The sequence below is a fragment of the Micromonospora sp. NPDC005206 genome, from assembly GCF_040608175.1.
GTDB lineage: Bacteria > Actinomycetota > Actinomycetes > Mycobacteriales > Micromonosporaceae > Micromonospora.
In genome coordinates this window covers 1-50,512 of the sequence record NZ_JBEXHU010000031.1, presented here as the reverse complement: position 1 = coordinate 50,512, position 50,512 = coordinate 1, and the positions used below count along the sequence as shown (strand labels likewise).

Annotated in this window: 48 protein-coding genes and 3 pseudogenes; 35 read left to right on the top strand and 16 right to left on the bottom strand. The window is 69.7% G+C overall.

All coding sequences use genetic code 11. The features are described 5' to 3' along the window. On the top strand, positions 1 to 325 hold a 325-nt coding region (locus ABZU69_RS33345; RefSeq protein WP_354968268.1), incomplete at its 5' end, for a transposase. Between the two features lie 22 nt (positions 326 to 347). Continuing rightward, positions 348 to 878, top strand: a pseudogene (locus ABZU69_RS33340) (PhzF family phenazine biosynthesis protein); the annotation flags it as partial. Between the two features lie 183 nt (positions 879 to 1,061). Here ABZU69_RS33340 and ABZU69_RS33335 read toward each other — a convergent pair. Further along, complete coding sequence (locus ABZU69_RS33335) at positions 1,062 to 1,379, bottom strand: TetR/AcrR family transcriptional regulator C-terminal domain-containing protein (RefSeq protein WP_354968267.1); 318 nt, start codon at positions 1,377 to 1,379, stop codon at positions 1,062 to 1,064. A 297-nt stretch (positions 1,380 to 1,676) separates the two neighbouring features. On the opposite strand from ABZU69_RS33335, the gene ABZU69_RS33330 reads away from it, so the two are divergent. Further along, the gene (locus tag ABZU69_RS33330) at positions 1,677 to 2,072 is read left to right on the top strand and encodes an FAD-dependent monooxygenase (protein ID WP_354968271.1); all 396 of its coding nucleotides are present in this window, start codon (positions 1,677 to 1,679) and stop codon (positions 2,070 to 2,072) included. A gap of 391 nt (positions 2,073 to 2,463) precedes the next feature. Here ABZU69_RS33330 and ABZU69_RS33325 read toward each other — a convergent pair whose 3' ends face one another. Together ABZU69_RS33325 and ABZU69_RS33320 are read right to left on the bottom strand one after the other, a co-directional pair. Next, positions 2,464 to 3,696 carry a sigma-70 family RNA polymerase sigma factor gene (locus ABZU69_RS33325; protein ID WP_354968266.1) on the bottom strand — a complete coding sequence of 411 codons (1,233 nt, stop codon included), beginning with the start codon at positions 3,694 to 3,696 and terminating at the stop codon, positions 2,464 to 2,466. 15 nt (positions 3,697 to 3,711) lie between these two features. Next, entirely contained in the window at positions 3,712 to 4,068 is a 357-nt protein-coding gene (locus tag ABZU69_RS33320) for a YciI family protein (RefSeq protein WP_354968265.1), read from the bottom strand. A 398-nt stretch (positions 4,069 to 4,466) separates the two neighbouring features. Between ABZU69_RS33320 and ABZU69_RS33315 the strand changes: the two genes are divergently transcribed. Next, the gene (locus ABZU69_RS33315; RefSeq protein WP_354968264.1) at positions 4,467 to 4,607 is read left to right on the top strand and encodes a hypothetical protein; all 141 of its coding nucleotides are present in this window, start codon (positions 4,467 to 4,469) and stop codon (positions 4,605 to 4,607) included. A 107-nt stretch (positions 4,608 to 4,714) separates the two neighbouring features. Here ABZU69_RS33315 and ABZU69_RS33310 read toward each other — a convergent pair whose 3' ends face one another. From ABZU69_RS33310 to ABZU69_RS33300, 3 genes are all read right to left on the bottom strand, one after another. Beyond that, on the bottom strand, positions 4,715 to 6,559 hold the full coding sequence (locus ABZU69_RS33310; protein WP_354968263.1) for a LamG-like jellyroll fold domain-containing protein: 1,845 nt from the start codon (positions 6,557 to 6,559) through the stop codon (positions 4,715 to 4,717). Between the two features lie 375 nt (positions 6,560 to 6,934). Next, entirely contained in the window at positions 6,935 to 7,564 is a 630-nt protein-coding gene (locus ABZU69_RS33305) for a VOC family protein (protein ID WP_354968262.1), read from the bottom strand. 120 nt (positions 7,565 to 7,684) lie between these two features. After that, complete coding sequence (locus tag ABZU69_RS33300; protein ID WP_354968261.1) at positions 7,685 to 8,200, bottom strand: SMI1/KNR4 family protein; 516 nt, start codon at positions 8,198 to 8,200, stop codon at positions 7,685 to 7,687. A 449-nt stretch (positions 8,201 to 8,649) separates the two neighbouring features. On the opposite strand from ABZU69_RS33300, the gene ABZU69_RS33295 reads away from it, so the two are divergent. Next, on the top strand, positions 8,650 to 9,090 hold the full coding sequence (locus tag ABZU69_RS33295; protein WP_354968260.1) for a hypothetical protein: 441 nt from the start codon (positions 8,650 to 8,652) through the stop codon (positions 9,088 to 9,090). Between the two features lie 223 nt (positions 9,091 to 9,313). Here ABZU69_RS33295 and ABZU69_RS33290 read toward each other — a convergent pair whose 3' ends face one another. Beyond that, a complete protein-coding gene (locus tag ABZU69_RS33290) occupies positions 9,314 to 11,569 on the bottom strand; it encodes an SDR family NAD(P)-dependent oxidoreductase (protein ID WP_354968259.1) in 2,256 nt (751 codons plus the stop codon). Between the two features lie 61 nt (positions 11,570 to 11,630). Between ABZU69_RS33290 and ABZU69_RS33285 the strand changes: the two genes are divergently transcribed. Then, entirely contained in the window at positions 11,631 to 12,017 is a 387-nt protein-coding gene (locus ABZU69_RS33285; RefSeq protein ID WP_354968258.1) for a helix-turn-helix domain-containing protein, read from the top strand. A 204-nt stretch (positions 12,018 to 12,221) separates the two neighbouring features. Then, positions 12,222 to 13,445 carry a hypothetical protein gene (locus ABZU69_RS33280; protein ID WP_354968257.1) on the top strand — a complete coding sequence of 408 codons (1,224 nt, stop codon included), beginning with the start codon at positions 12,222 to 12,224 and terminating at the stop codon, positions 13,443 to 13,445. A gap of 409 nt (positions 13,446 to 13,854) precedes the next feature. On the opposite strand, the gene ABZU69_RS33275 is transcribed toward ABZU69_RS33280, so the two are convergent. Beyond that, positions 13,855 to 14,907: an IS110 family transposase gene (locus tag ABZU69_RS33275; RefSeq protein ID WP_354968256.1), complete on the bottom strand. Its 1,053-nt coding sequence runs from the start codon at positions 14,905 to 14,907 to the stop codon at positions 13,855 to 13,857. Between the two features lie 312 nt (positions 14,908 to 15,219). Between ABZU69_RS33275 and ABZU69_RS33270 the strand changes: the two genes are divergently transcribed. The 22 genes from ABZU69_RS33270 to ABZU69_RS33165 all read left to right on the top strand — a co-directional run bounded on the left by ABZU69_RS33270 (position 15,220) and on the right by ABZU69_RS33165 (position 37,034). Beyond that, positions 15,220 to 16,395 (top strand): IS110 family transposase, encoded by a 1,176-nt coding sequence (locus ABZU69_RS33270; RefSeq protein WP_354968255.1) that lies wholly within the window; start codon positions 15,220 to 15,222, stop codon positions 16,393 to 16,395. A 571-nt stretch (positions 16,396 to 16,966) separates the two neighbouring features. After that, a complete protein-coding gene (locus ABZU69_RS33265) occupies positions 16,967 to 17,263 on the top strand; it encodes a pilin (protein ID WP_354968254.1) in 297 nt (98 codons plus the stop codon). 11 nt (positions 17,264 to 17,274) lie between these two features. Then, positions 17,275 to 18,192 carry a hypothetical protein gene (locus ABZU69_RS33260; protein WP_354968253.1) on the top strand — a complete coding sequence of 306 codons (918 nt, stop codon included), beginning with the start codon at positions 17,275 to 17,277 and terminating at the stop codon, positions 18,190 to 18,192. Further along, entirely contained in the window at positions 18,189 to 19,079 is an 891-nt protein-coding gene (locus ABZU69_RS33255) for a PrgI family protein (RefSeq protein WP_354968252.1), read from the top strand. Before ABZU69_RS33260 ends, ABZU69_RS33255 begins: the two co-directional genes overlap by 4 nt. A 44-nt stretch (positions 19,080 to 19,123) precedes the next feature. After that, positions 19,124 to 20,827: a DUF87 domain-containing protein gene (locus tag ABZU69_RS33250; RefSeq protein WP_354968270.1), complete on the top strand. Its 1,704-nt coding sequence runs from the start codon at positions 19,124 to 19,126 to the stop codon at positions 20,825 to 20,827. Next, a complete protein-coding gene (locus ABZU69_RS33245; protein WP_354968251.1) occupies positions 20,827 to 23,286 on the top strand; it encodes a DUF87 domain-containing protein in 2,460 nt (819 codons plus the stop codon). The genes ABZU69_RS33250 and ABZU69_RS33245 overlap by 1 nt, the downstream gene beginning before the upstream one ends. A 198-nt stretch (positions 23,287 to 23,484) precedes the next feature. Then, positions 23,485 to 24,336 (top strand): replication-relaxation family protein, encoded by an 852-nt coding sequence (locus ABZU69_RS33240; protein ID WP_354968250.1) that lies wholly within the window; start codon positions 23,485 to 23,487, stop codon positions 24,334 to 24,336. A 308-nt stretch (positions 24,337 to 24,644) separates the two neighbouring features. Continuing rightward, positions 24,645 to 25,337, top strand: coding sequence for a hypothetical protein (locus ABZU69_RS33235; RefSeq protein ID WP_354968249.1), 693 nt, complete (start codon positions 24,645 to 24,647; stop codon positions 25,335 to 25,337). 94 nt (positions 25,338 to 25,431) lie between these two features. Then, positions 25,432 to 26,163: a hypothetical protein gene (locus tag ABZU69_RS33230; RefSeq protein WP_354968248.1), complete on the top strand. Its 732-nt coding sequence runs from the start codon at positions 25,432 to 25,434 to the stop codon at positions 26,161 to 26,163. 14 nt (positions 26,164 to 26,177) lie between these two features. Next, entirely contained in the window at positions 26,178 to 26,768 is a 591-nt protein-coding gene (locus tag ABZU69_RS33225; protein WP_354968247.1) for a hypothetical protein, read from the top strand. Positions 26,769 to 26,945: 177 nt separating this feature from the next. Continuing rightward, positions 26,946 to 28,232 (top strand): MarR family winged helix-turn-helix transcriptional regulator, encoded by a 1,287-nt coding sequence (locus ABZU69_RS33220; protein ID WP_354968246.1) that lies wholly within the window; start codon positions 26,946 to 26,948, stop codon positions 28,230 to 28,232. Positions 28,233 to 28,306: 74 nt separating this feature from the next. After that, positions 28,307 to 28,564 (top strand): hypothetical protein, encoded by a 258-nt coding sequence (locus tag ABZU69_RS33215; RefSeq protein WP_354968245.1) that lies wholly within the window; start codon positions 28,307 to 28,309, stop codon positions 28,562 to 28,564. 77 nt (positions 28,565 to 28,641) lie between these two features. Continuing rightward, positions 28,642 to 29,631: a DUF932 domain-containing protein gene (locus ABZU69_RS33210; protein ID WP_354968244.1), complete on the top strand. Its 990-nt coding sequence runs from the start codon at positions 28,642 to 28,644 to the stop codon at positions 29,629 to 29,631. A 119-nt stretch (positions 29,632 to 29,750) separates the two neighbouring features. Further along, a complete protein-coding gene (locus ABZU69_RS33205; protein WP_354968243.1) occupies positions 29,751 to 30,152 on the top strand; it encodes a hypothetical protein in 402 nt (133 codons plus the stop codon). Beyond that, a complete protein-coding gene (locus ABZU69_RS33200) occupies positions 30,149 to 30,553 on the top strand; it encodes a hypothetical protein (RefSeq protein ID WP_354968242.1) in 405 nt (134 codons plus the stop codon). Before ABZU69_RS33205 ends, ABZU69_RS33200 begins: the two co-directional genes overlap by 4 nt. 142 nt (positions 30,554 to 30,695) lie before the next feature. Continuing rightward, positions 30,696 to 31,025, top strand: coding sequence for a hypothetical protein (locus ABZU69_RS33195; protein ID WP_354968241.1), 330 nt, complete (start codon positions 30,696 to 30,698; stop codon positions 31,023 to 31,025). 76 nt (positions 31,026 to 31,101) lie between these two features. Then, complete coding sequence (locus ABZU69_RS33190; protein ID WP_354968240.1) at positions 31,102 to 31,443, top strand: hypothetical protein; 342 nt, start codon at positions 31,102 to 31,104, stop codon at positions 31,441 to 31,443. Positions 31,444 to 31,518: 75 nt separating this feature from the next. Further along, positions 31,519 to 32,538, top strand: a complete 1,020-nt coding sequence (locus ABZU69_RS33185; RefSeq protein WP_354968239.1) for a C40 family peptidase — start codon at positions 31,519 to 31,521, stop codon at positions 32,536 to 32,538. Between the two features lie 609 nt (positions 32,539 to 33,147). After that, entirely contained in the window at positions 33,148 to 34,158 is a 1,011-nt protein-coding gene (locus tag ABZU69_RS33180) for a mechanosensitive ion channel domain-containing protein (protein ID WP_354968238.1), read from the top strand. A 118-nt stretch (positions 34,159 to 34,276) separates the two neighbouring features. Next, on the top strand, positions 34,277 to 34,750 hold the full coding sequence (locus tag ABZU69_RS33175; protein WP_354968237.1) for a hypothetical protein: 474 nt from the start codon (positions 34,277 to 34,279) through the stop codon (positions 34,748 to 34,750). A 61-nt stretch (positions 34,751 to 34,811) separates the two neighbouring features. Then, positions 34,812 to 36,005: a hypothetical protein gene (locus ABZU69_RS33170; protein ID WP_354968236.1), complete on the top strand. Its 1,194-nt coding sequence runs from the start codon at positions 34,812 to 34,814 to the stop codon at positions 36,003 to 36,005. Between the two features lie 672 nt (positions 36,006 to 36,677). Continuing rightward, positions 36,678 to 37,034, top strand: a complete 357-nt coding sequence (locus tag ABZU69_RS33165) for a hypothetical protein (protein WP_354968235.1) — start codon at positions 36,678 to 36,680, stop codon at positions 37,032 to 37,034. A 111-nt stretch (positions 37,035 to 37,145) separates the two neighbouring features. On the opposite strand, the gene ABZU69_RS33160 is transcribed toward ABZU69_RS33165, so the two are convergent. The 3 genes from ABZU69_RS33160 to ABZU69_RS33150 form a co-directional block, all read right to left on the bottom strand. Beyond that, on the bottom strand, positions 37,146 to 37,844 hold the full coding sequence (locus ABZU69_RS33160) for an alpha/beta hydrolase (protein ID WP_354968234.1): 699 nt from the start codon (positions 37,842 to 37,844) through the stop codon (positions 37,146 to 37,148). A 311-nt stretch (positions 37,845 to 38,155) separates the two neighbouring features. Beyond that, entirely contained in the window at positions 38,156 to 38,521 is a 366-nt protein-coding gene (locus ABZU69_RS33155) for a nuclear transport factor 2 family protein (protein ID WP_354968269.1), read from the bottom strand. Positions 38,522 to 38,540: 19 nt separating this feature from the next. Next, positions 38,541 to 38,966, bottom strand: a complete 426-nt coding sequence (locus ABZU69_RS33150; protein ID WP_354968233.1) for a nuclear transport factor 2 family protein — start codon at positions 38,964 to 38,966, stop codon at positions 38,541 to 38,543. Positions 38,967 to 39,044: 78 nt separating this feature from the next. On the opposite strand from ABZU69_RS33150, the gene ABZU69_RS33145 reads away from it, so the two are divergent. Next, entirely contained in the window at positions 39,045 to 39,692 is a 648-nt protein-coding gene (locus ABZU69_RS33145; protein WP_354968232.1) for a helix-turn-helix domain-containing protein, read from the top strand. Positions 39,693 to 40,212: 520 nt separating this feature from the next. On the opposite strand, the gene ABZU69_RS33140 is transcribed toward ABZU69_RS33145, so the two are convergent. Beyond that, entirely contained in the window at positions 40,213 to 42,927 is a 2,715-nt protein-coding gene (locus tag ABZU69_RS33140) for a transcriptional regulator (RefSeq protein WP_354968231.1), read from the bottom strand. Between the two features lie 157 nt (positions 42,928 to 43,084). Between ABZU69_RS33140 and ABZU69_RS33135 the strand changes: the two genes are divergently transcribed. After that, positions 43,085 to 45,022, top strand: coding sequence for a hypothetical protein (locus ABZU69_RS33135; RefSeq protein WP_354968230.1), 1,938 nt, complete (start codon positions 43,085 to 43,087; stop codon positions 45,020 to 45,022). 40 nt (positions 45,023 to 45,062) lie between these two features. Continuing rightward, a pseudogene (locus tag ABZU69_RS33130) lies at positions 45,063 to 45,206 on the top strand (helix-turn-helix domain-containing protein); the annotation flags it as partial. Here ABZU69_RS33130 and ABZU69_RS33125 read toward each other — a convergent pair. The 3 genes from ABZU69_RS33125 to ABZU69_RS33115 all read right to left on the bottom strand — a co-directional run bounded on the left by ABZU69_RS33125 (position 45,203) and on the right by ABZU69_RS33115 (position 48,794). Further along, complete coding sequence (locus tag ABZU69_RS33125) at positions 45,203 to 45,451, bottom strand: hypothetical protein (protein ID WP_354968272.1); 249 nt, start codon at positions 45,449 to 45,451, stop codon at positions 45,203 to 45,205. The pseudogene ABZU69_RS33130 and the gene ABZU69_RS33125 sit on opposite strands and share 4 nt — an antisense overlap. Then, on the bottom strand, positions 45,388 to 45,672 hold the full coding sequence (locus tag ABZU69_RS33120; RefSeq protein ID WP_354968229.1) for a transposase family protein: 285 nt from the start codon (positions 45,670 to 45,672) through the stop codon (positions 45,388 to 45,390). The genes ABZU69_RS33125 and ABZU69_RS33120 overlap by 64 nt, the downstream gene beginning before the upstream one ends. A 191-nt stretch (positions 45,673 to 45,863) precedes the next feature. After that, positions 45,864 to 48,794, bottom strand: a complete 2,931-nt coding sequence (locus tag ABZU69_RS33115; RefSeq protein ID WP_354968228.1) for a M20/M25/M40 family metallo-hydrolase — start codon at positions 48,792 to 48,794, stop codon at positions 45,864 to 45,866. A gap of 439 nt (positions 48,795 to 49,233) precedes the next feature. Here ABZU69_RS33115 and ABZU69_RS33110 point away from each other — a divergent pair, with 439 nt between their 5' ends. From ABZU69_RS33110 to ABZU69_RS33100, 3 genes and pseudogenes are all read left to right on the top strand, one after another. Continuing rightward, entirely contained in the window at positions 49,234 to 49,446 is a 213-nt protein-coding gene (locus ABZU69_RS33110) for a hypothetical protein (RefSeq protein WP_354968227.1), read from the top strand. 112 nt (positions 49,447 to 49,558) lie between these two features. Next, positions 49,559 to 49,816 carry an acyl-CoA dehydrogenase family protein gene (locus tag ABZU69_RS33105; protein ID WP_354968226.1) on the top strand — a complete coding sequence of 86 codons (258 nt, stop codon included), beginning with the start codon at positions 49,559 to 49,561 and terminating at the stop codon, positions 49,814 to 49,816. Beyond that, positions 49,765 to 50,256: pseudogene (locus ABZU69_RS33100) on the top strand (transposase family protein); the annotation flags it as partial. The gene ABZU69_RS33105 and the pseudogene ABZU69_RS33100, both read left to right, overlap by 52 nt. 35 nt (positions 50,257 to 50,291) lie before the next feature. Here ABZU69_RS33100 and ABZU69_RS33095 read toward each other — a convergent pair. Beyond that, positions 50,292 to 50,512 (bottom strand): hypothetical protein (locus ABZU69_RS33095; RefSeq protein ID WP_354968225.1); only part of this gene is annotated, 221 nt, incomplete at its 5' end.

The following is a 50,512-nucleotide window of genomic DNA, read 5'->3' as shown; positions in this document are numbered from 1 at the left end:
CGGCGGCGGCCGACCCCGCACCCGACCCGATCGGGTCTTGGCGGACAAGGCATACAGCTCACGCGGCAACCGGGCGGAACTACGCCGACGTGGCATCCCGGCCACCATCCCGATCAAGATCGACCAGGCCGCCAGCCGGCGCAGGAAAGGTGCGAAGGGCGGCCGGCCACCGACCTTCGACCCCATCGCCTACCGCCAGCGTCACGCCGTCGAGTGCGGCATCAACCAGCTCAAACGCCACCGAGCCATGGCCACCAGATTCGACAAACTCGCTGTGCGCTACCAGGCCACACTCCACGTCGCCGCGATCAACGAATGGCTCTGAACCGAGCTATGAAACACGGCCTAGCACCGCCACGCTGATCAGCGTCGAACCGCAAAGCAAACCTATCTCCGCCGGCGACCTTGCGGCGCTGCTCGAAGCGCTGCACTGGACGCCGGGCGACCTCGACGCGACGCTGCCGCCGCGGATCGCCTTCGCCGGGGCGTGGCATCCCATCGTGGCCGCCGCGAGCCGGCAACGCCTGGCCAGCCTGGACTACGACATAGCGGCGTTGGCCAGCCTGATGGCCCAGCGCGACTGGACAACCATCGACCTGGTCTACCGCGAGTCCGCGCTGGTATTCCACGCGCGTAACCCGTTCCCACCCGGTGGTGTTGTCGAGGACGCCGCGACCGGTGCGGCGGCCGCGGCGTTGGGTGGCTATCTGCGCGAGATGCGCCTGGTGGCGCCGCCCGCGACGGTCACCGTGCACCAGGGCCAGGACATGGGCCGTCCAAGCCTGCTCACGATCGAGATCCCCGCCCAACCCGGAACCGGGATCGCGGTGACCGGCACCGCCGTTGCCCTTCCTGACATCCAGGCGAGCGGGGTCTGACCAACCCAGTCGAGCCGTCAAGACTTGTCGTCGACGACTTGGCAATGCACTGTCATCGCCACGACCGCGCGCCGTACGCTGCCGCTCTCTCGTCACGTACTGTGACGCGCGATCGGCGGCAGATCCGGATATCTGATCAAGGTGCATCGGCTTCCAGCCGGCCGCTGGCCTCAGAGCGGTAGGTCACGTGGGGGGTCGGCTGGTGATGCCGTCCAAGACGGTGGTCAGGTTGTGGTTGAAGGTTTCCTCGGCATTGAGGTGGGCGCCGTCGATGACGAGCCGGGCGACGGTGGGGTATCGGCCGGTTTTCAACATGCGTGTGAGGTAGGGGCCGAGGCTGGCCTGCCAGGCGGCCTCATCGGTGCCGGTGGAACGGGCGGTGCGTCGCTCGGTGACCTCTCTGCGGACCGCTCCGATGATGAAGGCGTTGAGGGCGCCCAAAGCCTCGCGGCGCCCCCGCGACCTGACGGGGGCTGGGAACTGACGTTCGATGGCGGCCACCGAACCGGCTGCGACATCCTCATCGGCGCGGACGGCGCGCGCTCAGTCGTCCGGTCGCTGCTGACCGACGTCCAACTGTCCTATGTGGCCACACTCGTAGAGCTGAACATCGAAGACGTCGACCGGCGCCATCCCGATCTCGCCGAGCTGGTTGGCCCCGGGAACCTGTGGTGCGTCGGCGTGAACCAGATCCTGGCAGCGCAACGCCTCGGCGACGGCCGCCTACGTGTCGGGATCTCGCTGCGCGCAGACGATCGCCCCATCGACACATACCGTATTAAGCGCGCTCTGCTGGACATGTTCGCTGGCTGGGACCCACGCCTCACCGCACTCATCGAGGCCGGCGACAGCGCGCCGACGCCGCGCCCGATCGAAGCGATGCCCATCAGTACGCGCTGGTCCAGCCGGCCGGGCGTCACCCTCATCGGCGACGCCGCGCACCTCATGCCGCCGGTCGGCGAGGGCGCCAACCAGGCCATGCTCGACGCCGCCGAACTCGCCAGCCGACTCGCCGCCAACCCCGCCGACCCTGACTCGGCGATCCGGACGTACGAAGAGGCGATGTTCACCAGGATTCATCCGATCGCCGAAATGTCCGCACGAGTCCAGGCGATGATGCTGTCCCCAACCGCAGCGGAAGACATCATCCGCTTCTTCACGGCCCGGCCCGCCGAACCGGCACCCGCAGACTGAGAACGCGCTGCGGAAAGACCGCAGCGTGACCGACCCGGCACCTCACCCTGCCGTCCCCACCCGAGCCGAACGCGAGGCACTCAACGCCACCCTGCTCGCCACCGGCACCGAGACCGGCTTCTGGGACGACAACGGCCGCCACGCATTGTTCCGACTACCCAGATCCGCGCGAGGGTAGGCGGCGACTGACCAACGTGGGTCAGCCACCGGTTCATGACCCATGGCCCGGCGGGGTAGTCGCGGATGTCCTGAGCGGGTCCACCTCGACAGAGCGCGATCAGGATGCCGTCGCCATCGAAGTCAACCACTACAAGATCGGTAGACACGCCTAGCCGCCGTGGCCACTATGGCATCGACGGGTACTCCAAGACCGTCCGTGGAATGCTGACGATCACAGATACTGCTGCAGTTCGGTCAACCGCTCAGTGAGGAAGACCCGCTCGACGCTGTTGTCGGTGAGGGTCAGCGCCTCTTCGTAGGCCGTCGCGGCCTGCGGCCACTGCCCCAACTGGCGCAGGAAGTCGGCGCGGGCGGCACTGAGATATCCGTACGTGGCCAGGGCCGGATCGGCGAGCAACGGCGTCAGCGCGTCGAGTCCGGCCCTTGGTCCGTCGCGCAGGCCGATCGCGACTGCCCGATTGAGATCGACCACAGGCGAAGGCCACAGCCGGAACAGGGCATCGTAGAGGCCGACAACTTCTGTCCAATCGGTGTCCTGCCATGTCGGCGCCTCGGCGTGCACGGCCGCTATCGCAGCCTCCAGGGCGTACCGTGTGGGTGGCCGTCGGCGCAACGCATCGGTCAACAACGACTGGCCTTCGGCGATGAGCTGCCTGTCCCAGCGTGAGCGGTCCTGCTCAGACAAGAGCACCAGGCGCCCGTCGTCGGACACGCGGGTGTCCAGACGCGACGCTATGAGCACTAACAGCGCGAGCAGGCCGCTGATCTCGGCGTCGGTCGGCATGAGCAGATGCAACATGCGGGCCAACCTGATCGCGCTGTCCACCAGGTCCCGGCGGACCAGGTGAGCGCCGAGCGGTGCCGTGTGACCGGTGGTGAAGATGAGATGAACGACCTCGAGGACGGCGCTGACCCGCTCCTCGAGTTGGTCCGGGCCCGGTACCCGGTATGGGATGCGTGCCGTGGCGATCTTCTTCTTGGCCCGGGTGACACGCGCGGCCATGGTGGCCGGCTGCACCAGGAACGCGCGGGCCACCTCAGGCGTGGACAGCCCGCACACCAGGCGCAGGGTCAGGGCGGCCTGCGCCTCCCTGGACAACGCAGGGTGGCAGCACGTGAAGATGAGCCGCAGCCGGTCGTCGACCAGACCGTCCTCGGGGCCCGGCACCGCCTCGTCCCGAACGAGTAACGGCATCTTGCGACGGAACACCGACTCGCGGCGCAGGACATCGCGGGCCCGGTTGCGCGCGATGGTGGTGAGCCAGGCGCCCGGTCGCTCGGGAATGCCGGTCTCTGCCCAGGTCTCCAGGGCCTGGGCGAAAGCGTCCTGGGTGCATTCCTCGGCGAGGTCGAGGTCACGGGTCAGATGGGCAGTGGTGGCGAGCACCTGGGCCCAGTCGCGGCGGTGCGCCTGCGCCACCGCCGCGAGGACGTCATCGTTCATCCGTGCCTCACCACGTCATCCGCGGTCGACCACCGGGCGGATCTCCACACCGCTGTGCGTCTGGTGCACCTCGCGTAGCAGCGTCACCATCGACAGAACCTCGTCCAGGTCGGCCGCCTCGAGCAGGTAGTAACCGCCCAGCGCTTCCTTAGTTTCCAGGAACGGCCCATCCGTCGTGTGGATCTGGCCGGACGCGTCCGAGCGCAGCGAGGTCGCCGTGGGCACCGGCTCCAACTGCTGTCCGTCGATGATCCGTGAGCCTGCTTTGGCGGCGAACGCTTCGTGGGCGGCGTGGTTCGCCTTCCACTCCTCATCAGTCATCGCGTTCCACTGCTGGGCGTCGCCAAAGATGAGAATCAGGTACTTCGCCATTTCTCATAGCCCCATCGTGTGCCGGCCCCTCTGTGGTGGCCTCTACCCTACGACGAGCCCGGAGGGTGGCAGATCGACAGCCGGGACGAAATTCTGGCGCGACGACCTGGGAACGATCGCGGGCCGTCGATCCGACCGAGAGTGCTCTGCACGACGTTTCCGCCGGTAGGTCCCGCGGCGGACAGCCCGATTCGTCACCGTCCTCGACGAGGGGACGATCAGCTGGCCGGACTACGTCGGCAACTCCTTCTTCATGAGCCTCGGCGGCATGCAGCTCGATTCCCGAACCGGGCTCGTCCACCCCGACTGGGAAACCGGCCGCACCCTGTAGCTCAACGGAACCGGGCGGATCAACTGGGACCCGGAGCGAGCGAGCCGGTTCCCCGGTGCACGGCCGGATGGTCGAATTCGAGATCGACCACGTCGTGGAGATCGAACAGGCCAGCGCGCCTCGCTGGCAAGTGCGCGCCTGCTCCCGGTTCAACCCGCCGGCACCGACGGATGCGTCGCTGGAAGGCTCCTCCGCCGTCTCCGATTGAGCCCGTTCCAGGCCCAGCGACAGGTGCTACGCCGTCGGCGCCAAGACGCACGGAGGTGGCGTGGACCGGTGCCGGACCGCCCGGCCCACCCCACGCCACCTCCACCGTCAGGCCCGCATGAACCGGCTCACCGGCAGCGGACGGTTCACCACCCGCATGTCACCGATCCAGCCGTAGAAGCCCTGCTCCACGATCCGGTCGTAGTGGTACGCCCCGACCAGCCACGGCTCGTTCGACGTGGCCAGGCCGACCGCCGGGGTGGACGGGTTGCGCAGCAGTTCGGCGCCGTCGACGTACAAGGTGGTGGTCTTCCCGTCGTTGACCACCGCGACGTGGAACCACTCGTCGGCGGGCATCTCGTGGCCCCAGTTGCTGGAGATGTCGTTCTGGTTGAGCGGGAAGACGGCCCACTGCAACGCCATGCCGTCCGACAGGCTCAGCGTGGCGATCGGCTCCGACGGGTCGCCGCCGGTCTTGCCCGCGTCCCGGCCGGCGCCGAAGCGGCTCAGGATGCTCATCCACGCGTGGTTGCTCGCCCGAACGTCGGCGGGCAGCTTGACGAACGCTTCGATGGTGTAGCCGTCGCGGAAGGTCTCGGCGTTGAGCGGGGCGCCGTCGACGGTCCGTAGGTACGCGCCGCGCGCCGGCTTCTTGGCACCGTCGAAGCGGAGGCTGGCGTGAGCCGGCTGGTCGGGGTGGTGCTCTCCGGACCAGCGCAGCGCCTCCGGCCCGCTACCGGCGAGGGTGGCCCGGGTGAGATGGTTCCCGCGCCCGGAGAGATCCTCGATCCGGCCGCCGTCCGGCACTGCGACGCCGTCGCCGCGCCCCTTGTCGAACCGCCAGTAGGCGAGCGTGCCCGGGACCAGCATGGTGGCCGGGTTGCGGGGCGCACGAGGCGGCACCGGGTCGAAGCCTGCGAACCGCGCCGCGAAGTCGACCCCGATGCTGAACCGGTTGGTTGCGCCGGTCAGCTCCATCTCGCGCTGCTCCAGGACGTTGCGCTGCTCGGGCCGCTGCCCGAGGATCCACGGCGAGAAGGTCTCCACGTCGATCGTGTTGCGTGCCAGGTCGAACTGGTAGAGCCGGATCATCGCGCTGCCGCCGTAGTAGCGGTCCTGGTAGTTGGTGATGTGCAGGTGCACGTCGTGCCCGGCGGCGTTGCGCAGCACGGTCCGGCCGGGCGGCCAGTAGTGCCCGTTGAGGGTGAGGAAGATCTGGTCGCTCTCCGCGACGAGTTCGTCCCAGAGCCGCTGACCGTGCCCGGAGAGCGTCGCCGCTGCGGTGTCGTCCGCGTACACCATGTCGTGGGTGGTGAGGATGACCGGGATGTGCGGATGCGCGGCCAGGACCGACTTCGCCCAGGCGAGACCGGCGTCCGACGGACGCCAGTCGAGCGCTAGCAGCAGCCACTGCCGCCCCGCGGCGGTGAAGACGTGGTACGTGTTGTAGCCGTCCTTGGTCGCTCCGCCGTACGTCGGCAGCTTCCGGAACCGCTCTGGCCCGAACACGTCGAGGTAGGGGCTCGGCCCTCGCTGGTCGGTCGTGGACGAGTTGATGTCGTGATTGCCGGCGAGCACGCTGTACGGCATCCGTTGACGGTCGAAGGTCTCGAACACCTTGCCGGCGGCGGCGAGTTCGTCGGCGCGCGCGTTCTCGACGATGTCGCCGAGGTGGGCGGTGAAGACGATGTTCCGCTGCGCCTGGTTGTCGATGATCCAGCGCAGACTCGCCGCCAACGGCGCCGGGTCACCGCGGTCGGTGTCGAAGAGGTACTGCGTGTCCGGGATGACGGCGAGCGTGAAATGGGGCAGGTCGGGGTCGGGCCGACCGCCGCCGCCGTGCGCGCTCGCCGACGCGGGCGCCTGGGCCCCGACGGTGCCGGCGCCGACCAGACCGGCACCGACCAGGCCGGCGTTCTGAAGGAATCGGCGCCGACTCGGGCCTTGTTGCATGGGGTTGCTCCTCAGATCGATGATGCTCCAGGCTCAGTACGCCCCCCGACCACGAACGTTGATCATGGTGCCCGGCAACGCCGCCCGAACTCCCCTGAATCTCGACCACCTGCCGCCACCGACGCACCCACGGCTACGCCCGCAGCTCGCGCCGCCGGCGACTACACGCGTACTCCGGGTTAACCCGCCGGGCACGCCCCGGTCGCCCCTCCGGGCTCGCACCACGGCCCCCGACCGCCGATGGATCGTGAGCTGCCGACCCCAGGGCCTCGGCTGGCACCAGCGCTGGCTCCCGACGCCGCATCGGTCGATTTGGGGGGCGCGCTCACGAACGCCGCGCATTGTCAGCGGCATGAGAGTGTGCGGGGCGGCCTGTTATCCGCGTCCAAGCCAGGTGGCGACGCACGCCTCGTTGCCCTCGGCGTCGGCCAGGACCCACCACATGGGCGCGTGTGCATCGGAGACCAGTCGGCCGCCCGCGGCCAGGGCGGCGGCTATGCGGGCCTGCGCCTGATCGTGCGGGACGGCGACATCGAGATGCATGCGGTTGCGTTGTAGACGCGTGGTATCCATTCGCTGCAACCCAAAGCCCGGGCCACGGCGCGACGGGTCAAACAGGTAATCCTCGCCGATCTGGCGGTAGCCCAGCACCGCGCGCCAGAACGGCAGCACTTCCGTTCCGACGAGTGCGTCGAGGGTGACGTTTATGAGCTGCACGGCAGCCGGGTCAGCCGAGATGTCCAGATCCCTGGCGGCGGCCGAGATACGTCGGGCCAGAGCTATGTCGCGCTGCCCGAGGGATACGGTGACGCCGGCGTCGCGCAGGTCGATGTTGAGGTAGCGCTGTTCAGTTTCGTCGGCGAGCCGGCCGATTTCATCGACGAGCGCGATGCCTTTGGCAAGCGAGCCGGTCTTGAAGTAGGCCGAGACCACATGGTATAGGGAGCGCCAGTCCTCGACGCCGTCGGCCTCGTGGAACTGCCCTGCCGTGATCTGGCCAGTCATGCCAGCGAACATAGACGGTGTGTCACCGTCGCGGCACCGGCAACGCCTCTAAGCGGCAGATTCGGACGTCGGGCGGAGGCAGATCGGTGAGGGTGCGCCAGTCGTACGGATCCCCCGTGCCTACTTGGTTGCGGAATTGACGAGCGCTGTCAACGCGGGTAGCTCGGTATCGGCGGCGGCGATCAGTGCCGCAACGGTCCGTGGCGCAGTGTCGGTGTATCGCTGAGCAAGGGCGACGAGCTCCGGGACGGGCTCGGGTACGCGGTGAAGGCCGTCGACGGTCTCCAAGGGTCCAACGCCGCCCGCCAGCAGCCAGAGGTAGTCACCCAGGTCTCGGGCGATGACGTGCAGTTCGCCCTCCGAACCGAGGAACACGATGGGTTGTGTTTCGATTGCGGCTCCCGGCGCACGGATCCAGAAGGCAGCCAACCCGCCGGACCCGTCGCGCCCGAAGACCCGAAACGGTGGGGCGTCGGCGGCTGAGTCGCCGGTCCAGTGACGCCACCACTCGGTGGTCCCGGCGGACCCCATGAACATGGCGTCCGGCTGGAAGTCGTGGCCATCGTGGTCCTCGAAGAACCCCGATGCGTGTGCTTCTTCGACGACGGCCGGCAGTGTTCGGTCCTCTTCTGTCACCAGGCGATCCTACGCAGACGGACACGGCTGCCCTGCCGGGAAGACCTCGCCTGCGGTCGCACGACGGACAAACCGCCGGGCATCCACTCATCGTCAGTCGTGCGCGCAGGTGTACTTGTCGCCTCAACCCCTCGCAGCTGGCTGAAGGATGTGTGGGCTGCCGGTGTGCGGCGTCGGATGGTAGCCGGGGTGCGGCTGCGGCAGTGCCGCCACGCACGCTGCGGAACATGCGTTCACCAACAGCGGCAGTACGTCGGTGGCGACCAGGCCAGAGATCCAGACTTGGTGCAGCTCACCGTCAACAGCTGCCATCGGCGGTGCGATATCGCACCGCGATTCAAGGCGGACGGCGCAGGCGAGCGAATTCCTTGCACCCCTTTACGGACTGGCGGCGCTCGCCGCGGCCGGGGCTGTCGTTGGCCGGGGGGCTGACAGGCTAGTTTGCTCGGATGAGTCTCCTCGATGACGTCGCGAGGCGTGACAGTTGGCGATGCTGGGTGTGCGACGAGCCGGTCGACGCCGACATGTCGGTGAACGACCCGCGTGGTCCCAGCGTCGACAGCCGCACCGCCGACAAGAAGGCCAAGGTCGCCGAACGACTTGCGCACCGTGCGTGCAACACCCGCAAGGGCGCTGTCAAGGTGATCATCGCCTGGCCGGACCGTCTGCACGTGGTGGAGCCTGCGCCATTGATCACCGTCGCCGAGCGACTCGAACGCAAGGGCGGCCGCGAGCTGGTCGCCCGCTGTCCGAGCAAGAAGGACGCCCAGGAGGCGGCGGACTGGCTGGTCGACCGGTTCTCCCGGCTGGTGCCCGGACTGCCGGTGACCGCAAGCGTCGACGCAGGCGGCGGACAGTTCCTCGTCGCCCTGGCCACCGGCCGCCGCTGACCGGTGGCCCTGGTCGGCGGGCCCCCGCCGACCCAGGGCAGCCCGGGCTCGAGCCACTACCAGCGCTGCTGCACCACTGACGGTCCCGACGGTCATCGATCAGGGACTTCACGGGGCGTGACCTGGCCCGGCTGGCGTCACTCGGGATGGCCCAGCCGCAGGTCGCGGCCGTCGTCGTCCCGGCCGTTGATGGTCACGGTGTCGGACCCGGGCGGGTACTTGGTTACCGGTCCCGGGTCGGCTTGCCAGTGGCCGAGCGGGGCAACGTCGTGACGATGACGATGTCACGGGGCAGTTCGGCGCGGGTGAGCCGGTGCCGTAGCCACTCGCGGAGGCTGGCCTCGGTCAACGTGCGATCTGTATGCACCTCGACCGTGGCCAGCAGGCGCTGGCCGAACCCCTCGTCGGGTACCGGCCGCAGCACGGCGTCTGCTACGTCGGGGTGGCTGGTGATCACGGCGGCGACGGGGGCGGGGTACACGTTCTGTCCACCGGAGACGATCATGTCGTCGATCCGGCCGTCCAGCAGGAGCCGGCCCACCAGGTCGAGGTGGCCGAGGTCACCAGTGGCGAGCCAGACTCTGCCCGGCTGCCATCCGCTGACCTGTACCTCACCGACGTGGCCGGGTGGGAGGGGCGCGCCAGCGCCGTCGACGACCCGCAGTCGTACGCCTCGCGGTGACCGGCCGACGGTGCCGGGCGCGGCTCGCAGGTCGGTAGGCGTGGCCATCGCGGCCCAGCCTGCCTCGGTCGTCGCGTACATGTTGAAGACGCGGTCGCCGAAGAGTCCGCGCAGCCGCTCGCCGAGTTCGGCCGGTAGAGGGGCGGCGCCGCTGATCACCGCCCGCAGGTGGCGGAGCGGGGGGCGATCGGTCACGGGTAGGTCGCACATGCGCCGCAGTTGGATGGGCAGTGCGACGAGCAACCGGGCGCGGTGCTCCTCAACCGCGTCGAGGATGTCCTGCGGGTCGCGGCCGCTGACCAGCACCACCGGGCTGCCGAGGGTCAGGCCGGCCGAGAGGTACGTCAGCCCGTAGCCGTGGTGGATCGGTGCGGCGACGGCGATCGGTTCCCCAGGGCGGACCGGGGTGAGCCGCAGGTGGGTGATGGCCGGGCCGAGGAGCATGCGCACCGGCAGGGGTCGGGACACGCTGCGAGGGGTGCCGGTGGTGCCGGACGTGAGCACCGACATCCGGCCCTTGCCGCGCCCTCGGGGCGGATACGTCGCCGGGTCGCCAGCCAACAGCACGGATATCGGCACGGCGGGCACCGGGCACGCCGGCGCGCCCGACTCGTGTACCAATGCGACCAGGCGTTCCCGGGTCACCAGGTCGGTTAGCCGGTCGGCGGGCAGGCCCGGGGGCAGCAGCAGCACGTCAGCGCCGGCGCGGGCTAGGCCGGCCGCTGCCGCGACGAAGCCGCGGTGGTCGCGGCAGGCGAGGCCCACCCGGTCACCGGGCTGTACGCCGAGGGTCGCCTGGGCCGCCGCCGCGCACCTGCCGGCGGCCGCGTCGAGTTCCGCGTACGTGGCCGGTCCGTCCTCATCGATCACGGCGACCGCCGTCGGCGACCCGGCGGCGACCGCCGTGGCGAGGGTACGCCCGTGGCGGCGGCCAGCCCGCGCCAACCGCACCAGCCGGCCCGGCCGCAGAAGGCCCGCGCCGACCATGACCCGTACCGGTTCGGTCGCCGCCACCACCTGTAGCCCCGCGGCGAGCGCCCGCTCCACCGCGCGGGGCAGCGTGGCCGCCGCCGCCGAGCCGAGCCGAGCCCACCATGGCCACCAGGTCCGCGGGCGCGCGACGGCGCGGCACACGATGCCCGCCGCCTCGTCGGCCGACATCGCCGGCGCACGCCGGTAGTGCGCGGTAGGTGCAAGCATCCGGGTACGCACCAGGTTGCAGTACACGGTGCTGACGGTGACGTCGTCATGCCGCAGCTCCGCGGCGGCAGTGCGCAGCCACGTGTCGAACGCCGCCTTCGAGGCGTGGTACGCCGACCAGTGCGGGGCGTTGATGGCGAGTCCGGCCGTCGAGACGTTCACGACGTGCCCACCGCCGGTGGTCCGCATGCCGGACAGCAGCACCAGCAGCAGTTGCGCCGGCCCCAGGTAATTCAGGTTGATCGTGCGTTCGAGGTCGTGGAACCGGTCGGCGGTGTCGGCCACCGCACGGCGGATCGACCGCCCGGCATTGTTGACCACCACATCGATCCGGCGGTACCGCGTCAGCAACTCCTCCGCCAGCGCGGCGGCCTCCGCGGGTACTGAGAGGTCAGCGGGGTGAACGTACGCCACGCCGCCGCCCGCGACGATCTCGTCCCGAACCTGCTCCAGCCGCGAGGCCGTGCGTGCCACAAGAAGTACAACGGCGCCCGCCGCGGCCAGCCGGCGGGCAGTCACCGCGCCGATCCCCTCAGACGCGCCGGTCACGAGGACCGTACGACCGGCGACCGCCGCGCGCAGCCGGTCAGGACTCACGCCACGTCCGGTGACACCCGCAGCAATCCGCACCCAATGCATGAGCCCGCCCATCGCATGATTGTGGCTTCAGCTCGGAACCTGTCAAGATCGCGACTATGACGCGTTCCTGGCGGGCTGCCCGACTCGGGAACTGTTGAGCACGCTCACCGACAAATGGGCGGCGCTGGTGGTCGCGGCGCTCGCCAGTGGCCCGCAGCGGCACAGCGAGCTCGCCCGCCGCATCGCCGGCGTCAGCCAGAAGATGCTCACCCAGACCCTGCGCACACTGGAACGCGATGGTCTGCTCACCCGCACCGTGACCGCGTCGGTGCCGGCCCGCGTCGACTACGCGCTCACACCGCTCGGCCACGACCTGTTCCCGGTGATGGTCGCGATCAAGACCTGGGCAGAGACACGCATGGATCGCGTCTTTCAGGCGCGCGCCCAGTTCGACGCGCGATCATGAAGTCCAGCGGGCGCTGACCTCCGACCCGGTTCCCGTCCCTGCTGGCCCAGATGCGGCACGTCTTCGGGCACGACGCCCTGACGGTGGTCTGGGCCCTTCCGCGTCCCGGGTTGGCACCTGTACGGCTTCGCCGTGATCCACGCCCGTATAGCGCGTTGATCAACGGGAACCCCGCGGTGGCGCCGCCCTGCGAGCATCGGTGCCATGCGCAAGATTGCCCTGACGTTGGCCGCGGTCCTGCTGGCGTCGGGGTGCGCCGGCACGAGCACCTCGGCATCACCCTCGGGACCCTCCGCGACCGCCGCCAGCGGGTCGCCCGAAGCCGTCGTTACCAACGCGCCGGCACCGGCCTGGCGCCTGGCCACGCTGCCGGAGCTGGCCGGGCCGACCAGCGTGCTGTGGGACGTCGTGTCGGTGGACGCCACGCACGCGTGGGCCGTCGGCAGCGAGGCCTACTCGCCCGAACAGCCGAACGACACCGGCACCCCGTTGGTCCTCCAGTGGGACGGGACGCGTTGGGCACGCGCGGCGCTGCCGGCGATCGCGTGGCGCGGTCGGTTCGACCTCGTCGCGGCCGACTCGCCCTCGAACGTCTGGGCGGTCGGCAGCACGGCCGCCGCCGTCCCGGAGGACCAGGTGACGCACGTCCTGCACTACGACGGGACCGCCTGGCGCGAGGTGCCGTTCGCGCGGGGCAACAGCAAGAGCTACGCGCTGATCACCGGACTCACCGTCGTGGGTGCACACGCCTGGGTGGTGGGCAATCACCAGAGCGAGGTGATCATCGAGCAGTGGGACGGCCGGTCCTGGCAGTCGCACCAGTCGCCCGCCGAATGCCGCACCGGCGGCACGTCCTTCGGTGGCATGCCGAACTTCTGCACCTTCACCGCGATCAAGGCCTTTGGCTCGGATGACGTCTGGGCCGCCGGCAACGGCGCGTGGAAGGGGTTCAAGGGCCCGCTGCTCTTCCACTGGAGCGGCTCAGGCTGGCGTACGGTCCAGGTGGGCATCAACGAACAGGAGTCCTCGTTCGAAGCGCTCGCGGGTCGCTCGTCCGGCGAGCTGTGGGCGGTCGGCGACGGTGGGTTGGCCGTGCGCGGCAGCGGTGGATCCTTCGAGATGCTCCGGGACGCGCCGGGTGGCGCGCTGCCCGACGTGGCGACCGACCCGGCCGGACTGCCGTGGTTGATCGAGAACTCCCGAGCGCCGAGCGCGGCGCTCGCCGCGTACAGCACGGGCGCGTGGGTCGGCATGCCCGCGCCGCAGCCGCTGGACGCGGTCGGCATGAGCCTGCACGGGATCGCCGGGACCCCGGGCAGCCCGCTGATGTTCGCGGTGGGAGCGGTCGATCTCCCCACCACCCCGCGCTACCTGAGGGCGGTCGTGCTCGAGTACGTGCCAGGCCTGTCGATCGAATCGCGGCCCTGACCGGTCCGATCCGACGGTTCTGGCCGGTTTTGCGGGCTAACGTCATACGGCGTGTCGCGGCTGACAGCCACCCACTCGGGAAGATCGCGCTGGCCGTGCTCGTGCGGCTGCGGGCGATGCTGGGGGTGGAGAGCTCGCCGAGGCGCTCTACACCCACGCGACGGGACTGAGAAATTCTCTGGCTCGACGCCGAGCGGCACGTGGATCTCCACGATGTGGAGCCATTTCATCGGGCCTCGTCCAAATGCACTCATCTCGGCTACTTGTTTCATTGACCTATGACCCCGGTCCGGCCAGGCTTCGGTCGGGGCGCCCGGGCTGTCGCTCTCATTTCGGCTGCCCACGCTGGTTGTGTGGCTCTCATTTGGCCTGCGCAGTCCCGGGCGTCGCCCCAAGGGCGGGGAGAGGCTCAAGAGCGCCTCTGTGTGTCAACCCTTCCGGTCGTCAACTTGAGTTGATCTCTGGTGAGGTGCCGGTAGAGGACGTTGGTGAGGCGGCGTTTGAGGGCGCGTCGCGCCTCGGCGGGTGTCTTTCCTTCGGCGAGTTTGCGCTGGTAGTAGACGCGTCCGGGTCCGGGGTCGCGGGCTTGGACCAGCGCGATGGTGTGCAGGGCGGTGTTAAGTTGCCGGTTGCCGGTGGGGTTGAGTCGGTGGCGGCGGCGTTCGCCGCTGGAAGCCTCCAGGGGCGAGGTGCCGGCGTAGCTGGCGAAGTGGTCGGCGTTCGGGAAGCGGGTGATGTCGCCGACGTGGCCGAGCACCTTGGCGGCGATGAGATGCCCGACGCCACGCATGTCCACGATGGTGGAGTGGGTCTCGGCCAGGACCTGCCGGGTCTGGGTCTGGTTGGCGTGTAGCCGCCGGTCCAGGTGGCGCAGGTCCGCGATCATGTCCCGGGCCAGGTCGCGGCGACAGCTGTCGGTGGCGGTGACCGGCGGGACGCTGCGCAGCAGCGCGGCGGCCTTGTCCGCGGTCAGGTCCAGCGCCGCGCCGCCGGGGATCAGATCGCGCAGCAGCACGTGGAGTCGGTTGAGTAGCCGGACGCGTTCGCGGGCCAGGTCATCTCGGCGCTCAGACAGCAACCGCAGACGGGTGTGGTCGTTCTCGGCCGCGACGGGGCGCAGCCGTTTGTGGCGCAGGGCGGCATGCGCGACGCTGGCGGCGTCCGCGGCGTCCGTCTTGCGGGTGCCGCCGGTGTCCAGCAGACGGGCTCGGGATGCGAGGGTGGCCGGCACGCCGACGACGTTTTCGCCGGCTGCGGCCAGCAGTTGCGCGATACCACGTCCCAGGCAGGCGGCGCCTTCGACCGCGAATCGGCGCTGCGGCCAGCTGACGGCCCAGCCGGTCAGCGTCTTGTATGCCGCGGCGTTGACGGTGATCCGCCGAGTCGCGAGGAGCTGACCGGTCTCGTCGAGGGCGACGGCGGTCAAGGAGGACTTGTGCGGGTCGATGCCGATCGTGATCACGGAGGTCTGGGGTTCCTTCCACCAGGCGAATGAGGAACAACGCCGTGGCGGGCAGCCTGACTTGAAGAAGTCCTTGAGCACGCCTCTGTTGAGCCACGCTACGGCCGGGCGCCGGCCAGCGGTGGCACGCTCTTGAAGAGCCAGCCCGAGAGCGGCAAGGGGTATGCGAGCCAGTGCCGACCGGCGCCCTGACGCTACGGGCTGCAGACCCCAGCGCCTGAAGCCAGTAGACAAGTCAGGGGTTTGCTCGGCTCGAAGTAGCGTTGCCCTCCCGGCTCGATGAACCAGGTGGATCGAGCATGGGAGGACCTGTTGAGTGTCACGTCGGATCGCGTGGTCATCGGCATGGACCCGCACAAGCGTTCAGCCACGATCGAGGTCATGGCCGGCGACGAGACCGTCATCGGCGCGGGCCGCTTCGACACCGGCCGGGACGGCTACGCGGCGATGAAGAATTACGCCAAGCAGTGGCCGCACCGGGTCTGGGCGATCGAGGGCTGCCAGGGCATCGGCCGGCACATCGCCAACCGGTTGCTGACCGATGGCGAACAGGTCGTGGATGTCCCACCGAAGTTGTCGGCCCGGGCGCGGGTGTTCGCCACCGGCCAGGGCCGCAAGACCGATGCCACCGACGCCCACTCCATCGCGCTGGTCGGCACCCGGATGGCCGGGCTACGCCCGCCGGTCAACGACGAACAGCTTGCCCTGCCGCGGATCCTGGTCGATCGGCGCCGCTCCCTCGGCGAGGGCCACACCCGAATGGTCTCTCAACTGCACCAACTGCTGCTGGAGCTGATCCCTGGTGGAGCGAAGAAGAGCCTGTCCGCCGCCCAGGCCAAGGCACTGCTGGCCACGGTGAGACCCCGTGACGCGGTCGGCAAGGCCCGACGCCGGGTCGCCGCCGAGCTGATCAGTGACCTCGAACGGATCTACCAACGTTCCAAGGACGCCGACAAAGAACTAAAGGAGCTGGTCGCCTCCACCGGAACCACGCTGATGGACCTGCATGGCATCGGGCCCTCCGGCGCCGCCCGGCTGCTGGTCGAGGTCGGCGACATCGCTCGCTTCCCCAACCGGGCCCACTTCGCTTCCTGGAACGGCACCGCCCCCATCGACGCCTCCTCCGGCGACCAGGTCCGACACCGACTTTCCCGCGCCGGCAACCGACAGATCAACCGGGTGCTGCACATCATGGCCACCGTCCAGCTGCGCAATCCCACCGAAGGACGCGCCTACTTCGACCGGAAAAAGGCATCCGGCAAGACATCGATGGAAGCCATGCGCGCGCTGAAACGACGCCTGTCCGACATCGTCTACCGACGCATGCTCAACGACGCCGCAACCGCGGCAGCGGGCCCGGGAGGACACCGGGAAACGACTACAGACTCCAGCGTGACCAGCTCGCATCCCCATGCCGGTTCTTCGGAGAAGTCACTTCCCGGACCCGCCGAGACCCAGCTTAGAACCCCGCTCGCGGCGGTGTCTTGACACAGAGGGGAGCCAGATCCGGGAGTTGAGCGGTTAGCCGCGCACAGGGCATCTGACACGCAGGGTCACCGACCGCGCTGACCGTCAGATCCCGCGGACGTCGGATAGCTGCTCTCTGAAGGAAGGCCTACCTGCTGCCCAGTTTTACTCCGAGCACTCTCCTGGCTCTGTTGTTGGGCCGCACGCCGATCCCTTACTGGTCTCGGCACAAGGCCGTCTCGTGCGAACGCCCGGGACGGCCTCTTGGCGTTCCGGTCCGCGCCAACCTTCCTGGTTCGCGGTCCCGGGGGGGACTACGTGAGTCGCTGACCGGTCTTGTCAGGTCGTGACAGGCGCCAGGCGAGTTCGATCGGCCTGACAGCCGAGATCTGGGCAGTGCATGTCATCCACGGCATGCCCGCCCGGTGGGGACCTCCCATCCGGCGAGGCCACTGGTCCGGCACGGCTGGCGCGGCGTACTGACACCGCAACCCTTCCCATAGCGCAAGGGAGGAGCGCCCCCACCGGCCCAGTCGAAGCTTCGCCCTGGTCCCCACCGCGGCGGCCCGCAGATCTCCTGTGGAGCGTCGCAATGCACACGACTCTGTCAGTCCTGTCCGACCTCGCTGCCGCCGCGCCGCAGCCACTCGCGGCTCCAAAATCCATCAACGAGGTCATCTCCTCGATCACCACGTGGATCATGGGCATCATCGCGCTGGTCGCGACAATGTTCCTGGTCATCGGCGGTCTCCGCTACATGGCCGCCGGCGGTGACCCGGCCCAGGTCGAGCAGGCGAAGGGCAACCTCAAGTCCGCCTTGATCGGCTACGCGCTGACGGTCCTCTCCCCCGTGATCCTGCAGGTCCTGCAGGGCATCATCGGCGGCTGAGGACATCTGTCATGGTCAACTGGATGATGAATGGCCTGGTGGAATGGCTCGCCGAGCGGCTGCAAGAGCTCCTCGGCGGGCTCCTGGCCTATCTGACGTCGTCGATGTTCCTGTCGCCGGACGTCACCGTATTGCCGCAGGTGCAGACCATCGCCGCGAAGAGCGCGCTGGTCGTCAACGCCTGCTACATCCTCGCGCTGGTAACCGCCGGCATCGTGACGATGACCAGCAGTTCGGTCGAGATGCGATACGGCGTCAAGGAACTCGTGCCACGCCTAGTCGTCGGGTTCATCCTGTCGAACTTTGCGGTCCCACTCTGCGCCGTGCTCATCGATGTCGCCAACGCGTTGACTGTGGCCATGGTCGGCACTACGGCTCCGACCACGCAAGCTGTCACGCTGGCCCGCACCCACGTGGCCGCCGCCCTCATCGATCCGGCCAACGCCCTCATCGCACTGATCATCGGACTACTGATCGTCGGACTGATGTTCACCCTCGTCACCGGTTGGGTCGTACGCGTTGCGGTACTGGTCATCCTGGCCGGGCTCGCCCCGCTCGCGCTGGCCTGCTATTGCCTGCCCTGGACGCAACCCACCGCCGAACTGTGGTGGCGCAGCCTGCTGGGCTGCCTCGGCACGGCCGTGCTGCAGGCCATCGCGTTCTCCACCGGCATCCACCTGCTCACCGACCCGGATGCGAGCGTTCCGGTCCTGATCGGTCTGCCGGGCTCGGACGTGTTGAACCTGCTGCTGGTCGCCGTGGTTCTGTGGATGACGGTCAAGATCCCCGCGATGATGGGTCGCTATGCGACGGGCAAGGGGTCGCCGAACAGCGGCGGGGTTTTGCTGCGGGCAGTGGTCATCCAGGGCATCACCCGTCGTCTCCCGCTCGGCAGGCTCGGACGTGCGGCCTTGCGAGGTGGGCGATGACGATCGAGGACACCGTGCCGCGCGCCGTTGTCCCGGCCAATGTCAACGAGCCCGACCGCATCGCGTTCGGGCTGACGTTCCGGCAGCTGGGCATCGTCGGCGGTGCCGGCCTGGTCGGGTTCGGTGTCTACCGCACGTTCGGGCATCTGCTGCCGCAGATGGCGTGGATCGTCGCTGGGGCAGTCGTGTTCGCCGTGGCGGTCGTGGTGGCGCTCGGCCGCCGTGACGGCCTGCCGCTGGACGTGTGGCTGCGGCACGGGTTCGCGCTCAGCCGTAGGCCGCGCACGCTCGCTCCGGGTAGGGCTCGGGTCAGCTCGGTCGCAGCCGTGGCCGGCGAGCCGAGCCTTCCGACGCCGCTGCGCTCTCCGGTCACGGCGGTCAGCCCGACCGGAGTCCTGACCAGTGAGGGCAGCGGCAAGGTCCTGATCGCCTGCGGCACGACGAACATCCACCTGCGCACCGGCGGTGAGCAGGGGGCCCTGTTGGAGGGGTTTGGGCGGTTCCTCAACAGCCTGACCGGGCCGGCGCAGATCGTCGTGGCCGCGCAGCGGCACGACCTGAGCGTCTACGCGCAGGCAACTGTCGACCACGCGCCGCGCCTGGCGCACCCGGCGTTGCAAGCCGCCGCCGACGACTACGCCTCGTTCCTGCTCGACCTCGACAGCCAGCGCGATCCGCTGCGCCGCCAGGTCCTCGCCGTCGTCACCGGCGAGTACGCGGCCGACACGGCTGTGCGCGCCCTGTGCGGGCTCGGTGTCGAAGCCGCCGCTCTGGACGGGCCGGCTGTCGCCTCCGCGCTGGCCGGCGCGGTCGATCCGTTCTCCCCACCGGTGCCTGGCCCGCGTGCGGTACCCGGCGCCCCGATCACCCTGCGGAGCACATCGTGAACCTGTTGAAAAAGCGCAAGATGAGTGTCGCGGCCGGGGACGGGATGCCCTCCCCGGCCGCGTTGTCGGTCACGCCGTGGCACGTGCAGGTCGGCGACGGGTACGCCGCAACCTACGCGGTGTGCGGCTACCCGGCCGAGGTCGGCCCCGCCTGGCTCGACCCGCTGCTGTCCTACCCCGGGCGGGTCGACGTCGCGGTGCACCTGGACCCGGTGGCGCCGCAACTGGCCGCGCCGATGCTCAAGCGCCAACGCGCCCGCCTCGAGTCCTCCCGCCGCCTCGACGCCGGCCAGGGCCGGCTGGGCGACCCGATGGTCGAGGCGGCAGCGGCCGACGCCGCCGACCTCGCCGAACGCGTCGCCCGCGGGGCGGCGAAGCTCTTCGACGTCGGCATCTACGTCACCATCCACGCCCGTACCCTCGACGAACTCGCCACCGTCACCGCGGGCGTGAAGTCCGCCGCGGCCAGCGTGCTGCTGGACGTGCAGCCGGCGACGTTCCGCCACCAGCAGGGCTGGGTGGCCACGCTGCCGGTCGGCGTGGACCCGCTACGGATGCGCCGCATCCTCGACACCACCGCCCTCGCGGCGGCGTTCCCCCTCGCCTCGGCCGACCTCGCCGCACCGGCCCCGGGCACCGTCGCCCCACCACAGGGGGTGCTGTACGGGGTCAACACCACCTCCAACGGGGTGCTGATCTGGAACCGGTGGGCGCAGGACAACCACAACAGTGTGGTCCTGGCGCGCAGCGGCGCCGGGAAGTCCTACTTCGTCAAGCTCGAGGTGCTGCGCAACCTGTACCAGGGCACGACAGTGTCGGTCATCGACCCCGAGGACGAGTACGCGCCCCTCGCGGAGCACGTCGGCGGCGCCGTCGTGCAGCTCGGTCAGCCCGGCGTCAGGGTCAACCCGTTCGACCTGCCCGCCGACAACCGTCCCGACACCCTGACGCGGCGCGGGCTGTACCTGCACACGCTGATCTCGGTCATGCTCGGCGCGGCACCGCCGCCGGCCGAACGCGCCGCTCTCGATCGGGCGATCACCGCCACCTACAACCGGGCCGGGATCAACGGCGACCCGGGCACCTGGACCACACCCGCGCCGCTGCTGCGCGACCTGGCCGCAACCCTCGACGCGGACGGCGACCCCGCCGCCGGGCACCTGGCCGCCCGGCTCGCGCCGTGGACGGTCGGCAACTTCGCCAGCATGTTCGACGGGCCGACATCCACCCGGCCGGAGGGCCACCTGGTGGTGTGGAGCCTGCGGCACCTGCCCGACGAGTTGCGCACCGTGGGAACTCTGCTCGCCCTCGACTCGATCTGGGCCGGCATCGACACTGCGCCCGCGGGCGCCCGCCGGCGTCGACGGCTCGTCGTCGTGGACGAGGCGTGGCTGCTGATGCGCGACGGCGAAGGCGCGCGGTTCCTGTTCCGGATGGCCAAGGCCGCCCGCAAGCGCTCCGCAGGTTTGTGCGTCATCACCCAGGACGCCTCCGACGTCCTGTCGAGTGACCTCGGCCTGGCGGTGGTGTCCAACGCCGCCACGCAGGTGCTGATGCGCCAGTCCACGCAGTCCATCGACGCGGTGTCCGAGGCGTTCGGCCTGACCGCTGGGGAGTCGAGGCTGCTGCTGTCGGCTCCGCGCGGTGAGGGCCTGCTCGTTGCTGGTCGTAGCCGGATCCCGTTCCGCAGTGTCGGATCGGCGGCCGAGCACACGCTCGCCGTGACCGGAATCGGGGAAGCCGAATGATGACCACTGCGACCTGGCCCGCCGACGTCGGGCACTGGATCATCGCCCGGCCGTGGCTGGGCTTCATCGCCGCCGCCGCGATCCTCGCCGCAGTGTTCGGCCACGATCAGGTGCTCGCCTGGCGGCACAAGCGGTTCACGATCGGCGCACGGTGGCTGAGCATCGCCGCCCCGCCGGAGGTCACCGCCGAGGCAGCCGCGGCGTTCTGGATGACGCTGGTCGGCGTGCTGACGCCGTCGGTGTGGCAGCAGCGCCTGTTCGGCATCGCGCACGTCGGCTGGGAGTACATCTGGACCGGCCGGTCCCTGACCATCCGGGTCTGGGTGCCCGGCACGGTGCCGGACGGCGCGGTCGAGGCCGCCGTCCGGGCGGCCTGGCCCGCGGCCACCCTCACCACCTCCGGCGCCGCACCGCCGATTCCGCCCACCGTCGCCGAGCAGGTGGGCGGGGCGCACTGGCCGCAGCACACCGACGGGCTGCCGCTGCGCAGCGAGCACGACACCGACCCGCTGCGGGCGCTGCTCGCCGCCGGCGCCCAGGTACGCCACCGCGAACACGCCTGTGTGCAGATCCTCGCCCGCCCGGCACCCACCCGCCGCGTCCGCGCCGCCCGCAGGGCCGCGGCGAGCACCAGCAGCCATCGCCGCGGGCGGCCCGACCTGGCCACCCGCGCCGTCACCGGGGCGGTGCGGCTGGCCATCGAGCCGCTGCTGTGGTTCCTCGACGTGTTCACGCCCGGCTCGTCGCGGCCACGCACCCATGCCCCAGTGGTGCGTCCGGGCGAGCGGGACCCGGTGGCCGTCGCCGACGCCCGCACCATCGTGGACAAGGCCGTGCGGGTCCCGCACTACGAGATCGCAGTCCGGTTCGCCGTAGCGGCCGACGCCGGCACGTCCCCACCAGACCCGCAACGGGCCGCCCAGGTCCGCTCACGCCTCGGCGGGCTCAGGCACACCATCGCCTCAGCTGCCGCGGCGTACACCGGCCCGAATCGGCTGCGGCGGATGAAGATGCCCCAGCCGGTGGCCACGATCGCCGGACGGCGACTGCGGCGCGGGTTCCTGGCCACCGTCGCGGAACTCGCGGCCCTCGCCGCCCTGCCGCAGGACCTCGCTGTCCCGGGCCTCGATCGGGCCCAGGCCAAGGCCGTGCCGGCGCCCGTGCAGGTCCCCTCCGGCGGCCGGGGCGTGAAGGTGCTGGGCCGCTCGCAGATCGGCCACCACAGCGTCGGGCTCAAGGTCTCCGACGCCCGCCAGCACGTGCATGTCGTCGGCAAGACCGGCGTCGGCAAGTCCACGCTGCTGCTGAACATGATCCTCGGCGACATCAAGTCCGGGCGCGGGACCGTGGTCATCGACCCGCGCGGGGACCTGATCACCGACATCCTCGACCGATTGCCCGCCTCGCAGGCCAAGAAGATCGTGATCATCGACCCGGATCAGGAGAACCCTGGCTGCTTCAACCCGCTCGATGACGGCGGCGACCCGCACCTGGCCGTGGACAACCTCGTCGGCATCTTCGCCAAGATCTTCCAGGGCCAGTGGGGGCCCCGCATGGACGACACCATGCGGGTCGCCTGCCTCACGCTGATGCGCCACGCGAAACCAACCCTGAGCCTGGTCCCGTCGCTGCTGCAGGACCGGGACTTCCGGGCCCGGTTCACCCACGGCCTGGACGACCCGGACGGCCTCGGCGGGTTCTGGCTCTGGTACGACGGCATCAACGAGCAGTTCCGCGGCCAGGTCATCGCACCCGTCCTCGCCCGACTCCGAGCCTTCCTGCTGCGGGACTTCGTGAAATCGGTGATCGGTAACGCCCACTCGTCGTTCGACATGGGCCGGGTGCTCGACGGCGGGGTGCTGCTGTGCCGGCTACCCAAGGGCATCCTCGGTGAGGAGACCAGCCGCATCCTCGGCTCGATGATCGTCGCCCGGGTGTGGCAGGCCGCCATCGCCCGCGCCAGCATCCCCGAAGACCAGCGAAAAGACGCCAGCCTCTACATCGATGAGTGCCACAACTTCCTCACGCTGCCCGGCAACGTCGGCGACATGCTGGCCGAGGCGCGCGGGTTCCGGCTCGGGCTGGTCCTGGCGCACCAGGACCTGGCGCAACTGCCCCACGACATCGCCGCGGCGGTGTCGGCCAACGCACGGTCGAAGCTGTTCTTCACCGTCGACCCGGCCGACGCGCGGGAGTTGTCCCGACACACCAAACCGGAGCTCGACGAGCACGACCTCGCCCACCTCGACGTGTACACCGCCGCCGCCCGGCTGCTGGTCGGCAACCGGGAGCTGCCCGGGTTCACCTTCGTGACCAACCCGCCGGCGCCGCCGGTGGGTGAGGCGACCGCGATCCGGCAGGAGTGCGCCGCCGCCCACAGCCGCACCGGTGGTGAGCCGCCGATGCAGCAGCTCGCCCGTACCGCGATGAAACGGCGCATGACCGACCGCGAACGCTAACCCGCGTTCGGAGGCTCGGTTGGGTGCGGCACCGGGGGCTCGTGTGGGGGTGTCCGCGACACGAGCCCCCACACGAGCCCACCGCACCTGGCCTGTCAGGTGCCTGACCTGCCGCAACCCACTCGACGCCAGCACCGACATCGAGATCAACTCATCCAGACTCCCTCCGGGACTCTCTCTCCAGGGGTGTATGCACCGATGCCGCAATCACGCTCGGCCAGCCTGCTGGCCATCTACCCCCACATCACCGGACGTGACCGTCGGCTCCTGCAGCTGCTCGACGACCACCAGGTCCTCACCACCGATCAGGTCCACCGCATGCTGTTCCTCGCCCGCCGAACCTGTCAGATCCGCCTCGGCGAGCTGGCGGCCCTGGGCCTGCTGGACCGTTTCCGGTTCGCCCGCGCTGGGGGTGGTAGCCAGCCGTGGCACTGGACGCTCGGCCACCAGGGGCGCCGGTTTCAGGCCGCGGCTCACCACTGGCCCGAGCCCACCGTGCGCGCCAGCCGTCAGAGCGTCGACCGGCTCTCGGCCAACCCGAACCTGACCCACCTGCGCATCGCCAACGAGTTCTTCGTTCGGCTCACCGTGCACACCCGCCAGCACCCGCAGGCGCGGCTGGACCGGTGGTGGTCCGAGACGAAGACCACCAAGCAGTTCCGGACCATCACCGCCGACGGGCACGGCCTGTTCAGCGTCGCGCACACCACGGTGGGATTCTTCCTGGAGGCCGACACCGGCACCGAACCCCTCGGTCGGGTGGTGGCCAAGCTCGACCGGTACGCGCAGCTGATCCGCCGCGGCGGCCCCCGCTACCCGGTGCTGTTCTGGCTCGGCAGCGAGCACCGGGAGGAACACCTGCACCGACTCCTGCGCGGCCGGCGCGACAGCGTTCCCCTCGCGACCGCCACCCACCCCACCGACCCCGCCGACGCGGTCTGGCTTGCTGGCGGCGCCACCGGCCGAGTCCGGCTCACCGAGCTGCCCAGCGACCACGGCCAGCCCGTCGCGGACAACCCGAACTACGACGAGAGCGGCTTCGTGCGCTGACAGACCCTGGCAGTCTCGCGACGAAATCCTGTCAGCGCAGCTCAGAGGCGTCCTCGGCAATCCTGACAGAGCTGGTGCTGTCAGGTCGCGACGCTACGGTGCAGCTTCTTCTTTTTGCTCGCACCGCCGCCCGTCTGTCCCCTGGACCTGCCCGCGCCAGCGGGATCACCCACAGCCCACCTCCCGGTCGGCTCGTGATCCACGCCCCGCGCCCTTGCACGGCAGCTTCCCGGCGCAGACGCCGCGATCCGGTGGCACCACGACGCACACCCTCCACGCCCACCCCTGCCCGAAGGGAGCACCCTGCCATGCCCACGCCCATGCCGCCGTCCGACCAGGTCGTCGTCACCGTCTGCTTCGCCCCCGGCGAAGACGCCGACTGGTTCGCCGCCTCGGAGAAGGTCAACGACCTCCTGCACGCCGACGGCACCCCGGCCCGCCGCTACCACGTCCGCCACCGCCGCCTCATCGGCTGGCTGACCCGCTTCCTCGGCTACTACCTCCTCGACGCCGCCCGCCGCTTCGGCGCGCTCACCATGGCCGCCGGAGGCCGCAAGGGTCGCCTCGACCTCACCGGCACCGCGGCCAAGGCCGCCAACGACGCCGCCCTGCGCTGGCGTGCCTGGAACACCCACATCGCCGCGACAACCCGTGCGGCCCATCCGTGGGAGGACTACCTCGCCCAGCACCAGGCCGACCCGACCAAGCTCCGCCTGGCCGAGGCCCGCCGCCGCTTCGAGCAGCAACCCCGAGTCCTGGCGATGCTCGCCCTGTCCTTCGACCCGTACGAGCTGTCCGTCTACCAGGCCGGCGAAGCCACGTACGTCGGGCTGCACTGGCGCATCGCCCTGATCGGCGACGCGCTGATCACCACCGACGGCCGCCTGCTCACCCCGGCCAGTGACTCCGTGGCCGACCGGTTCCGCTTCCTCAACGAGGCATGCGGCTACCTGCGCAGCCTGCGCTCCACCGCACGGCTGTGCGCCGTCGCCATCGCCTAACCACAACGCCTGACGGACCAAAGGACCGGTCGCAGCCCCGCTGCGACCGGTCGTCGCCATGCCCCAACCCGACCGCTCGCAAAGGAGATCCCCCGTGTTCCTGACCGACCCGGCGCTGCGGCGCATCGCCGCCGACACCAACGACGTCCTCCCCGAGCACCTGTGGCGCCTCGACACGGCCACTCTCGACGCCCTCGGCGACCTCGCCCGCGTCCTGCACAAGACCGCCCGCGACTTCACCGACAGCACCACCACGCTCGATGAGGCCCTCGCCCGCACCGGTGCGCTCGCCGGGAGGGCACGACAGGGGTTGGCTGCCCGCGCCGATCTGCACATGGCCGGCTACCACCAAGCCCTCACCGAGGCGCTCGCCGCCCGCGAGCGACACATCGTCCTGGGAACCGTGCTCGTTGACGCCTACCGCGCCTGGCGCAACCACCGAACGATCGGCGACGGCGACCAGCGGCACCTCCTGCTGTACCCCGGTGACCCGTCGCGTGGCGTCGCCACCCTGCACCGTACCGAGGCCCACACCTGGTTGGTGGTGCCCGACAGCGAGGCCACCAGCGTCTTCGACATCCCCTACCCGGACCGGGTGATCGGCGAGGTCACCGAAACCGCCCCGGGGTGGACGCCAACCGCGTACATCACCCTGCTGCACCACCAGACCCCACCCACGATGGCGTACCCGCTGCCCGCGTGCGACGACCTCGCCTCGGCCTGCCGGTCGCTGCTGCGCTGGTGGCACCTGCGCCACTCCGACACCTGGCGCAATCGCACCCCGAACCAACTCGACCCCGCCGAACTCGCCCACCTGACCAGCTGAAGGAGGGGAACCTCATGCCGCACCTCGACACGATCAGTCGCTGGATCACCGCGACGACCGAGCGCACCCTCGACCAACACGCCGCCGACCCGGTCCCCGCCGCCGCGCACCTGCCCGAAGCCGCCGCCACCCTGCGGCACCTGCGCACCGAACTGCTGCACGCGGTGGACCAGCTGCGCACCCTACTGATCAACGAAGACGACCTGAACGGTTCCACCAGCACGGTCGCCGGCCCGGTGGAGACCATCAGGGAGCTGGCCGGCGAGTACCGGTACGCCCGCAACTGGATCGACACCCTCATCGGCGACGAGGCACGGGCCGCGTACGCGCAGGCGAACCCGGGCCGGTCGGTGCGGCGGCGCTACGTCAACCCCGGTGACACGGTCCTGGTCGTCCTGCCACACACCGACTCCTGCCGCCGACAGAACCTCGCCGGACACGCCACCCACATCAAGGTCGGCACGTCCGACGCCAGGCTCCGCCCGCCCGGCAGCGTCAACCCGCTGTGGCTGTCCCACGGCGACGCCGGGATCTACCGCGACCCGACCGAGGACCGCCTCTACATCCTGCAGGCCACCGCCGGCGAGACACTCCCCTGCCACTGACCGGCCGGCGCGGCACCATCCACCGCCACGACTACCGGGCCGCACCTAGGCGGCACCCCTCGCCAGCGCACTACGTCACGCGCCTACCGCGCTGACCGCTGCCCGCAACTCGGCGCACCACGTCCGGCACACCACCGTGCCGGGCGTCCCCACCAGTTCCCGAGGAGGGAAACCCTGATGGAACACCTGTCCCTGACGCCTGCCACGCAGGCCGTCCTCGATGCTCTGACCGATCTCGGTCAGGGCAACGTCCACGAGTTGGCCGACAAGTCCGGCAAGGCTCGCTCGACCGCCGACAAGGCGATCAAGACCCTGGCCGACGCCGGTGTCATCGTCGCGGTGGACACCGGCGCCGACCCGGCCGAGGGCACCCTTACCCGGTGGACCCTCACCCCGCCGAGCTCCGTCGATGCCCTCTTGTCCGCCGATGCGGCCGACATCGGCGGCCCGGACTCCGACATCGCGGCCGACCAGCCGCGCATGGAGATGGCCGACCAGCCCACCGATGCGGTCCACGGCGCCGACGCCGAGAACGACCGACCGGACGACGGCAGCGACGACGCCATCGACAAGCCGGACACCGAGACGACCGACCAGCCGGGCAGCCAGACCGACAGCGACGACGCGACCGACCCCGACGACACACCCGACGACGACGCCGACGGTCGCGAGGACGAGCAGGCACCGACGGTCGCCGCCGTGCAGCCCACTCGACCCGGTGACCGCAAGGTCATGGCCATCAAGGGCGTCCTGGCCGACTACGGCGACAGCGGCGCGACCCTCGACGTGATCGTCGCCGAGAGCGGTATCAGTCACCCGAGCGCCTCCCGGCTGCTCACCGCGATGGAGCAGGCCGACGCCGCCCGCCGGCTGCCCGGCCCGCCGCAACGGTGGATCGCCGGCCCGACCAAGGCCAGCGAGGTCGACCCGAACCCGGAGCCGCCTCGCTGCCCGCTGTGCTACCAGGTCATCCGTGCCCTGGCGACCGCGCCGAGCGCCACGGCGGCGGTGCTGCCCCTGATCCGGGCGGACGGCACGCTGCACGTCGTCGCGTCGGACGGCGAGACCCACGTCGTCACCCTGCCCCGTCGCACGCCGTCGCGTGCGACGGGCATCACCGCGAGCGTGGGCCGCCGCAGCGACGCGACCGCCAACGCCGACGGCAGCCAACCGTTCGGCCGGGGCGAGCTGGAGAGGCTCACCCTCAACGTCCTGGCCGCGAACCCGGGCCGGGCGATGAGCCCGCAGGACATCGCCACCGCCATCAGCGGACAGCTCGGTCGCGCGGTCAGCTCCGGGGCGGTGCGCAACAACTGCACCAAGGCCGCCGCCGGCGGCCGGATCCTCCTGGTCTCCGACGCGCCGCTGACCTTCGCGTACTCCGCGCCGGCCGACACCGGCACCACCGCCGGAGCCGACGCGGACGGCACCGGGCAGGCAAGCGACGACACCACGCAGTCCTGACCCGGCACGGCCGACGCCACCCGGGAGCCGCGCCACCGCCCGGCCCCGGGAACCTGCTCACCGGGAGAAACCCCATGCCCGATGTCCGGCCACTGTCTGACCTGGTTCTGGACTACCTCGCCGAGCGGCCGGGCCATCCGTTGAAGCCGCACGAGATCGCCCGCTTCATCAACGCCACCCTCGGTGGGCGCCGCATCGGCACCAGCGCCGTCACCACGTGCTGCCTGCACGCCGCCGCCACCGGTCACCTCATCCCGGTCACCGAAGAACCGATGGCGTTCGCCTACGCCGGTGCGATCACGACCGGCGAAGGTCGCGCCGAACAGTCCTGACCCGCACCATCCCGAACCCGTCGCGGGGGCCGAGCGCATGTGCTCGGCCCCCGTGGCACATCGAAGAGGAGAAACCCGTGCCGCACGAACTTGAGACGTTCGCCGACGGAATGACCGCCTTCGCCAGCGCCCGACTGTCGGCCTGGCACCAGCTGGGCACCGTCACCCAGGACACGATGAAGGCAGAGGAGATCATGGCCGCGGCCCGGCTCGGCGACTGGGGCGTGCGGACCATCCGCACCGTCGGCATCGACATCGTCAACGGCGTCGAGGTACAGATCCCCGCCGACGACAAGCGGATGACCGTGCGCTGCAACCCGGTCACCGGTGATACCGAGTACCTGGGCATCGTCGGCACTGACTACACCGTGGTCCAGAACGAGCAGTGCGCCGAGATGCTCGATCGCCTGGTCGATCAGGTGGGCGGCGCCCACTTCGAGACCGCCGGGAGCCTGCGCCGCGGCAAGAGCGTGTTCGTCACGATGAAGCTGCCTACAGCGATGGAGATCGCCGGGGTGGACCGGCTGGACCTCTACCTGATCGGCACGACCTCCCACGACGGCACCGCCGCGCTGCGGGTCGACGCCAGCCCGATCCGAGTGGTGTGTGCGAACACCCAACGCGCCGCCTTCGCCCACTCGGTCGGTCATTACACGTTCCGGCACACCTCCAACGTCAACTCTCAGATCAGCCAGGCCCGCGAGGCGCTGGGGCTGATGTGGAAGTACATGGAGACCTTTGAGAAGGCCGCCGAGCGGATGCTTCAGACCGAGCTGGCCATGCGCGAGTTCGAGGAGGTCGTCGGCCAGGTGTGGCTGGTCAAGGACAACGCCTCCGAGCAGACCCGCAACAACGCCAAGCAGCGCCTCGGCACCCTCAAGTACCTGATCCGCGAGGCCGACACCCAGAAGGCCATCGCCGGCAGCCGGTGGGCCGGCTACCAGGCCATCACCGAGTACCTCGACCACTACCAGCCCGCCAAGGACGAGTTCGCCCGCGCGAACCGGGTGCTCACCGGGAACGTCGGTGAGCTGAAGGTGGCCGCCTTCGACCTGCTGAAGGTCTGACCGCACCTCGACACGTCGGGGCGGCGGTCCACCGACCGCCGCCCCGACCCGCAGAGAACGGACATACCCATGGCACCGCCGAGCACCAGGCGGCGCGGATCAGACGGAACGGCCTGCCGATGATCCGCCACATCCGCCACCCCCGAGACCTCCGACAGTCCGTGTGCGGTCTGCCCGCCGCCGACGTTCAGCGGTGGGAAACCGAAGACCCGCCGGGCGTCGAGTCCACCTGCGAGGACTGCTACACCCTGCTGCCCGAAGCGCAACGACCCGACGACGCCAACCATCCACCCGGAGACGCCACGCTCATCGACACGCTGCGGCGCATCGTCGCCCACCGGCAGCACGCCAAGATCGACGGCGTCCTCGTCGACCTGTGGTCGGCCAGCGTCACCGTCCTCATCTGGGACCAGCTCCGCGACGACAAGCGGCAACGGCTGCTGACCCTGGCCTCACACGAGCTGATCCTGCGCTGCATCGCGATCTACACCCGCGTCACCGCGAACAAGGACCACCAGTGACCGGTTCTCGACTACCCCAGTCGTTCCACTTCGGGCCGTGGGTGTTCTCGATCGACGCCGCGCAGGCGCTGATCGCGGTGTCGCCCCGCGACACCCGGCCCGTGGACGTGCCGGCGTGGGCCGCCGCGTACGGCCTTGCCCATCTCGACAACCCCAACCCGTGGGCAACCGGCCTCATCGGCCCGACCAGCACCGCCCTCAATCGGACCTACGCCATGACCACCGACCTGACCCGCCCGCTGATCGTGGGTCAGCTCACCATCAGCGGACACCCGCCCGGCCCGCTGCTCATCGACGGAACCCACCGTCTCTACCGCGCCTGGCGCGAACACGTGCCCCGCCTGCCGGCCCACCTGCTCACCGTGCAGGAGACCCGCCAAATCCAGCACGACCTGCTTTAGGGAACACACACAATCTCCAGCCCCCGCCGTCGACCCGCTGACGGCCTGACACCACCCGTCCCCACCGCGTACGCCTCGGAAGCCGCCCCTACGCCGGCGGCGACCGAGGCGTACGCGCATTCACACCCTTGCGGAGGAACCCGTGACGTACACGCCACCGTGGCGCAGGGTCTGCGACTGCCGCTGCATCATTCACCACCGCCTGCCGCGCACCACCTACAACGAGCCCGGCTGCGCCTGCACCATCACCTGCGCCACCCAACCCATCACGCTGCTGCCCAACCAGCGGGACCGCGCACTCTTCCTCGACCAGGGCGGCGACCTCTGGCACGTCCCCGCCATGACCAACGGCACCTGGGACTGGGACCACGCCACCAAGGTCGACACCCGCGCCGACGTCTACGACGCCGGCCTCGTCATCGAGCACCTGCTACGCCGGGCCGCCAACGTCCTCGACACGTCCACCGACTGACCCGACCGCTCAAGGTGGGCCGCCCAAGCGGGCGGCCCACGACCCTTTTCGTGCTCCACGACCAAGGAAGAAATCTATGCACCGCACCTACCGCGATGCCCGCGAGCGCGCCTGCGACTGCCGCTGCCCGATGCACCATGGCCAACCGCGCTCGATCTACAACGACCCCGACTGCCACTGCCTGGCCGCCTGCGCCAGCCAGCCCCTGCCCCTGCTCGCCGGACAGATCAACGGCGCCGTGTTCCTCGAATTCGCCGACGCCCTCCGGTACGTGCCCAGCTTGCAGCCCGGGCACTGGGACTGGCGCTACCCCACCCGCGTCGACATGGGCTACCCGCTGTTCCCGGCCAGCACCCTGATCGCCGACCTCCTCCGCGAGACCCACGCCGATCTACTCCCCCTTGTCTACCGCCGCTAGAACGCGCGTCGCGGCTTCCAGCCGCACACCCGCACGCAGACCGACCCTTTCTTGCTTTCCCGAGAGGTCATCACCATGACAAAGCTCATCATGGGCGTCGTCACCGTCGTCGTCATCGCCTGCTTCGGCCTGCCCCTCCTGCTGCTGTCCTCCGTCACCGGCGGCGGCCCCGGCGGATGCGCGATCGCCGCCCCGTCCGCCCTACGCCCCTCCGGGCAGCCGCCTGGCCCCGACCGATGGGACACCGAGCAACTCGACATCGCCGCCGCGATCGTCGACGTCGGGGTCACCAAAGGCGTACCCCGCTGGGGCTGGACGGTCGCCGTCGCCACTGCCATGCAGGAATCCGGCCTGCGCAACCTGCCCTTCCTCGGCGACCGCAACGACCACGACTCCATCGGCGTCTTCCAGCAACGCCCCAGCCAAGGCTGGGGCACCATCGCGCAACTGTCCGAGCCCGCTTACCAGGCCGGCAAGTTCTTCGACAGGCTCCAGACCGTGCCTGGCTGGCAGACGATGCCGCTCACTCAGGCCGCGCAAGCCGTCCAGGTGTCGGCATTCCCCGACGCCTACGCCAGGTGGACCGACGACGCCCTGCACCTCGTGGAGCAGCTGACCAGCACACTCGTCGACTGCGCCACCGACGCCCTCGACGCGCTCCCCGCCGGGTTCGCGCTACCCGCCAACACCCCACCCGCCGTAGCGACCGCCATCGTCTGGGCCGTGAGCCAACTCGGCACGCCGTACCACTTCGGCGGCTCCTGCACCGACCCGCACTCCGGTGACCCCGCCAACCAATGCGACTGCTCCTCGCTTATGCAATCCGCGTACCGGGCCGCCGGCATCTTTATCCCGCGCGTCACCACCGACCAGGTAAACGCCGGCAAGCCGGTGGCCGACCCGGCGCTCCTGCTACCCGGCGACCTCGTCTTCATCCCCGGCAGCCAAGGGACTATGGCCAACCCCCGCCACGTCGGCATGTATCTCGGTCAGGGATTGATCACCGAGGCGCCAAGAACCGGCGACGTGGTCAAGGTCTCGCGACTGAGCAACTGGTTAGGCCAGATCGCCGCCATCAGGCGGGTTGTGCTGTAACAGCCTCGGATACCACCTCGATCCCGCTTGATGCTCATCACTGCCGACCTTGGTGAGCGGATCGCGGCAGATCCGTGCATCTGTCACGGCCGGGGATGAGGCCGCAGAGACCGCTCCGGCGGACCGGACACAACCGGCGCCGATGTACCTCCCGCGTGTGGACCGCGTTCACCTTGCACGCATCCTGCACCGGCCCGACAGCACCGGGCCCCAGTAGTGCGAGTCGGCGAATAGCCAACCCTCGTCGGCGGCGCCTCGGCGGGCGCGGGCTCGCCCGCGAAGTACGCCGCCAGCTCCGCGTCGCATTCCCGGCGAGCCAGCGCTGGGTGGCGCGCAGCGCCTCGGGGGGCGGCACCCGGCCGCACGTTCCGGCACGCCTAAGAGGAGCTGACAGCGCTGCATGAGCGTTCCCGGCAGGTCGGCGACCGGCCATAGGGTGCCGATCACGCATCCTGCGTCGGCTCGCAGGAAGCCTGCGGGCAGGCCGACCGTCTCGTCTGGCATTCTCAATATCCGCCGCTTGCCACCGGATCTGATGGCACCCTGAACGCGGGGGTGCGGTCGCGAGCCCGGGAGAGGCGGCATCGGGATCACGGTGAACGGCTTCTGATGCGTACCGCGTTGATCGTGTTGGCCGCGCTGGCGGCGGCCGTGGTCGTGGACCTGGTCTCCGGCGTGCTGGTTCGCCGGGTTGCCCGTGGCCGCTACAAGTGGCTGCTGGAGCCGCTGCGGCTCGCCTGCCGCCGCCCGGCAGCCACGGTCCTGCTGATCGGGGCGCTGTACTACGCGCTGCCGCCCGGACTGGCCGGGTGGCAGCGTTATCTGCGGCACGCCATCCTGCTGGTCCTGATCGCCGTCGGTGCGTGGCTGGTGGTCAGGGCATTGCACGTCGCCGAAGCGGTCGCGTTCAGCCGACTGCCGAGTGATTTGGCCACGAGCCGGCGGGTCCGGCGGGCCCGGACCCAGATCCGTCCGGTGCGGCGGCTCACGGTGGCCGTTGTCACGGTCCTCGCGATCGGCCTGATCCTGATCACCTTCCGGCCGGTACGCCTCTTCGGCATCTCCATTCTGACCTCGGCCGGGGTGGTTGGCGCGGTGATCGGCCTCTCGGCCCGAACCGCGCTCGGTAACGCGTTCGCCGGCATCCAGGTCGCCTTCGCCGACGGGCTGCACGTCGGCGACGTGCTGGTGGTGGACGGCGAATGGGGCCGGGTCGAGGAGGTGAAGCTGACCAACGTGGTGATCCGGCTCTGGGACGAGCGGATACTCATCCTGCCGACCACGTACTTCACCGAGCGGCCGTTCCAGAACTGGACCCGGGACGAGTCGCGGGTGATCGGCAAGATCCAGATCCATGTCGACCACACCGCGGACCTGGACGACATGCGCCGGGAGGCACGCCGACTGGTCGAGTCCTCACCGCTGTGGGATCGAGACCGGTGGGTGCTCCAGATGGTCGACGCCACCCCACAGACCGTGGTCATCCAGGTGCAGGCCTCGGCCGCGGACGGCGCCAGCGCCTGGGACCTGCGCTGCGACCTGCGCGAGGGACTGATCCGCTACCTGCGCGACCAGCACCCCCAGTGGCTGCCCCGCACCCGCAGCCAGTATCAGCCCTGACCGGCGGGTCCGGCGTGGTCGCCCGGGCGCGGATGAATGAGTCGGCGCCTACCGGGGACTGCTGGACCAGGCGACAGGGACGGGGGCGGCGATGAGCGTCGACCGGGACTGCACCGAGGTGGGGGACGACTTCGTCCGGGTCACCCGTACCGTCAACGCTCCCACCGGTCAGGTCTTCGAATACGTCATCGATGTCGACCTGAGCCACATCTTCCCCAGAACCGGACACTCGCCGGCAATCGTGCGCCAGCAGCGTCACCACCGACTGGAACACCCCTGGCCTGCGCCGGACGAACGCCTCGGACGACGGCTCGACCAACGAGGAGGAACTGCTCACGGTGGAGCCGCCGAACTCGTTCTCGTACCGGATCGACAACTTCAGCTCGCCGCGGCTGCGCGGATTGGTCGACAGCATCAAGGGTCCTCGTACTTCAGCGACCAGGAGGACGGCACCACGAGCATCGAGTGGACGTACGCCCTGAACCGGGTGGACGAACCGGCCCGGACGCTCATCAAGGAGGACCTGCTGCCGCTCTATACCGAGCGGCTGAAGCCGGCGATGAGCATCCTGAAGGACGACCTCGAGTGTTGACGACGGCGCCACGGACCGGCGCCGCGCCCGGGGGAGCGGCCGAGCCGGCTCCGGGAGTGTGGTGACCGGGCGCGGGTCGGTCGTCGTGGGTGTCGTGGCCGCCCCCGGGGCTGCGGCCGACCTGGCGCGGGAGGCCGCCACGGAGCTCGCCGACCGGCTCCGCAACCGGGTCCCGGAGGTCGACTGGGCGGTACGCCTGCAGGTGGCGCGGCTCGTCGAAGGGCCGGCCGACCTCGGCCAGCTCATCGAGGCAGCCCGGCGCCGGATGCTGGCCGAGGGCTGGAGTCTGGTCCTCTGCGTGACGGACCTGCCGCTGCAGACCGCGCGGCGGCCCGTCGTCGCGCACGCCAGCACCACCCACGGCGTCGCGGTCCTTTCCATGCCCGCGCTCGGCCCCGTCGCCGTGGCCCGGCGGATGGCCGAGGCCGGGGACCGGCTCCTCGCGGCACTGCTCGGCGATACCGACGCGGTCGGCGACCCGGTACGGGCCGGCCCGCGCCGCCGGCGCCTGGCCACCGGACGGCGGGCCCGGGAACTCGGCGCGCGCGTGAACCACCAGGCGTCCGGCATCGGCCTGCTGGCCGGGGTGATCGGCGGCAACCTGCGGCTGCTGCTCGGCATGCTCCGGGCGAACCGGCCGTGGCGGCTGGCCGTCCGGCTCTCCCGGCTGCTGGTCGGCGCCTTCGCGACCGGCGTCCTCGCCCTGGTGAGTGCCGATATTTGGCAGCTGTCTGCGGCCTTGGGTAACCTGCGGCTCGGCCTGCTCGCGGCCGGCTCGGTCCTGGCGGTGGTGCTGACCATGGTGCTCGGCGCGCGCCTCTGGGAGCGGGTTCCGCGCGACCCGGGCGCCCGGGAGCAGGTCGTCCTCTTCAACGTGGTCACCGTGCTCACCGTGGTGATCGGCGTCCTCGCGCTGTACGTGGCGCTCGCCGCGCTGACCATCATCGGGGCGATCGCCCTCGTCCCCTGGGACCTGCTCGCTGAATCCACCGGCCGATCGGCCGGCGTCGCCCACCAGGTCAAGCTGGGCTGGCTGGCCAGCTCGCTGGCGACGGTCGGCGGCGCGCTCGGCGCCGGACTAGAGTCCGACTCGGCGGTACGGGAGGCGGCGTACCGCTATCAGCCCGACGCGGAGCTGACCGGCGAGCAGGGTGGGCCGGACCCGACCGGCGGGGCCGGACCGGGACCGAGCGGCGAGTCCGGGTCACCGCGCAGAGACAGATCTGAGCCGGAGCAGAACCACGAGGCCGGCTGACGGCCCTGGTCGGCGCTGTGATCAGGACCCGGTCGCGGCATTGCCCTCGGCGGCGCGGATCGCCAGCAGGGCGATGTCGTCGGTGGGCTGGTCCGCGGTGAGGCTGGCCATCACGGTGGCGCAGACCACCGCAGGCCGGGACGGGGCGTGGGTGCGCGCCCAACGGAGTGACAAACCGCGACGCACGCCGACGGGCGGTGGCGAACGACGGCGGACTTCGACCGGGCCGTTCGCGACCCAGCGAACCGCCGCTGACCTGCTGCGGACGGTCGCCGAGCGGGAGCCGCGGATCCCGGCGCCGTGGCGCCGCTGCCCGCGGTCGACCCGGAGCTGCTGAACCTCGCCGGCCCCCGGTGTTGGGGCCGGCCCCCTACGTGCTGCGGCCGCTGGCCGACGGCGTCTTGGAGCTGGCCCCGCTGTCCGGAGGCGGGCGCGGCACCCGGCTAAGCCCCACCACGACGGCCGTTGGGAGGGTCTCTGCGGCAATTTCGCCGGCGAGCGACTGCGGGTCGAGCGCGACGCAGCAGGCGCGGTGAGCCACCTCGACCTCGGCACCTTCGTCTTCACTCGGCAGCCGTACGACTCGGCGGCGCCGGTGCCCGGCGGTATCGACCGGGCGCCGCCCTCCGGATCAGGGTGCGCGGAGCGTCTGACGCCAGGCAACATGTACTCGTGTCTCCCGACCAACTTGCCGGCTGCTTCGTCGTGGAGATCGGCCTCCGCCAGGCGTGGCTTTTCCTCGGCTTCTGTGACAACCGATCGACGCCGCCGTACGAAAGCCGCCTTTACCTGGACACCGGCTGGTGTATCGAGGCAGGTTTTCGTGTTCGGGGCACCGCTGACGACGGGGTCACGTGGCTAACCGCTGGGTTCACCCTCAACGGCGCCACGATCGCAGAGGCCCATGTCGCGGACGACGGCACGCTGCTCTTGGCAACGACCGATCAACGGTCACTCATCGCGGCGGGGCAGCCGGATGCCACTCCGGTCGGCGAACCGTGGTGGCTCTCCGGCTCGCCCTCCAGGTAGCCATGCCGCCGCATTGCTTTCGGCGTGCACAGGGCCTGGGCCGATGTCTACGCCGGGTGACGAGAGCCTGCCTCCCAGGGCGCCCGGTTGGCGGCATGAGCGCATGTCGGCTCAGTCGGCTGGGGAACTCCAGGTTGCAGTCATGGCAGCGATACGCGCGGTCACCGCGTCTGGATCGACCAGTTGGTGCAGATGTCCGCCGGGCACCTCGGCTACACTCCAGCCGCGCTTGCGCGACTCCTGCGCCATGCAGTCGTACGGCGGCCCGAACAGCAGGTACCCGCATGGCCGATGGTCCCAGCCGGCGGGGACAGGAATCTGTTGCTCGTAGTAGCTGAATGGGAGCCTGGGCTGCTCGGCTGAGACGCCCCACCTTGTCCGCGGATCAGGGAACAGCGGTGCGACGTCTTCCTCGTCCCACCACGTCGTCCACTGCGGCAGCCGGCCCCGCGTGACCTTCGTCCGCAGGTAGGCCAGTCGCTCGGGCGATGCGGCGGGAGTGGGTCCGGTCCGCGAGGGCAGACTGGCATCGACGAACAGGCACCCGGCGACCGGAAGCCGCACCGCCTGCACGACAACCGGGACCAGCAGGCCGGCGTTGCTGTGCGCGACTAGCACGACCGGAAGGCTTCGCGATAGATGGGAGAGGCTTTCACTGATAGTCGCGCTGACTCGCGGCCAGAACGGCGGGTCGTCCACGTCGACCACGTCGATCAGCGACGGCACCACCGTCTCCGCACCCGAGGCTGCGAGCCGGGCAGCCACGGGAGTCCACGTCCGAGGGCCCAGCAACAGGCTGTGCACCAGCACGAACCCAGGCTTCACCCGTTCAGCATCGACGACGCCGCCTGCCGTCCGCTACCCGAGCCGTCATGCCGCACAGAACAGGATCGCAGCCGCATCTCTCCCCGGCACACAGCCCCCGCTCGTCGGCACGACAGGGCGGCGCCGGACGCGCGGTCGGCGGCAAATGAGTGCATGCCTTCCTTGCGGTAGGTCGCTCTGCACGCCGCGGAACTTGTCCCGAGTAGCGGATGTTCCCGGTGAGGGTCACGCGTGGCGAGGGGCAAGCTCACCGCCTGCAACTCGACATCCTTGCCATGAACCCGGCCGCCTCAGGATCACAACGCATCGACCGTTGGCTGGTTCTGGTTGTAGATTTCGATTGAGGTGATCAGACCTTTGTCGACGGTGATGAGGTGAATGGTCTGGTTCTCATGTGGTGGCTGTTCTGGACGGGCAGCGCGGGAGATGCCGCAAACGGCGGCGTGCCGGCCGCCGCCCATGACCTCGATGACCTGGGTCCGCACGCCGCCGGGCGCGATCGCGGCGCTGGTGGCGACGAACCGGGCGAGGCTGGCCGTGCCTTCGTACCGGCCGGCGACCGGGTTGGAGCCGGGCACGGACATGGTGACTGCGGGATGGAGCAGTTCAGCGAGAGCCTCCGCGTCGCCGCCGGCCATTGCGGTGTAGAACCTCCTCCCGATGCCACGGGGTTGGCCGAGGTCATTGCGGCGGTAGCACGGTCGGGCCTGCGGCCACCCCGGGTGCTGGAACCAGGCGAGTCACCTGGTCGACGCGTTGTAGTCGCCCATCTCCGGCTAGCTGGCCGAACATGTAGATCTCGGTGGCGATGACAGTTCCCTTGGCCATAACCGCGGTCAGGATGTACCGGGCAGCCACGCGGTCACCAGACACCAAGGTCTCATGCAGTTCGGTATGCACGCTGGTGGCCCTCCGGCGGGCAGGCTGCACATGCGCAAGGAGCTTCTCGCGGTCGAGTGGTATCCCGTCGTTGTAGAGCACGAAGTCGGGCGTGTGGTAGCGGTCGAAAACCGCGGCAGCGTCGTCCTCCCCGAAGGCGACCTCCACCGGATACCCAGTGAGGTACGCGCCGAGATCGCGGCCGGGGAGCCCTCTTTCACTGGACATCTCGCATCGCTCCCATCGCACGGCAATTAACTCTGACAGCGCTGTCCAATGTAAGCCAGGCGGGTAGCCTTGACAACCGTGTCCGAGTTATCCAAGCCGCGAACGCGACGACGGCGTGCCGACGCCGAACGAAGCATCGTTGTAACCCTCGACGCCGCTATCAACCTGTTAGGCAAGCGACCCGAGGCGAGCATGGAGGAAATCGCAGCCGAGGCGGGCGTCGCCCGTCAGACCGTCTACGCCCACTTCGCGTCGCGCGACGCGTTGCTCAGAGCCATCGTCGCTCGAATCACCGCCGAGGTGGTGGCCGCCATCGACGCGGTGGACCTCGAAACCGGTCCCGCCGCAGACGCCTTGGCTCGGTGGGCGGATGCCAGCTGGACGCTTCTCTACCGGTACCCGATCCTGCTCAGCCCCGCCATGGCCAGCGCGAACCCACAGGAAGAGCACGAACGGCACCTGCCGATCACCGAGCGACTCGACTCGCTCATCCGTCGAGGGCAACGATCAGGCGAGTTCCACCGAGATCCGCCTGCGGCCTGGCTGGTGGCGGCCATCATCAGCCTCGGCCACACCGCGGCACAGCAGGTGCAGGCGGGCCTGATGAGCATCCGCGATGCCGGCACGGCCTTCCGCGAGTGCGTGCGGCGCATCTGCACCAGAGATATCGATCCTTCCGCACCGGCAGACACCAGCAAGGCCGTTGCAGATGGATCCGACGACTGACTCCGCAGCAGAGGTCGGCGCCGCAACAACAGCCCGGAGGCCGCAGATCGAACACACACCCGCGGCTTCCATCCTCGCCTCTGCCCCAACGCCCGCCATCGGCATGAGCGGATGCTGGGGGACGCTGTCTCCTGTCATCAAGGGTCACGTGCGGTTCCGTCGCCGCCTCTTCGGGGTGCTGGTCAGGAAATGCCAGGACGAGCGCAGCGCCGGCAACCAGGAACGATCCGAGCGCCAGGACGGCTCCGGCCGCGAGGCGACCGATGCAGCGGAGGTCGATCGCGGCGGCAGTCGCATGACACCCAGGCCAATGAGGACGAGCACAATCATTCCGGCTGCCTGCCGCGCGAAGGCGGCCAGTATCGAGCTGGTCCGGCCCGACAGCAGGCGGGCGGCGGCCAGCGCGGTGGCGGTTTCGACGGTTTACGGGGGCGGGCCGATGCGCAGGCCGTACGAGGTGCAGCGAACGGACCAGGCGGACGGCGTCGAAACGTGCGCGGGGCGGCCTGGCGGTATACGGTCAGATTTCGTCCAGGCTGTTACGCAGCTGTGTGGCGAGCGCGATTGTGTCTTCCTGCGGTTCGGCGTCGAGGTCGGCGAGGGCTTTGGTCAGGGCGCGCAGCAGGGTTCGGATGCCGTCGGCGTCGCCGAGGGCGTGTCGGGCGTGCATCGCCTTGATGTAGAGGGCTTCGTTGTAGCGATCGAGTCCGATGGCCTTGTCGAGCAGGTCGGATGCGGCCTCCGGATTGGTGTCGAGAAGGTCGTCGGCCAGCAGGAGGTGGGCTTCGGTGCCCCACCGGCGGACCGTCTCGCGGTGGGGCTGGAGCCACTCGTAGTCCTGGCCGTCCGCGAGGGGTGCGGTGTAGAGGTTGCAGGCGGCGGTGAGGAGTTCGCGGCGGCGCGGCTCGGTGGCGATGGTGGCGCTGCGCATCAGGTCTCGAAGGGTCCACACGTCGACGTCCACGGTGGCGGGGTCGAGCAGGTATCGTCCGGCGGACTTGATGACGTAGGCGTTCTTTGTCTCGGCGGTGCCGGCGCGGCCGAGGACGTGTCGCAGGTTCGAGGCGTTGGTGTGTACGCGTTGGTCGGCTTGGCTGATGCGGGCGTCGGGTTCGAGGTATTCGCCGATGTCGCGGGTGCCGGCTCCGTCTGGGTGGACGGCGAGGTAGACCGCCAGTTCCAGGGCTTTGGCTCGGAGCGGCCGGCCTTCGGCGGTGATGCCTTCGATGCGGGGTGTGCCGAGCACGCGCAGCCGCGCCCTTCCCGACAGGGTGTCGGCGGTGGGCTTGACGGCGGTCGGGGTAGGCGGGTCCGTGGCGGTGGGCGTGCGGCTGGCGTGCAGGGGCACGATCGTGACCGGTACGGCTGGTGAGGTGACGGCGGGCGGTTCGCCGGTCTGCGCCTCGCGGAGCGTGGTCAGGATCTGGACGGCGGTGGCCGGTTCGAGCACCGGCAGTCGCGGCGGCAGCGGTTCGGCGGACTGCCCGGATATGAGCTTGGGGTGTCCCTCCGGGGAGACCTCGACGGTGGGACCGTGGGCCCATTCGCCGAGCATCAGGGCGGACACGTGCAGACCCTCACCTAATGCGAGGGCAACCTTGGCGCGCATGTGGGCCCTGGCGGGTGGGGTCTCGGTGATGAGCATGACTGGCGGTAGCGCTTCCTCGTCGGGCGCTGTTCGCCGCAGCTCGTCCAAGTCGGTCAGGGCGTGTTCATCGAGGATGCGGCTGCGGTGCAGCAGCCGGGACTCGATGACGGTGAGCGAGTCGTTGATGTTGTGGGTCACGTGTAGGCGCGGCCATGCGCTGAGGGTCGCCGCGTCGGGGCCGAGCAGCGTGGTCATGGTGGCGGCGTCGATGACGACCTCGCCGCGGGCGTCGGGGTGGTGCGGGCCGCCGGAGGCGAGCACGGCGACGAGGGCGGCGCGGGCGGCAGCGTGTGCGCCGTCGCCGACGATTCCGGTTCCGCCGGTCGGCAGTGATGTGAGGTCGGGCGTTGGGCCGTCGTCGCTGTTCGCATTCGGAGGCTCGGGGTTGCGGGCGGCGACGGCGCGGCGGACCTGGACCACGGTTGGGGGCAGTTCGGTGGGCGGGTCATCGTCAGGCTCCCCGGTGTATCGACGGCGGCGTTGGAGCCAGACCATCGCGGCGGCGGCGCTGATGGCGGCGGCGAGCGACCAGGGCAGCCATCCTGAGTCCGACAGATGCACAGCCTGGTCGTTTGTGGCCGGTGTAGGACTGTTGGTGACGGGCGGCGGCGTGGCGGGGTTGGCGACCCCGGACGGCGCTGGCGGTGAAACGGACTTGCTTGGGGCTGCGGACCGCGTGGTGGTGGGAGTGGCGGCCGGTGGCTGGGGCGCGGGTGGCGGCACGGCGGGATCGGACGGGTCCGGGGCGGCGCTCGGCGATGCGGGTGGTGTCGCGGGCCGGCCCGACCGGGGCGTGGGGGGCGTGGCTGGTGTGGCGGCTTGTGGTGGGCGGGCGTCGGCAGGTAGGCGGAGCTCCCAGCCGGGGTAGATGAGGTCGCAGTCACGCAGGACACCGCCGACAGGAAAGTGGCGGTGCTTGTTGAGGCGGCAGACCTCCGGCCACCGGCCGGCGTCGCCGAGCCACTCCTTTGCGACCTTGGACAAGGTGTCGTGTCGCTCGACCATGTAGAGGTAGCGCTGGTCGGCGACGTGGATGATGGCGGGCCCACGGGCTGCGGCTTGCCGGGGAACGTCGGCGCGCTCGGTCGCGGCGACGGGTGTAGACGGTCGATCCGGATGCGCCGCCGCGTCGAGGGAGTTGGCGGGGGCGACGGCGAGCGCGGCCGTGCCGGCCAGACCGAACACGAGCCGGTGCAGCGGGGCCGGCAGCCGCAGTATGGGGATACGCCACCGTGTCACCGCGGCGAGGATCTCGGCCAGCAGGAGCAGTGTGAACACGCCCCACAGCAGCCACATCGCCCAGAACGCCGCCCCAATGAGGAAGTCCGGGGTGAACCGTCCGCTGGAGCGTTCGAACCACTCCGGGATTTGCGACCAGGCTGGCAGCCGGTGCAGCGGGTTCCCACCCGCGGCCCACAGCAGCGCCGGAACGGTGACCAGGAAGAGGCCGGCGCCGATGACGCCGCGAACAGCCCCTCCTAGTGAGGGCCTCGCGCGGCGCGGCAGCGATTCGTGTGGAAAGCGGACGGTGGCTCGTGCACCGTACTCGGCTAGCCTGTCGCCTTTGCCCCGGCGCGTCTGCGGCACCTGTCCCCCTTGTGGTTGATCCCCGATCTTCCAAATACACCAGGGTGAGTGTTTCGACTATCCCGCCGAGAAGGATTCTCACCATCCGCGCACAACGAGTCACGTTCAGCGGATCACGGTTGACACCCGGTCGCCCTCACGGGCGAGACTGCCCCTCATGCCAAACGGGGGCACCGTGTTGTCGATCGACCTGAGCTCGTCGGCCATCGCGGCCACTGTCAGCCGCCACAGCCTGAAGATCCCCATCCTCATCGACGGTCGCCTCGCCATGCCGCCGGGCGTCGCCATCGGCCCCGCAGGGGAGATCTACGTCGGTCTCGACACCATGGCCGCGATGTCTTTGCCGGTAGACCATCGGTTCGTCGATAACCCAACGGACCTGCTCGGCCGGCCCACCAACGCCGCCGATGAGGCGCAACCCGACCCGGTGGATCTGCTCGCCGCCGTGCTGCGGCACGTCACCCATCACGCTGCCATCCACGTCAACGGGCCGATCACCGCGCTCACCGTGACCGTTCCGCCGAGCTGGGGACCACGCCGCTGCGGACACATCAGCGAGGCAGCAACCCGTGCGGGATTTCCACCTCCCGCCCTGGTCACCGCACCCGCCGCCCTCGCCGCCTACGCCACGACGCTCGGCCTCACCGTGCCGGAAAGCTCCTGCCTGCTCGTATGTCAGGCAGACCGCGATCCGGCGACCCTCACCGTCCTACAGACCGTCGCCGACGGCTACCGCGAACTCGCGACACAGCAGATCAATCTCGTCCAAAGCCTCGACCACCTCATCGCCCAACGCGTCATCGAGACGGCAACCGCCGACAGCGACCCGCTCCGAGCGGTGAAGACTGCGCCCGGTAACGACGACGCAGACGCCGGACGGGCCCTCCTGGAATCTGTCCGGACCGCCAGGCGTCTACTCGCGACCCAAGACCAAGCGCCGATCCTGCTGCCCGCGCCCCGCCAACCCGCCGTCATCACCCGCATCGACGTCACGGCCGCCGCACAGCCCCTCCTCGACCAGATCCCCAGCGCAGTCGACGGGCTCCTCGACGCGGCCGACGTCGACAAAACGCACCTCGCCAGTGTCGTCCTCAGGCCAGCCCTCGGCGTACCCGCGCTGGCTGAAGCGCTCACCGCGGCCACCGGCAAAACCCCCACGCTCATCGACCACCCCCACGCCCTCGCCGACGGGGCCCTCTCGCTCACCACCACCCGCCAATCAGGCCCGGCAGCCGCCGCACGGCTACCCCGCGTCCGCCTACGCATCAGCGACCTCACCGGCGCCCTGCTCCTCGGTGCCTGTTCCCTGGCCCTGCTCCTGCAAGCCGTACTCACCGCTTACATCTCCACCTACAGCACCTGGGTCGTCGGCGTCCGCACCTCCCTACCGCAACTCGGCGCCGCCGGCGCACTCGTCATGCTCACCGCACTCGCCGTGGCGCACCTCGCCCCCACCACCTGGCTCGCCGGAACACCCACCGCATCAACACCCGAACCCACCACAGGCAGCCTCATCCGACGCGGATACCTGACCGCCGCCGTCGGCGGCACCATCACCGCGGCGCTCTACGGCCTCGCCACCGGCACCGCCGTCGAATTCGACTACACCCCCTACCTGAAATGGACCCTCGGTGCCGCCCTACCGCTGGCCGTCTGCGCCGCCCTCATCGCGGCCACCGCACCCCGCATCCCCGCCAACGACCTGCCCACCTGGCTCGCCATGACCCGCCCCGCAATCACCCACGCGATCACCGCCACCGCGGGCATCTACCTCATGCGCGCCGCACTCACCCTCACGACACCCATCCACACGAACAACATCGCCGGCATCGCCGGCAGCATCGGCGCAGCCCTCGTCGGCATAGCCACCGCCCTAACAATGAGCCGCAGCCGCACGATCCGCGCCATGACCGCACCCGGCCTCGCCATCGGCTACGCCCTCGTATTCACCATCGACACCAACAGCGCGCTCATCGTCGGCTACCTCGCCGCCCTCACCTGGTGGGGCACCCGACTCACCGCACACACCCTGCGGCTCGCCTTCTTCCAGCCAGGAACAGCGCTGCGCCGCCTCACCGACCGACCAAGCGACTGAAAGGGCTGAAGAAGCCACCTCCGGCCGCTTGGAGGTCCTCGTGTCCCACGCTCCCGCAGCGCTGACTCCGCGCGCCCGGCTGCGTCTGGCCAAGCTCGTCGTGGAGGAGGGCTGGCCCGTCGCGCGGGCGGCTGAACGCTACGACGTGTCATGGCCGACCGCGAGGCGTTGGGCCGACCGCTACCGCCGCGCCCGCACATTGGCCGACGCCGCGTCCGGCATCACCAACCTCCACAACATCAGTGTCTTGCCGTCCACGGCGATCGCCCGCCGCCGGGCCGCTGTCGCCACGGTCCTGATGGAGAGCCAGCTGCTGATGGCGGCGGTGAGCAGATCCGGGTCCAGAGCCTGCAACAACCGGCGGATCATCGCCTCGGACGGGCGCCGGTCCGGGGTGATGCCCAACGCGAGAGCGGTCGCGTCCGGCACGCCAGCGATCCCTCGGCGATCGCGGCGTACGAGCGGTAGCCGGCCACCACGGCACACACGGCAGCAGTGACGACGACCGTCAGGCGGTGCCGTACCCCGCGGCGGGCGCGGGGATCCGGCAGACCCGCCAACGCCGCAGGCAGCCCGGCAGCGGCTTCGGGCACGGTGACAGCCGGTGCGTCGGACAAGGACGAGATCAGCGATGATGGCAGCGCGGGCATGACTCACTTCGGACGATCAATAAGGCGTAGGAACCTCGATGATCATCTGAAGCGGTCATGCCCGCTCTGCTACCACCAGCACGGGCGCGTCTACACCAACCACATCAGGCCGGGCACCCTCACGACTTTGCCGAGGCCCTGCACCGCGCATGCCCTCTCGTGCGCGGTGCAGAACGTCCGGTTCACACCCGTCACATGATGGAGATCGACCGCACCTGGGTGTTGCCCTTGGTTTCGACGTAAACCTTGTAATCGCCGACGGTGTAAGTGCCAGCAGCGTTGTTGTCGATGGTGAACGTGGCCGTCACAGGAGACTCGCTGCCGTCGATGTGGGTCTGCTTCACCGTGACGGTCAACTCGTTCTTGTTGCCCTTCAACTTCTTCACCACCGCCGACGGCTTCGCATCGATGACCGCGTTGGCGACTGTCACGTAGACCGCGTCGGGCGAAGAGAACTCCGCGTTCTTCTGCCCATCACCGAAGGTGAAGAAGCCCCGTTGTTCGATGGCCCCGCGACCGGGGAACGGATCAGGGTTCGAAGCCAAGTACGTCGGATTGACCGTGTACAGGTCCGTCTTGGAATCCGCGAGGATGCCCTGCACCCCGGTGTACGGGGCATCGGTGATCGCAAGGTTGACCGACAGGTAGATGGCGTCGGGGTTGTTGGCCGAGATGCGCGAGGAGAAGTACTTGTCCGCACTCTGCCCCGCAGGAACGGCCAGCGGCACAACCTCGTCGCCGACGAGAATGTTGAACTGGAAGTCGCCGTAGCCGCCGGCGACGAACTTCGACCAAGCCGCGTCCGACATGTGGTCGGGGCGCTCCACCTTGAACTCCAGACGCATCGGCGCCACGTACGTGTTGTTCAGGTACTCGGTATCGGTCAGGGGCAAGTAGGCCCCTCCCGGGGCGTGCCCCAGTGCGAAAGCCGACGCCGTCGGGGCCGAGTTGCCGCGCCCGTTCCACATCGGGATGTTGAACGAGGTGGCGCCGAGCAGTGCCTGGGTGCCCAACTGGCTCGTGCCGACAGCGGCCGACGCGTCCTTGTAGGTTCCGATCGTGACGTCGAGCAGGTCGAGGTCCGCCCGGTCGGCGTTCAGCCCCGGGATGCTTGCCGACATGAACTTGGCACCGGCGGGCCCGGAGTAACGGGCCATCTCCAGCATGCCATCGGCCATGATCTTGGTCATCTGCACTGCCGAGTCGACCTTCATCCGCTCGTTGGCCGTGTGCCACCAGCGCTCGTTACCCGGGATGACGGCGCCGAAGGCGGTCATCTTATTGCGGAAGCTGCTGGCCAGGGTGCCACCGGTCGTGCCCTGCGGATAGACCACGTCCCTGAGGGAATATGGATCCGCGAACTCACCCGGGTTGCGGTCGATCGAGGCTTGGTAGCTCCCGAACTGAAGAGCCGTCAGCGGGTTGTCGTGAGTGACGTACAACCCGGCGCCGACGGGCGAGCCGAGGTTGCCGATGGTGAACCCCTTCGCCTGGAAGGCGGCCGTGACCGCCGCCGTTGCCTGGCCGGAGTCAGCCGCGGTGACGTGCATGCTGCGCACATACATCGGCATGCTGAGGCTGCCGGAGGCGTCCGTGTAAAAGCTCGTCGGGGTCTCTGAATTGATGCCTCCCATGAGGGCAAAGGTCAGGTTCGGCGTGCCGTTGCTCGGGTTGCGCAACAGGCTCGCCGGGATGCCCATGTACTTGCCGATATAGGCTTCGCCTTCGACACCGTCGCGGAAGAACAGGTCGGCGATGCCGTCGGCGGCTTTCTTCAATTGCATGTCGGCGGCCGTGGTTCCCAATGCGCCGAGTCCCTTGGAGAGGAGGAACATTCCCCACACGATGGCATTCTTGCCGTACTGCGGGGTCGGCATCTCCATCGCCACATCGGTGTTGATCTCCAGCGTGAGCGAGTCGCCGGTGATCGTGGTCTGCACCTTGGGCGTGGTGCGGGGAGCAGCCGGGAGCCAACCCTTCGTGGTCGCGGCAGCGGTGATCGCCGACACGAATCGGTCGCGCTCGGCGGAGCCGGCCCCCGCCACGTCGAGGGTGAAAATGGCCCGCGAGGCGATCTGCGTGGTGCTGCCGTAGGCGATGTCCTTGAGCGTCGGGTCGCCTTCGCGCCGGGTGACACCGGCTGTGGCATCCGTCAGCCGGAAGGCCTTGGTGCTGTCTGCGGACAAGCTCATCGACACCGGCGGGGTCACCGATCCGGAGTTGCCGACGATGACCGGGAACCGCGAGTCGGAGGTGTAGCCCGCGATCGGGATCTCCTCCCGGTTGAGGTTCTTGTAGGCCCAGTTGTCGTAGAAGCTCGGGTTCGAGTTGTACGGGATGGACTGGAAGGTGGCGGTGTTCGTCGTCGAGGGCGTGCCGGGACCGCCGTCTTCGTAGATTCCCATGACGATGCGGATGCGTCGGTCGAGGGGCAACCCCGCCTCGAGCAGCGCCTTGGCCGCGAGCAGCGTCGCCAGCGTCGGGCCGCTGTCGTCCTGCAGGCCCGCCCCGTAGACCCAGCCGTCCTGGACATAGGGCGAGTGGTACGCACCAGGAGTGCCGAGGTTGCCATCGGCGTCCCGCCAGCGCGCCAGCTGGGCTGGCGAAACGGAAGCCGTCGGCGAGTCGAGGTGGCTCAACGCCATGACCATCTCCGGGGCGTCCGGGTCACCGATCTCTGCGTAGACGTACTTGTCGGGCTGGCGTTGGACGACCACCGGGAAACCCAGGTCGGTGGCCAGCTTGACCACCCAGGCGAGCTTGGCGACCTTGCGGTCGTACTCGTTCTGGTTGGTTTCGGTGTTGCTGACCGGGAAGGGGTACGCCGTTGCGGCCGTGCCGCCTCGGGAGATGGAGTCGTAGCTCGACCCGTCCAGCATCGCCCCGATCAGACTGAGCGGGTCGTAGGTGCCGTCCCCCGCCCGCGCGCTGTTGACGCGTCCAGCCAACGCCTCAACTTCCGCGTGGATCGCGTCGCGCTCGGCGTCGGTCACCGACAGATCGTAGGTGGCGCTCGGCTGGAAGGGCTCCTCGCTGAAGCTGGTCGCGGACGCGTTAGACGCTACACCCATGGACAGGAGCAGTGACATGCCAAGTGTCAGTGCAAGGGTTTTCTTCCGCATCACCGTGATCTCCCCGAATGGTCAGACCCAAAAAAACATCGGATGAATTTCGCTGTACGCGAGACCCTTTCAGGCGTCTCCCAGCTTGTCAACGAACCTTTCGGAGTAACGGTTCGTGGCGCTGCGTGACCAGGTGGTGCGGTGCGGGCGTGTTCGAAGTGGAGGACGACGAGCACGGCGGACACGAACATCGATACTTTTCAAGGGGTAGCTGAACATGGAGATCGATCGATGTTCCCCCATCGAAAGTCTTCAAAGGGGGTCACCCTCGTGGCTCCCATCGATGTTTTTCAGGGGGTCACCTCGTTCATTCAAGGGGCCTCAAAATAGAGGGCGGCCTCTTTTTTGATGGCCCGCCATGAATCGGGGCGGCCCCCTCGACGGCTGCGCAGAGCAGATCGAGCGCGGCACCGTCTCCCCCATGTTCCCGTGGGGAGCGATGGCCACCACCCGCGGCGCCGACATCGCCTACCTCACCATCCGACCTGCACCAGCGGCCGCCGACGGCGGCAAGCTGTACGAGGTCGGCGTCATCGGCCACGGCCCCTCCCGCCAAAACCTCGTCGAGCACGTCACTGACGAAATCCGCACCTGGGACAGCGGATACCGCTTTCGGACCGTGCGGTTCGAGATTCCCGACGCGCCGGCCTAGGGGGACCCGGCGGCTGGACGCTTGGTCCTCCCCCGCCCGCATCACCCGATCACCGTCGCCTGGCAGTGACGATGGGGAGTTCCTGACCGAGCAGCGCGCGTCCGGGGCGTTCGTGCCCGGCGTCGACACCTGGCTGTCCAGCTTCGACGCGGAGTTCAGTCGTCGGCTGGGCGAGCGCGGCTGGCTCGGGATGACCTGGCCCAAGCGGTACGGCGGGCACGAGCGCTCGGCGCTGGAACGGTTCGTCGTCATTGAGGAGTTGCTCGCGGCCGGCGCCCCCGCGGCCGCGCACTGGGTGGCGGACCGGCAGTCCGGCCGCCGGTGCGCCGGCGGCCGGTCGAGCAGATCGCCATCGTCGACGGCACCCTGATTCCCACCCGCGACCACCGCCTGGCCGCCCGGAGCAAAAACCACCGGTACTCGACGAATCTGCAGGTCGCCATCGACGCCTCCACCCGCCTGGTCATCGCCGTCGGCGACCCACAGCCCGGCAACCGCAACGACACGATCGTCTACCGCAGCTCAGGGATCGAAGAGAAGCTGGACGGGCGGCCGGTGATGGCCGACGGCGGCTACCGCGGCAACCCTGAGGTGATAATCCCGTACCGCAAGCCCGGCGACGGCAGTGACCTGCCGGACTGGAAGGAAGCCCTGAACGTCGAACATCGGACCGTTCGAGCAGGGGTCGAACATGCCCTGGCCAGGATGAAGTGCTTCAAGATCCTACGCGACTACCGCCGCGCCGCCCACACATTGGCCGACGCCGCTTCCGGCATCGCCAACCTCCACAACATCATCCTCGCCGGCTGACCACAGAGCCGGCGCCGGGCAACACCTTCACCCAGTTACGAGACGTCCCTTACGACCTCGTGCACGGTTGTCGATGCTTGAGAATCGATGATCGTGCCATGGTTGGTGCTGCGATCATGACGGATCGTCGGATGACCGGGCTGTCCCGGCAGGTGATTGAAGGCTTGGTCGCGGAGCTGGCGCCGCGGTGGCAAGCCCAGCATCGTGACCGGCTCGCTGCGCGAGCGCGTCGTCGCCGCATAGGCGCCGGCGCGAG

Coding starts and splice junctions, on each gene's coding strand:
- ABZU69_RS33250 (WP_354968270.1), top strand. CDS start 19,124: ATGCCCTCCCCGGCCGCGTTGTCGGTCACGCCGTGGCACGTGCAGGTC.
- ABZU69_RS33120 (WP_354968229.1), bottom strand. CDS start 45,672: ATGCCCGCGCTGCCATCATCGCTGATCTCGTCCTTGTCCGACGCACCG.
- ABZU69_RS33255 (WP_354968252.1), top strand. CDS start 18,189: ATGACGATCGAGGACACCGTGCCGCGCGCCGTTGTCCCGGCCAATGTC.
- ABZU69_RS33305 (WP_354968262.1), bottom strand. CDS start 7,564: ATGACTGGCCAGATCACGGCAGGGCAGTTCCACGAGGCCGACGGCGTC.
- ABZU69_RS33280 (WP_354968257.1), top strand. CDS start 12,222: ATGCGCAAGATTGCCCTGACGTTGGCCGCGGTCCTGCTGGCGTCGGGG.
- ABZU69_RS33310 (WP_354968263.1), bottom strand. CDS start 6,559: ATGCAACAAGGCCCGAGTCGGCGCCGATTCCTTCAGAACGCCGGCCTG.
- ABZU69_RS33115 (WP_354968228.1), bottom strand. CDS start 48,794: ATGCGGAAGAAAACCCTTGCACTGACACTTGGCATGTCACTGCTCCTG.
- ABZU69_RS33110 (WP_354968227.1), top strand. CDS start 49,234: ATGGCCACCACCCGCGGCGCCGACATCGCCTACCTCACCATCCGACCT.
- ABZU69_RS33320 (WP_354968265.1), bottom strand. CDS start 4,068: ATGGCGAAGTACCTGATTCTCATCTTTGGCGACGCCCAGCAGTGGAAC.
- ABZU69_RS33315 (WP_354968264.1), top strand. CDS start 4,467: ATGGTCGAATTCGAGATCGACCACGTCGTGGAGATCGAACAGGCCAGC.
- ABZU69_RS33265 (WP_354968254.1), top strand. CDS start 16,967: ATGCACACGACTCTGTCAGTCCTGTCCGACCTCGCTGCCGCCGCGCCG.
- ABZU69_RS33135 (WP_354968230.1), top strand. CDS start 43,085: ATGCCAAACGGGGGCACCGTGTTGTCGATCGACCTGAGCTCGTCGGCC.
- ABZU69_RS33260 (WP_354968253.1), top strand. CDS start 17,275: ATGGTCAACTGGATGATGAATGGCCTGGTGGAATGGCTCGCCGAGCGG.
- ABZU69_RS33325 (WP_354968266.1), bottom strand. CDS start 3,696: ATGAACGATGACGTCCTCGCGGCGGTGGCGCAGGCGCACCGCCGCGAC.
- ABZU69_RS33220 (WP_354968246.1), top strand. CDS start 26,946: ATGGAACACCTGTCCCTGACGCCTGCCACGCAGGCCGTCCTCGATGCT.
- ABZU69_RS33180 (WP_354968238.1), top strand. CDS start 33,148: ATGCGTACCGCGTTGATCGTGTTGGCCGCGCTGGCGGCGGCCGTGGTC.
- ABZU69_RS33215 (WP_354968245.1), top strand. CDS start 28,307: ATGCCCGATGTCCGGCCACTGTCTGACCTGGTTCTGGACTACCTCGCC.
- ABZU69_RS33190 (WP_354968240.1), top strand. CDS start 31,102: ATGCACCGCACCTACCGCGATGCCCGCGAGCGCGCCTGCGACTGCCGC.
- ABZU69_RS33150 (WP_354968233.1), bottom strand. CDS start 38,966: ATGTCCAGTGAAAGAGGGCTCCCCGGCCGCGATCTCGGCGCGTACCTC.
- ABZU69_RS33205 (WP_354968243.1), top strand. CDS start 29,751: ATGATCCGCCACATCCGCCACCCCCGAGACCTCCGACAGTCCGTGTGC.
- ABZU69_RS33185 (WP_354968239.1), top strand. CDS start 31,519: ATGACAAAGCTCATCATGGGCGTCGTCACCGTCGTCGTCATCGCCTGC.
- ABZU69_RS33225 (WP_354968247.1), top strand. CDS start 26,178: ATGCCGCACCTCGACACGATCAGTCGCTGGATCACCGCGACGACCGAG.
- ABZU69_RS33330 (WP_354968271.1), top strand. CDS start 1,677: ATGTTCGCTGGCTGGGACCCACGCCTCACCGCACTCATCGAGGCCGGC.
- ABZU69_RS33245 (WP_354968251.1), top strand. CDS start 20,827: ATGACCACTGCGACCTGGCCCGCCGACGTCGGGCACTGGATCATCGCC.
- ABZU69_RS33240 (WP_354968250.1), top strand. CDS start 23,485: ATGCCGCAATCACGCTCGGCCAGCCTGCTGGCCATCTACCCCCACATC.
- ABZU69_RS33235 (WP_354968249.1), top strand. CDS start 24,645: ATGCCCACGCCCATGCCGCCGTCCGACCAGGTCGTCGTCACCGTCTGC.
- ABZU69_RS33295 (WP_354968260.1), top strand. CDS start 8,650: ATGAGTCTCCTCGATGACGTCGCGAGGCGTGACAGTTGGCGATGCTGG.